Genomic DNA, 46,931 nt, shown 5'->3' on the forward strand with positions numbered 1-46,931 from the left:
ACAGCAAAAATTACTCAGGCAGTTTTTTGATATTGCCAATGCCAAATACGGAGTGGGAACCCGAACACAGGTAGACGTCCTGCGAGCTCAAGTAGAGCTTTCGAAAATTTCCCAACAATTACCCGTCCTCAATCAACGACGGGAAACCGCTCAAGCTCATCTCAATACCATTCTGAATCGTGATCCCCATGCTCCGCTTGGAATCCCACGAGTACCACATCCACAGCCGCTGACACGCTCGCTTGAAGAACTCCAGGCGCACGCGCTTCGACTCCGCCCGGAACTTCAAGAAGCTGATCTGGCGGTGACGCGATTTCAGTCGGCCATGCAACTGGCCAAATTGCAGTACTACCCTCACCTTCGGGTGGAACTCCAGCGCTGGCAAAATTACAACACCGACGACGGATTCGGCGGGAATGTGATGGTGAACATTCCCTTCGCGTTCTGGACCAAACCGAAGTATGACGCCGGGGTCAGGGAAGCGGCGGCGCAGGTCCGATCCGCACAAGCCAAGCAACAGACCCTTGTCACCCTCACGCGCTTTCAGGTCAAGGATCTGGTGGTGCAAATTCAGGCCACGCAAGAGGTTCTGGAACTCTATCGCACCACCGTCCTTCCGCAGGCACAGCAGGTTCTCCAAGCCGCCCATGCGGGCTATCGGACGGATCGCACGGATTTTTTGGATCTGATCGATGCGGAACGCGCGCTCATCACCTTTCGGCTTGAATATATCCGGGCGCTCGTGAACCGGGAACAGCAAGTCGCCCAACTTGAACGCGTGCTCGGCGCGGACCTGTAAGAAGGAGACGCACGATGCTCACGCACACATCACGACCACGCTGGATCATCCTCGGAGTCTTGCTCTGTATCCTTGTGGCCAGCCTGTTCTTTTTTAAAGAATCCTGGTGGCCCCTTTTCCACTCAGCGGGAGAGCCCACGAACGAGGCGAGGCATATCGAACAACCCATGCCGGACATGAAAGCCATGAGCGGCCATTCCTCCATGGAGATGGAATCCAACCAGGCTTATGCCATGGTGACTCCGGCACGGCAACAATTGATTGGCGTCACCACCGCCCTGGTGAGCATGCGCCCGCTTCAGACGGTGATCCGTGCCGTGGGGAACGTGGACTATGACGAACAACGTCTCACCCATATCAATCTTCGCATTTCAGGTTGGGTTGAAGATCTCTTTGTGGATACCACCGGCCAACTTGTTCGAAAAGGTCAGCCCTTGTTCACCCTCTACAGCCAGGAACTCGTGTCGGCGCAGGAAGAATATTTGCTTGCGATGAACGCCAACAAGCAGATTCAGAATAGCCCTCTTCTCGAAACCCGACATCAGACGGCGCAAATGGTCCAGTCTGCGCGCGACCGTCTCCGACATTGGACGTTGACGGATGCGCAGATCGATGAGTTAGCGCGTCGTGGCAAGCCGCAGACCTATGTCACCATCTATTCCCCTGTCGCCGGGTACGTTATCGATAAGAAAGTGTTTAAAGGCACGTTGGTGAAACCCGAGATGACACTCTATGCGATTGCCGACCTTTCTACCGTGTGGGTGCAGGCGGAAGTGTTTGAGTATGAAATGCCCTTCGTCCAAGTGGGACAACAGGGAAACCTGACCCTGGCCGCCTATCCTGGAGAAACCTTTCAAGGAGAAATCACCTTTATCTATCCCTACCTCAACCAGGAGGCCAGAACCAATACCGTTCGGCTGGTGTTCAAGAATCCGAAGCTGCGACTGAAACCGGACATGTATGGGACCGTTCAGATTCAGGTGAATCGCGGAAGGAAGCTTGTGGTTCCGGAAGAAGCGGTGCTCGATTCCGGTACCCGACAGGTCGTCTACGTGGTCCGGGGAGAGGGCATGTTTGAACCACGGCAAGTGACCCTGGGCCCGAAAGTCGGCGGCTACTATGAAATCGTCGAGGGTCTGGCTCTGGACGAACGGATCGCCACGTCCGGCACGTTTCTCCTCGATTCGGAAAGCAAGCTCATGGCGAGTTCGAACATGATGGGCGCGCTGGGAATGGGAGGAATCAAAATGGAGCAGGCGCACATGGGCAAGATGGATATGGAAGGCATGGATATGGACAGGAAAGCACCGGAGATGGCGGCAGCGAACAAGTCGTCGGCCGGAATGATTGAAAAGAAAGTCGGTAATCTCAGGCTGGCCTTCTCTACTGAACCTTCGCCCCCGCGCATGGGTGAAAACCGGATACAGGTTACCGTCAACGATGCGGCGGGCGAGCCGGTGTCCAATGCCAAGGTCCAATTAACATTTACCATGCCGATGCCAGGGATGGTTCCCGCCACTGTTTCCATGGCGGCTGGAAAGTCAGGAAGATATGAGGCGAAGGTGAACCTCGGCATGGCCGGACAATGGGACCTCACGATCGTGATCCAACGTCCGGGAAAGCCAGAGATGAAAGAAACGTTCTCGGTAATGGCCGGTGGGAGAAAAATGTCCGGAATGTCCGGCATGTGAGGGATCAAGCATGATTGAACGCATCATTGACTGGAGCGCTCGCAACGGGTTTTTAGTGGGCATCCTCACCCTGTTTCTGATGGGATGGGGCATCTGGGCGGTGGACCATACCCCCCTGGATGCTCTGCCCGATCTATCCGATGTGCAGGTGATCGTCTTTACCGAATGGCCCGGCCGCAGCCCCGACCTCGTTGAAGATCAAATTACCTATCCCATCGTCACGTCCATGTTGGGCGCTCCACGCATCAAATATGCGCGGGGACAATCCTTTCTGGGTTTATCGTTTGTCTACATTGTGTTTCAAGACGGCACCGACATGTACTGGGCCAGAAGCCGTGTGGTGGAATACATGCAGGGTCTTGAGGGAAAGCTTCCGGAGGGGATTTCTCCCTCCCTGGGTCCTGATGCCACCGGCGTGGGCTGGGTCTATCAATATGCCCTTGTAGATGAAAATGGCAATCACAGTTTAGCCGACCTTCGGTCCTTTCAAGATTGGTATCTCCGGTATTGGCTCCAGAGCGTTCCTGGCGTGGCAGAAGTAGCGACAGTCGGCGGGTTCGTCAAACAATACCAGATTCAAGTCGATCCCGTGAAATTGCAAGGGTACGGCCTCGGCCTTTCGGAGGTCATTGGGGCTGTCCGTCGCAGTAATAATGAAGTGGGTGGCCGGGTGATTGAGGCCAGTGAACGCGAGTATATGGTGCGAGGCCGGGGATATGTGCGCTCCCTTGATGACCTTCGAAGCGTGTCCCTTGGAACCGACGAAGAAGGGACACCCATTACAATCCACGATGTGGCAACGGTTACCCTTGGCCCCGATCTCAGACGAGGCCTTGCGGAATTAAATGGCAAAGGAGAAACCGTGGGAGGCATCGTGATCATGCGTTATGGGGAAAATGCGCTTGACGTCATTCAACGGGTCAAAGAAAAAATAGCAACCATCACGCCCTCCATTCCCGAGGGCATTCGGATCATTCCCGTGTATGACCGATCCGGTCTGATCCTTCGAGCAATCGCCACCCTGGAAGAAAAATTACTCGAAATCAGCATCGTCGTAAGCGTGATCAGCCTTTTGTTCTTATTTCATCTGCGTTCGGCGCTGGTTCCCATCCTGTTGCTGCCCGTGGCGATTCTTTTATCCTTTATTGCCATGTATTACCTGGGCGTGACGTCGAACGTGATGTCCCTCGCCGGGATCGCGATCGCGATCGGAGCCATGGTGGATGCGGTGATTGTCATGGTGGAAAATGCCCATCGTCGCCTCGCAGAGTGGGAGCGACAAGATCGTCCCGAACCTCGCGAAGACGTCATTATTCGGGCAGCCAAAGAGGTCGGGAAGCCCCTGTTCTTCTCGTTGCTCATCATCACGGTGTCTTTTTTGCCCATTTTTACACTGGAAGCGCAGGAAGGCCGGTTGTTCAAGCCACTCGCCTATACCAAAACATTGGCGATGTTTTTTGCGGCATTGGTCTCCATCGGATTGGCCCCCCTTTTGATGAAGTGGTTCATTCGCGGAAAAATTAAACCCGAAAGCCGGAATCCTCTGAACCGTTTCCTGGTATGGGTGTATACCCCATTACTGAAAGGCGTCGTGCGTGCCCGTTGGCTGGTTGTCGCCTTAGCCGTGATCGCCATGATTGCCATCATTCCCCTCTACAACCAATTAGGCTCGGAATTCATGCCCCCGCTCAATGAAGGCACGATTCTTTTTATGCCGACCAGCATTCCGGGAATGTCCATTCAACAAGCCTCCAAAATCCTCCAAACACAGGACGGATTATTAAAAGAATTTCCGGAAGTAGACCAGGTGATGGGAAAAATGGGCAGGGCACGCACTGCAACCGATCCGGCACCGCTCAATATGGCCGAGACTATCGTCACGCTGAAGCCCGAGAAAGACTGGCGGCCCGGCATGACCTGGGACAAGCTCATTGACGAAATGGAGCAGAAAGTAAAATTCCCGGGCATGCCGAATATCTGGTGGATGCCGATTCAAACACGAACGGAAATGCTCGCAACCGGCATTCGCAGCAATTTAGGTATTCGAATTTTAGGGCCTCAATTGGAAGAACTGGCGAAGATCGGCCTGCAAATCGAAAGCCTCCTTCAATCGTTGAAGGGTACCCGCAGTGCCTATGCCGAACGGGTCACCGGAGGTTATTACTTGGATATTGACGTCGATCGAGTTGCCGCTTCTCGTTATGGGCTCACCGTTGGAGACGTGCAGGATGTCATCGAATCCGCAATTGGAGGAAAAAATATTGCCTGGACAATTGAAGGACGGGAACGCTATCCCATCAACGTTCGATACCCGCGCGATTTGCGTCAGGATGTGGAAGCGCTCAAGCGTGTCCTGGTGACCACGCTAAGGGGAGAACATATTCCCCTGGCTCAACTATCCACCATTTCCACCTCCATGGGACCGCCTTCGGTGCGGGACGAAAACGGCTCGTTGGCCAGCATCGTTTTTGTCGACATAGCAGGCCAGGATCTTGGTACGTATGTTCAGAAAGCCAAGGCTTTGGTTCAGCAGCAGGTGAAGCTACCTCCCGGATATTCGCTTCAATGGGCCGGTCAATATACCTACATGGAACGGGCACAAAAAAGGCTCCTGATTGTGGTTCCGCTTACGCTCTTTCTGATTTTCCTCCTCCTGTACCTCAACTTTTATTCAATTCCTCGCTGTTTACTTGTGCTGCTCACCATTCCATTTTCGGTGGTCGGCGCAATCGGGTATTTATATTTTTTGAATTATAATCTCAGCATTGCCGTGTGGATCGGCATGATCGCGTTAGCCGGAGTCGCGGCGGAAACAGGGGTCATTATGATTATTTTTCTAGATGAAGCCTGTGCCCGACGGCAACGGGAAAACCGGCTCCAATCAATAAACGATCTTCGTGAGGCGGTTCTTGAAGGAGCCGTCTTACGGGTCCGCCCAAAAATCATGACCGCCTCGGCGATTATGCTGGGCTTGCTACCCATCATGTGGTCCCACGGAACCGGCGCGGATGTGATGAAACGCATCGCGGCGCCCATGATCGGCGGCATGGTCACGGCGACGGTGCTCACGCTGTTGGTCATCCCCGTCATCTATTTCATCTGGCGTCAGCGGCAATTACAATTAGATCATTGAAAATTTCTGATATGGGACCATTTATACAAAACACCAAATCGTAAAAGCTTCGTCCTATGTGCAACAGCAACATCACAAGAGAAAGGCATTTCAATTCATGATGCAACCATTCACTCACAAACAAGGAACAAGCTGTCGATTGAACTGGCGTCTCCTGGTTATTTTAGCGCTATGGACCATAACGGCCTGTGCCACCGCACCTCAACCGCCGCAAAACGAAACCCTCCCGCCACCCGAGAATGCGACTCCACAGGTGGCACAAATGCTCCTGGATGGCAATCGTCTGTTTGCCGAACACCGGTGGGCGGAGGCGATTGGGAAGTACGAAGAAGCGGTTAAGACTCAGCCAAAATTGGCAGAGGCCCATTACAACCTGGGGATGGCACTTTACCGGAAAGAGCCCGTTTCAGCCGCGCGCCCCCATTTTATCGAAGCGGCCGATTTGGCTCCCGGCCATCCCGTCATTTGGAATGCTCCCCCGTTCCGAAGATGTGGAACGTTTGAACAGAGCAATCCAACACCGGCACCGGATAGCCACTTTGGTCATCAGCATCAACTGACATTGGGAAATCTAACCCCCAAACATGCCATTATCGATTTCTCATTCCGCCAGGAGATAAAAAAATATGAAGGTCCACCATTCACAAGGAGGAGATCATGAACATTCAATCAAAGGGGAAATTGTTGGTGGGAGCCACACTGATTGCTCTGACAGTGGGGTGCGCTTCAGTTCCGCCCAAGGAGTTAGTACAGCGAAACGATCATGCAGGGTTGACCACCTGGTATCAAGAGGAAGCCCGTGAACTTCGCGGGCGAGCAGAGGAGATGCGCCTAATGGGGAAAGAATATGAAAAATTTACTCCTAAACAAGGGCAACAGTCTAATCTTGTTCAGCATTGTAGAAATTTGGAGGAAAAATACACCAAAGCCGCGGAAGAGTTAGATGGCTTAGCGAAACTTCATGCCGAAGAGAGGAAAACTCCATAATTCCTTCTTCGAAGAGGGTAACCCGGTGTGGAGACAACCTCCAGAGTTGCCTTCACACCGAGGTTGAAAAAGCAAACCCCCAATTGGGGATTCGAGATTCAGGGTTACGGGATATTGATCGTGCTCTTCTATAATAAATCCCTTCATAATCCCACTATCCGCCCAAACTAGGGTTATCGATAGTTTTATCGATGAGCGCGCACCTTTACACTGGGAAAATCATTTTAACTCCCAGGCTAACGTTTTAAGGGTCAGATTTGCCTGTACTCTCAACAAAGGAGGATTTTCAAAGGCCATCAACATCAATCTTGTGGGGAAGTCTGCGTGCGCTGTGCTCAGGAATGCGAATCGTGCGGAAACCCTTGGGTGACTTGGGCGAGTGCGCCAGGGTTTTCATTGATTGCGCGGATTTCTGCTGGTCTTGTGGGGCATTTATGAGCCGAGATTCTCAATTCAGTGCTGAACTCTGCGCCACAATTTGTGACGCCTGAGCCAAGGAGTGCCAGAAATATGAACAAAGAGCATTGTCGGCGATGTGCGGAAGCCTGTCGCCGGTGCACAGAGGATTGTCGAAAGGTGGGCGCCAGTGCGGGAGTACGAAAATAACCTGTGGGTGTAGGGCGATAGAATTATCTGAATACCCATCGGGCAAAACTTCTTATCGGCATGCCCGATGAGGCCAGACTCTTTTTTTATTCCAATCAATCTCAGCCGACATGGACAGGAGCATGTCCCAGAGGCCATTCATCATTTGCCTCGTGGAATGGACAAAAAACTTTGGAGGATGACCTCCCTGAGCCTAATGAAGATTGCTTGGATATTTCATTCGCCCCACTCTCGAAGTTATTCAGTGCGAGCATTGAGAAGGCTTTTTATACTGTGAGATAAATGCCGCAACACGTTTCACAGGATATAAAAATGTTGAGAATCTGCATGGTCGGGTTATGGTGGGCTATAATGTTTATAATCGGTTTGGGATTATCCGGATGTGCCATTCCTTTCTATGATAATGAGATGGATGAACTGCCTAAACCGAACATGTCCCCTCACGAAGGCATCCCCTCTCCCTTCCCCGATCTCCGGAATGAGGATCACCAGGGCAACGTCCTGACCGAAGTCCCTACGCGGACGGAGGATGATCTTTCCGACGGGGAACCGCTCTCTCTTCAGCGACTCAAGAAGCTTGCACGGAAAAATAATCCCACCTTGATACAAGCTTGGGCTTTGGTTGAAGTCGAACGGGCCAAAGCGCTTCAGGCCGGTCTCTATCCGAACCCGATCGGCGGGTATCTGGGTGATCAAATCAATGTTAAGAATACCATTGGAGAATTTCAGGGTGGATTTGTTCAGCAGGAATTTGTCACGGCGGGAAAATTGGAATTGAGCCGGCAAAAATATCTGGCGCGCGCGTCCGCCTCGGAATATCAGGCGCTTGCTCAGGAATACCGGGTGATGAATGCCATTGTCATCCAATACTATCGCCTCCTGGGATTTCAAGAGCGGGTCTCGATTCAGCAGGAACTCCTGAAAAGCTGGCAGGATGAATTGGTCACGATGCAAGAACGATTCAATGTCGGCCAGGCGAATAAAGCCGATATTCATCGAGCCAGGGTCCAAGTTCAACGGCAGCAGCTAACCGTGATGATGGCCGAAAACGATCTTCAATTGGAACGGGAACGGTTACTCGCTCTTGTGGGAACTTCGCTGCCTTCCGAAACGGTGACAGGAAATTTGGCGGAAAATTTACCCCCGATCCTGTTTGATGCGGCACTCCAGCGATTGCTCCGTGAAAGTCCGGAGCTGGGTTTGGCCCATGCAAACGTGAGATCGGATCAAATCATGGTTCAACGGGAAAAAATGGAACCGATACCCAATATTAAAATTCGAGGGTCGGCGGGACGAAATTATATAGAGACCCAGACCGTATATGGCGTGATGGCATTTATTGAAATTCCGATTTTTGACTGGAATCAAGGCACGATTCAGCAGGCACGCGCCGACCTCCGTCGACAGCAATCGGAAGTGACGCTCATTGAGCTACGGCTTCGTCGCAGCTTGGCGGAACAATTTCAGCGATATCTGACGGCTCTTCAACACATCATCAGCTATCGGGATGAAATCCTCCCGGAGTCGGAGGCTCGGTATCGCACGCAATTACTCAGCTATCAAGCCGACCGTGAAACCTGGCCGGCGGTCTTGGAAGCCCAACGGGATTTTTTCATGCTTCGACTGGAATACATTGATCAATTAATTGCCTGGCGAACCGCCAGAGTGGCCATTGAAGGCCTGCTGCTCCTTGACGGCCTTCAGGCCCCGCAGGGTGTGACGCCGCCCGGACATATCGATGCGAATCCCAAACCCAGATAATCAGGCCATATACTCCTTGAGAGAGTCTTCTAAACCGGAGGAAACAGGATGAAGGATGGTGTGACCCGACGGCAATTGCTAGTCACCAGTGCAGCAGCGGCAGCCGGCTCCTTATCGGCTCAACTTTCTCACGGAGAACCGACCAATACCTCGCCATCATCCAAGGATTCGCCGGAAGATTCAAATCATCAACCGAACAATGCCAATTCAAAATTTTCCAGCTATTCACGCTACTATCCCAGTTTTGGCGGCCCCCCGGATTCGGATGAGTATTTAGGAAAACTCGTCCCCGGTCTTCGCACTTCAGGCTTGGAACCCGTATCATTTCAAGCACCGGATCTGGACACACTTCCATGGAAAATGGTCAATGGGGTTAAAGAATTTGAGCTACGGTGCACGCCTGTGCAGCGGGAATTTCTACCCGGAAAGTTTATGAATGTCTGGGGATTTAACCACAGCATGCCAGGCCCGACCCTGGAAGCCTTCCAAGGAGACCGAGTGAGAATTATTGTTCATAATGAACTTCCTGAACCAACCTCGGTGCATTGGCATGGCTTGGAACTCCCGGTGGAATTTGATGGAGTCCCCGGCGTGACCCAGCATCTGATTCATCCGGGTGAGGCCTACGTCTATGAATACGACCTTCACCAGACAGGAACTTTTTTTTATCATAGCCATGTGGCCATGCAGGAAGCCTTCGGTATGGTGGGATTTTTCATTATTCATCCCCGCATTGCCTACGATCCGCCCGTTGATCGTGATTTCGGTCTGATTTTTCAGAATTTTTTCATCCCGCCCAATGCCCGGACGCCGGACTCCATGGGCATGGACTGGAACTGGCATACCATTAACGGGCGTAGCGGCCCGTTTACCACTCCACTGGTGTGCAAACATGGTGAACGGGTCCGCATTCGATTGATCGATTTCAGCCCGATGCAACATCACCCCATTCATATCCATGGCCACACGTTTTGGTTGACGGGCACCGAAGGCGGACGCATTCCGCCCAGTGCCTGGATTCCCCGAAATACCACATTGGTGGGCGTAGCCATGGCCCAGGATTTTGAATTTGTGGCCTTCAATCCCGGCGATTGGACCTTTCACTGCCACATGGTGCACCACATGATGAACCATATGGTGCGACAAGTTGGTCCTCGCATCCGTGGGGAAGAAGATGTGTCAACATATCTGGATTCTCTCCCCAATCGTCCTCCGGCAGAATCCGCCTTTGAAAATCCGGCGTTTGGCGTACCCGGCTACCCACAAAAAATGCAAGGTCAGGAGATGGGGGAAGAGGCTATGCAACAAATCAACGGCCGGCGCGAAACTCGCGGAATGCGCAAAAAGTGGCACGAAGGCATCAAAGGTTTAATGACGGTCATGCGTGTCTTGCCGGAAGAATTTTATGACCTCGTCATGCATAGCGAGGAAAAAATTCCACCGGGCGCCATTTTCGAAGCCATCGCCAAAGGCCAATATCGCACCCATAACCGGTAGATATCCTGTGCACACATGATCACATTTTTTCCTTGATGCCCTTTTTGATTAACCACCAATTGACCGGATAGCTGGTTAGAAAACCGGCAAACATCGCGATCTGCATCATGAACCAGAAGACCGGATTGGTTTTTTCCATTTCATGCCCGATCAGCACGAAAATGACAATGGCCATCCACCCGTACATGCCCACCTGCCAGGCCGTGAGCGAAAGAGTGTCCGCTTTCACGGCCTCTCGAAATCCCTCTTTGGCCGTTAATCCTTTCATAGGTTTGATCGTGAAGTATTGAAATACGATACCGAACAAGAACGCCAGGATAAAATCGATTACCCATGCGGCAAACACCGTCTTGCCGAATAAGGTAAGCGGGACCAGAACGATAAACCATTCCGCCACAATATCTCCCAGTGTGCAACCGCTTCCGCAGTGCGTCGTACCTAAGGCGGTACTTTCCCAGAAGGGCTTTTTTCGGGCTTCAGGTTTTTCTCCCTTGGCCTTTGCCGACTCCATGGCCTGTCGAGTGGACAGCCGACCGACGGTAAAATAGGCCCAGAGAGCCAGAGGCCCGGCATAGAGGGCCGTCAACGGCCATACGATATTCATAATCCACATATGTTGGCGATGTCCCCGCAGGATATCAACGACAATGATAAGAGACGAGATCGCGGCCAGTATCAAGGCAATGATAGCGAGTGTATGGAGCCAGTCAGGAATGTTCATGGAATTTTCTCAATCTGATTTTTTCAGTTGTTGCTATCCTACGGGCAAAGGTATTGGATGTAACACTGCCAAAAACCCTCGTAAGATTTCCTGATTCCGACGATTAAGGATGAGAAGGACAATGAATCCCTCGTTAGGGTTTCAGCGCACTTCGAGAAGCCTTTCAGGAATGCCGGTTAATGGGTATGCCGATGATGCAAATCCGACACATGCACATGGTCATGATGAAGAGGAAGGTGCCGATGAGTATGCGCATGAGATCCAGTCACATCCTCTTCGTGTCGATGGTCGTGATGGAAATCGGCATGGGTGTGGATATGGTCATGTTCCATCTCTGTATGGTCATGCATGTGGCGATGATGTTCGCTCATGAGAATCCAAACTCCAAGAGCCATAATTACCGCAGCCGGATAATCTCCCACTTGCCATTTCTCGCCGAGAATGGGCACAGCCGCCAATGCACCGATAAAGGGAGCCGTCGCGAACAAGGCCGCTTCCCGGGCAGCACCGAGTAGGCGTAGGGCATAGATGTCGAGCACGACACTGATGCCGTATCCCACAAATCCCACAGCTAACACCAAAACGATAATCACACTATCAGGAAATTTATAATTCAGAATCCACGACAAGCCTAGCGAAAAAGCTCCGGCACTCAATCCTTTGATTCTCGCAACCGCAAGCGGGTTTCGAAGAGAGAGGCGCTGCGTAAGATTGTTATCCACCGCCCAACACACACAGGCCGCACTGATACCGATCACCGCAAGCCAATCTCCATAGAGCGTTCCAGGGCTATAACTCAGAATTCCAGCACCGGCAAAAATGAACAGGGCTGCGCCGGCCTCACGCTTCCCCAGATGCTCGCGAAAGAGAGTGACCGCCAAAAGAATCGTGAGCGGTGCTTCCAGATTGAGTAAGAGCGATCCAACCACGGCAGAAAGGCATTGCAGCCCATAGAGCATGAGGATGGGACCTAAAATTCCGCCTGTGAGAATGATTCCGAATAATAATCCAATATCAGTTCGTTGAATGGGAGTTTCCGATTGAGAGAAACCTTTTTTGTTTGTGGAGGTGAGGAAGATTTCAAACAGACCAAGGCCGAGGCCTGCTCCCATATAGAGCAGGCCCGCTAGAGGAAACAGGTCGTAGTCCGAAAGATACAATTTAATTAGGGGAGTCGTCAGACCAAAGAGCAGGGCTGCGCCCAACCCATAGAACGCTCCAAGAGTTTTTTGATTATCAAACACGATCCTTTTCTTTCATTTTTTCTCTCAGGCACATCGTCAACACACAGAGGAATATCTTCAGGGCGAGCAACGCGAACTCCGATCCCACGATCCGATCATCCGATGGCCGATGAGGGAGAAATCCGGAATAAGGTCGAAGGGGAAGAGCCCAACGTCCGATCAACCAGTCCTTGGAAAAATCTTGACCAACCACTTGATATTCGCTGATCTGTAACCAAAAGCCCGATAGCATAGGAAAATCTTCATCAAAAGAATCAAAGACCGTGTTGGAATATTTCACATGGTCTTTCCCTATCATTCTTAGGCAGACGGTTCCACAGATCTCATCAAACTGGAAGATACAATGCAATAGCCTTCCATTTCTCCGTATTCAAGATTCCGACATATCAAAATAGGAAGAAAGGAGTGCAAACAGAGCGAATCCTACGATAAAAAACCCTGCTGACCATGGCACATCTTCACATGCCTCATGAGCCTCCGACATCATCTCTTCGGCGGCAGCCAAACTGAGAATGCCAGCCGTGAAGGCAAGTGCTGAAAATTTCCAGATGTCGGCAGCATCTTTGAGAAGCCAAAACCCCATGCTACCCGCCGCCACACAGGGGAGAACCAACGAGGCGCCAAGCCATAATCGATGACTCCTGGAAAGTTTTTGATTTTTAAAATTTGCCGCCATGGCAAATCCTTCAGGGATATCGGCTGTGACTTGGGCCAGAGCCGCCAGAACAGCCAACGTGGTCGAAATCGAAAGGCTGGTACCAATCAGTATGCCATCACTAAACAGGTCGACCAGCACGGCAAAATAAATCATCCAGGCCGCATTACCCGAATCCGCCTTTGATCGGGTAGATAATAGATTGAGCATCCTCTCCACGGCCATATAAGTTAATCCGCCCACAAGATACGCCGCAATGACTATCCAAGGTTTAGACGTTTCCAGGGCACGGGGCATCAGTTCGATGCCCACCACTCCAAAGACAATTCCTGCCGCTGCATGCAACGCAAAGTTCCGCGATCGATCCGTGACCGTGACGAATTCGGCCACCAGAGCCCCGGCAAAATTCCCTGCTCCAGGTAGGAGAGCGAGTCCTAAGACAATGATGTATTGAGAAAAGGCATTCATGACACTTGGCGTGGACTCATTAAAAAAAAGAAACTGTACTGGTTACTCATTTATCCGTTCGCAAGGATTTGACTGTTCCCTGAACTTGCATCGTTGCTCTTTCTATCCCCAATGCCTTAACTCGTTACCGTGACATCTCTGTCGGCAGACCATTTTACCCGCAAGCGCTCCTCCCACACGTACAAGGTTGGCAACACAAGAAGCGTCAAGGCCGTGGAGGTGACAAGACCCCCAATAACCACCGTCGCCAATGGCTGTTGCACTTCTGCTCCCGCAGATGTGGAAAGAGCCATCGGCACAAATCCCAAACTGGCCACCAACGCGGTCATCAACACCGGCCGTAACCGGATCATCGCCCCCTCATATGCCGCTTCCTCCGCCGTGAGTCCTTTCTTCCGCAAATCCAGCACATAGGACATGAGGACCACTCCGTTCAGAACGGCCACGCCGAACAGCGCGATAAAGCCGATTCCAGCGGAAATGGAAAACGGCATTCCCCGCAGTGCCAACGCCAAGATGCCACCTGTTGCCGCCAAAGGAATATTCAAGTAGATCAGCACAGCCGGTCGGACCGAATTGAACATGGTGTAGAGCAACACAAAAATCAAAAACAACGCCAGGGGCAGGACGATCGCCAATCGCATTGAGGCCCGTTGGAGTTGCTCGAATTGGCCTCCCCATTCGATCGAATATCCATCCGGCAGAGTAATCTGTTGCCTAACAGCTTCCTGTGCATCGGCGACAAAGCTGCTCAGGTCGCGTCCCCGTACGTTTGTTTCGACGGCAAGACGCCGCTGAATATTTTCCCGGCTGATTTGCGCCAGACCGGTTTCTATTTTAATGTCAGCCAGTTGAGTGATGGGAATCAGTCGACCCCGTGGGTCGGCGACTCGAATATCTCGAATCCGGTCGAAGTTTTTCCGATCTTCCGGGCTAAAACGGACTTGAATGAAAAACCGGCGATTCCCCTTCACAACTTGACCGACCGTGCGACCACCGATTGCCCTCACCGTATCAAGCACTTGTGAGGTATTGATCCCGTAACGCGCAATTGCTTCTCGATCGATGATCACCCGAAGATAGGGAAGGCCTGCGACCTGCTCGGCTTTCGTTTCGGCGGCACCCTGCACTTTTGACACCACTTGTACGACCTGATCGCCTAGAGTCTTGAGTTGATCCATGTCTTCACCAAAAATGTTAATGGCAATCTCGGATCGGACGCCGGCGATCAATTCCTGTACACGAAGCTCGATGGGTTGGGAATAACTGAACTTGGTTCCCGGCACGGCTTTCTTCAAAGCCGCGTCGTAGGCTTGGATGAGCCCGTCTTTGGTTCCGGCCGTCCTCCATTCATCATGCTCGGGATTTAGCAACACATAAATATCACTGATCTCCACGCCCATCGGATCAGTGGCAATTTCGGGACGGCCTGTCCGGGAAATCACCGAGGTCACTTCCGGAAATGTTTTCAGCACTTGTTCAATACGAGTGGTGTTCTTCACTGACTCTTCCAGAGAGACACTAGGCAAGCGCCATGCTTGAAGAGCAATGGAGCCTTCATCCAATTTTGGGATAAACTCCGCTCCCATGAAGGCAGCCACGCCCAGGCTTCCAGCAAATAAAACTGCAGCTACCCCACCAGTGATTGCAGGATGGTGCATGGTTCGCGTCAATAAAGGCCGATAGAGCCGTTTGACATGCCGGATAACCCAGGTTTCTTCTTCCTTGACCCCTTTCCGCAGAAAGAGACTGGCCAGAACAGGTGTCAGTGTGACGGCAAGAACCAACGAAGCTACCAGGGCGAAGATGACGGTAACCGCCATGGGCGTGAACATTTTTCCTTCGATGCCTTGGAGTGTGAGAATGGGAAGATACACAATGATGATAATCCCCACCGCAAAAAAGATGGGGCGTAACACTTCACGTCCGGACTCTCGAATCACCTCGTGTATTTCCTCAGAGGTCATGCGCCCGAGTTTTTTTGTCTTTTCCCGTCGTTCGGCGATATGCCGCACGATGTTTTCGATCATGACGACCGACCCATCCACAATGAGGCCGAAGTCAATGGCACCCAGACTCATCAGATTTCCTGAGATTTGTGCGGACACCATCCCCGTGAATGCCACCAACATGGAGAGCGGAATGGCCACCGCCACGATAAGGCCCCCACGGATATTTCCCAGGAGTAGGAGCAAAACTGCGATGACGAAAATGGCCCCCTCGGTCAGGTTTGTCGCGACGGTTTTAATGGTCTTTTTTACCAAATCAATGCGATCGTAATATGGATCAATGGTTACACCTTCTGGCAAGGATTGTTTGATTACTTCCAGTTTCTCTTTGACCCGATTCACCACCACCCGTCCGTTCTCCCCTATCAGCAGCATGACGATGCCGGTGACTGCCTCACCTTTTCCATCCCGAGTGACGGCGCCTTGGCGAACCATGGGTGCGAACTGGGCCTGGCCGAGATTGCGCAGATAAATGGGGGTGCCATCGTTTCTCGTGGCCACCACGATATTTTCAATATCCTGAAGGGTTTGGATGAGGCCCTCTCCACGAATCAAATACTGCTCCTGAGCATGGACAAGATAGGCCCCTCCGGCATTCCCATTGTTTTGTTCAAGCGCCTCAAAGATTTGCCCGATGGCAAGATCGTAGGCCACCAATTTCCTGGCATCCAGTTGAAACTCATAGGTCTGTAATTCCCCGCCAAAGCTGTTCACTTCGATCACACCGGGAACCGAACGAAGCTTAAACGCGATGTCCCAATCCAGGATCGTCCGTAATTCCATGAGGGAGTAGCCCTCCCCCCTCACCTCGAATTGATAGATCTCTCCCAACCCACTGGAAATTGGGCCCATTTCCGGCGTCCCCAATCCTTGCGGAATGGTTTCTCGCGCCTGCGGCAGTCGTTCCATCACCAAACGACGACAGAAATAGATGTCCATGCCTTCCTCGAAATAAATCGTGATGGCTGACAGACCAAAACGCGAGACCGATCGAATCAGTTCAATCCCTGGCAGGCCGGACATTGCCGTTTCAACCGGAAAGGTGATGAATTTTTCCACTTCAACCGGACCTAAGCCTGGAGCATTGGTCAGGATCTGGACTTGATTGGGCGTGACATCCGGAACGGCATCAATGGGAAGTATGCTCATCGAGTAGACTCCGGACGCGATGATCAGCCCGGCAAAAACCAGAATGAGAAACCGATTATTCAAGGCAAACTCGAAAATTCGATTCAGCATGACAGCATGTCCTTTTCTCAACAAAAGACCTTGGCTACCTTACTCTTAGTGGCCATGCCCTCCGAGTGTTTCTCCCAGTAGGATGGACTTCAGGTAAAACGATCCTTTGGTGACCACCCGTTCGCCTTCTTGCAACCCGCTGACAATTTCTACGTAGGGATCATCATTGGAGCCAAGGGTAACCGCCCGTTTTTCATAAGTCCCCAGCTTTTTCTCCACGAACGCCACAGGTTGTTCTTCGATGTGTTGAACAGCATCCTGAGGAATCCGAATAACCTTTTTCCCTTGGGAGCCTGAATGGGCAATCGAAGACCTCGCAAACATCCCAGGACGCAGGCGTCCTTTCGGATTGGGGATCTCTACCCGTGCTTCGACAGTTCGGGTCCCTGGATCCAGAAGATTACTCAAGTACACCACCGTTCCGCGAAAGGTCTCTCCCGGATACGCATCAACGGCAATTCGAACATTGGCTCCGACTCGGACACCGGCCAAATCTTTCTCAAAGATATCAAGAAGAATCCACACCGTACTCAGATCGGCAATGGTAAAGGGTTTATCGCTTGGAGTGATCAGTTCGCCGGGAGTCACGTGCCGCCCAATGATAGTTCCTTTCTGAGCTGCCGTCAGGGAAAAGGACGACAATGGATGATGTCCCCCCTTATTATCGATAATCGTTTTGATATCTTCGTGAGAGAGTCCCACAAGTTCGAGCGCTTCAAAGGCCGCCTGATACGCGGCCACGCTTTGTTGATAGGCCCCCCTCGCATCGAGATACTCTTTCTCCGAAGAAATCTGTTGCTCAAAGAGTCGTTTTTCCCGATCATAATTGGCTTTGTTGACCAGAAGAACAGTTCGGGCCTGTCGAAATGCGGATTTTTTCGAGCCAAGTTCAATGCTATCGAGTATCGCGAGGGCCTCCCCCGGCTTCACAAGATCCCCGAGTTCGGCGAGAACCTTAATCGCTTTCCCTTCGATTCGCGGACTCACGTGAGTCAGTGTGTACGCGTTCGGTTGGATATTGGCGGTAGCCTGGATCCCTTCTCTCACGACACCTCGTTCAACGACGACCGACTGGAAGGTTTGGCCTTTTAAGGCTTCAGGGGCAAGGGTGATATCGCCGGAGTGATTTTCGCCCTCATGTGAATCGGTCTCACCCTGGCGATTCTGTTCTTCATGCGTGTCATATTGAAGACCCTGTTCGTGATCGGCCGATGTTCCCTCCGGAGCCGGCTCGGTCGGATGTTCCTGGCAGGCGATGCCCAGTAGCAGGAATAAAATAAATACAGAGCCCAGTATTGGATTGTTCATACGCTTTCCTCTTCCTTAAAACTTTCCCCCAATAGCCTGCGCTAAATTCACTTCAGCCTCGCGATATTGGCCAAGAGAATTCACATAGGACAGTTGAGCAACGATCAGATCGTCTTGAACCACAATGAGTTGCAATAAACCAATTTTGCCCTCACGGTAGGCATCCTCGACAAACCGGAAATTTTCATCGATTCGTTCAAGCACCTCTGCTTCAAACACCTCCACCGATTGACGAGCTGCTTCGTAGGCCTGAAAAGCCGTTTTCACTTCCTGTTCGATATTCCGCATGACGGACACAATTTGATAACGACCTCGATTCAGCTCTCCGCCCTGCGTCACCAACTCTCCTTGTTTTCGATTAAATACCGGAAAGGGAATGGTGATACCCCCGCCTAAGAGTTTACTGGATCCATCGGCCCCTTCGGTTTCGGTTGAGTAGAATCCCTGAAAGGTGGGATTCGGCACGATAAGCCGACGGGTCAGATTTATGGCGGCTTCGACCCGTGCCACCTCTCTTCTGGCTGCAAGAAGATCGGGCCGCTGCGATTGAGCCTGCTGCAGAAGGTCCGGTAGTGGAACCATTTGAGGTGGGTTCCTGAGCTGGCCATCCAGTCCTATCGAACGATCCGGTTCCCACCCTAACAACCGGCGGATGTCCACCACTTTGTTTCGAAATGAGGCTTGGGCCACCAAGGTCTCTTTGCGGGCCTGGCCATAGCGGATTTCAGCTAAATTATATTCCATGATCGGGATCACTCCGGCCTTAAACCGTGCCCGCGAAGCATCCCGAATGCGTCTGTTCAACGTCTCGATTTCCTTCCTCAGGTTTAAAACTTTTTCCAAGGTGAGGGCCTGAAAGAAGGCACGTTTCACCTCTCCGGTAATAAGTCGTTCTCGGTTTTTGACCTGAGCTTCAACTTGAGACACATTTCGAACGGCTTCCTCCCTCCGGAGTCCACGTTGCCCGGCCACCTCCACCTCTTGTGACAACAGCACTCCGGAATCCTTCACATTTCCGGAACCCGGGTTATTCCGATTCCAGACCTGGCCATTGACAGTTGGATTAAACCGATTGAACAGAAAGGCATTGACCTTCTGCCCTCTGGCGATTTCCAGCTCTTGGCGGACAGACAGAAGGTCCGGATTCGTCTCCAGCGCCGTTTTGACAGCCTGCTCAACGGTCAAGGACTCGGAAGCCTTAACAGGATAGGACTGCACGTGGCAGAACAGAAAAGAAAACAATATGGCGACAAAATATTTTTGCTTCATCATGCCACTCCACCATGATAGGAGATTCAATACTGGCTCCTTAAAAGATTTCACCAAGGCTTCTGACTCCACACACGGGTATGTGTCCATTTGACCTGAAGAGCTGGGAACTCTTCTCTCAGGAAATCGGACCAAGAATGACACGAGGAAAATTATTATCTTCCCCACTGCACGCATTCGGAGCGTGGATGGTGTTAAGGAGTCAGAGATTCGAAGAAAATTTAGATGGAAAGGAAGGGAGGAGCACGGGGCGAAAGGACATAGGCCAAAACTAACAGTCGTGTTTCGGGCACAAAGAGATCAATTCTCGAAACTAAAAATGTACCCGGCGTCTCCAGCTTCCTGGAAACTGCGATAGCACTGATGGTGGATGACGCACGTCCTTCGAGAATGAGATCTATCGATGAATTGAGAACAGAAAAGCTGTAGGTGTCATGTTCAATACCATGAAGAGGGTGGGTTGAGGAATCGGGAGTTCCAAACAGCTTCCCTGCGGAGTGAGAATCATGATGATGGCGATGATCTTCGAATGCACAAATAGGAGAATCGGTTAAATCCGTGTGGAAGGTTCCCCCATGAACATGTCCAGGCATTCCATGGGCATGATCGGCTTCTGGATGGATGTGAATTAAGGGGAGACAAATAACCCAGAGGATCAACCATACTTTCAGATATTTGTGGGCCATTTTGTACACCGAAGCCTTGCTTCCTCTATCTGCGGATCGGTTCATCGGTTCTTCGTGATGATTTCTTAAACCTAACACAAATTAGGTGGAGGGAAACAAGTTTTCTCCGCTCCAATTCTCACTTTGCATATCCTCCCGGCGTTCCACCTGATCTGGCGAAGGAAAAAAGTTCAAATTCAAAGGTTAAATCATCATTAATTGACAGGTGTGATCATTGCCGATTCAGATTTACCATAATCAAAAATCAAACTACGGTTTTCGATCATGCTGGATTACGTTCCCGGTCAGGTCTCATGAAAAAGTGTGGCGTTTTGAGCCTTGATGATCCTTCTTCCTTGGGTAGAATTGCTACACATTGTTTTAATCTTTGACTATGCCAATGGACAAAAGCTTTTAAAATGAACATGGGCATTTGGATGGCATTATGTTTGCTCTTTTTTTCCGTAAACACTAAGATGCCTCGCACAGTGGATTTCGGATAACGTCAAAAGATAAAACGTCCAATGAAGAAACGCTGCCAAAAGAAGCCTCGAGTTTGTGTTTCCCTCTTCCTTATCGTTTCTTTTGTTTTATGTGGGATTGCAGGCGCGTACTGTCCCATGGCCTCTTCTGCAGCGGCCAGTCATTCCTCGCAGCCGGCTTCTCCCCTTACTCCCTCGGACCACCACAGGGAATGCCCTGAACAATTCAGCAACGCCAACGAGCAATTGAAGGAATTAACCCCTGTCGCTTTGCCCGTCACACATTTCCACATTCTTGATCTCTTCCCCAACGCCTCCACTCAGAAATTCGCGTTTGCACGCACGACACCATCCTCATCCTATCCGCTTCTCTTCCTGCGTTTTTCTGTTCTTCTGAATTGAGTTCTCCTCACGAACGGGCGGCATACGCATCCGGAAGCCATCAGGGTTTTCGGAACATGGCGTTTTCTAAATTTCTCTAGTCGTGAGGGGCTCTATGAACTCATTTTCACTCTCTCGTGTAAGTGTACTCCTAGTTAGCACCAGCCTGCTCCTGGCTAGTGTATCCACCGGACCAGGCTTCGCCCAGGAATCCTCCCTCACACTCCAAAGCCTTGTAGAAGAAGCCCTCCTACGCAATCCTAGCATTCAAGCGGCCAGTCGCCAGTGGGAAGCTTCGCAAGCCATCATTCCTCAGGTGCAATCCCTGCCGGATCCGAACCTGCTCTTGGGTTACCAGCGCATGCCCATGCTCGAGCCACTGGAAGGCCCGGTCTACGGATTCAGTCAGAAATTTCCCTTTCCCGGAAAACTGGGACTCAAAGGAGAAGTGGCCGCTCGACAGGCTGATCGAATTGAGCAGATGTACTACGCCACCCGGCTCAATGTCATTTCCCGACTGAAGCGGCATTATTGGGACCTCCATTTTATTCATAAAGGTATCGAAATCGTCGAGAAGAACAAGCTCCTCCTCATGCAATTCGAGAAGACCGCCAACGCCCGCTATAGCGTGGGGAGGACGGCCCAGCAGGACGTCTTTCGCGCCCAGGTAGAACTCTCGCGGGTGTTGGATCGACTGGCGGTGTTGGAACAACAAAAAGAAAGTCTGCATGCCGAGATTAATCGACTACTGAACCGTCCACCGATCGGACCGCTTGGAACCCCTGAAGACATTCATCTCACGCCGATTACGCAGGATCTCCCGGAGCTGGCCAGGCGGGCTGAAGCCTTCTCACCAATTCTCCTGGCTTCGGCCAAAAGTGTGGCTCAAGGGGAGGAATCGGTCTCTCTGGCCAGAAAAGAATATTATCCGGATTTCAACCTGAGCGCGTTGGGCACTCGCAATGAGCGGATTAACGAGAACGGCTACCAGATCATGCTCGGGATTCAGATTCCGCTTTTTTATCAAACAAAGCAGCGGGAAGGTGTGAACCAAGCCGTCGCGGATCTCTCTCGCGCACGCGAGGATCTCATAGCCACCCGGCAAGATCTGTTGTTTCAGGTGAAGGATGCATTTGAACGGGCTCAACGAGCGACCCGACTGGTCAAGATTGTTGGGAAGGCCATTATTCCTCAAGCCACACTTGCCCTCCAATCCGCCCAGGCAGGGTATAGCGTGAGCCAAGTGGACTTTCTCACCCTTCTGAATAATTTGCTGACCCTCCAGGAAAACGAGTTGGAGCTTCATGGGGAGATGGTCGAACACGAAAAGGCCGTCGCAAGACTCGAAGAACTAACCGGAGGGCCGCTAACGATCTCGGATGCTCCACATTCCTATGAAGAACATCAAGGCTTGCATCAAAACCTCCCCGCACCAAACCATGATCGCTCCGGGACGGATAGACCATGAAACAGTGGACGCTCTACCTCGGAATCGGTGTGCTGATTGTCGGTGGCGTGGTCGGGACTTACTGGTTCCTCAGCCAAGAGCCGGCACGTGTTTCTCCCGGGCCTTCAGAAGAGGCAACCGGCCAAGGTCCTACCGGACAAAATGTGGAACAACGACCACCACATGATCATCAGGGTTCAGGACCTGCTTCCGAACCACAGACCACCACTACGCCAAATACCCTCACCATTGCCCCCGAACGATTGCAATCAATCGGCGTGCGGTTTGAGGAAGCCACCCGTCGGTCGCTTGCGCGAACCATTCGAACCGTGGGACGGGTTGAAATCGACGAACGCCGGTTGGCGAGGGTGAATATCAAATTCGAGGGGTGGATTGAGGATTTGCGGGTGAGCGCCATCGGGGATCATGTCAAACAGCACCAGATCCTTTTTACGATTTACAGTCCGGACCTCGTCGCGACGCAAGAAGAGTACCTCTTGGCGCTTCAGGGGATTCGAGAACTCGGCAACAGCGAATTTCCTGTAGTCGCCAAGGGCGCCAAGGATCTGCTCGTGGCGACACGCCGGCGGTTTCAGCTGTGGGATATCACGGAGAATCATATTCAGGATCTTGAACGAACCGGGGAAGTCTTGCGGACGTTACCCATTCACTCCCCGATCACGGGAACTGTCCTCAAGATGGAGGCCCGCGCCGGAACGCATGTCACCCCAGGCACCGAACTTTATATGATTGCAGATTTATCCCGGATATGGATTATGGCTGATATTTACGAATATGAATTGCCCTTGATCGAACTCGGCCAACAGGCCACCGTCACACTCTCTTACGATCCTCAGACTCACCTGGTCGGAACGGTGGGGTTCATCTATCCCACCCTGGATCCCCAAACCCGGACCGCCAAGGTTCGGTTCGAAGTCAACAATCCAGGCGAAAAGCTGAAACCCGGCATGTATGCCAATGTGGAACTCACCATTCCCTTGGGACGCCGGCTGGCCATTCCGCGTGATGCGGTACTTGAAACGGGAGAGCGCCAAATGGTGTTTATCCATCATGGAGGAGGCACGCTGGAATGGCGGGATGCGAAGCTTGGCGTACAGGCCGGAGAATGGGTGGAAGTTCTGAAAGGGGTCAAGGAAGGAGACCATATCGTGACATCAGCCAACTTTTTGATTGACTCCGAGAGCCAATTGAAGTCCGCCGTCCGCGGCATGGCGGGCATGAAACATTAATCGCAAGTAAGGAGTATGGAGTAAAAAGTGAGCAGTGAATAGGAAGATTGGAGCAGTTGCACACGATAGAAGCGTGGCCGAGTTTTGTTTTTTCTTCTTACTTCTCACAACTGACGGTTAACTATGGTTTCCTACATCATTGAATTCAGCGCCAGGAATCGCTTGATCGTCTTTCTCATCCTCTTTGGGTTGGCTTCGGCCGGTTTTTGGGCCATGAAGCAGATTCCCGTCGATGCGATCCCCGATCTTTCAGATACGCAGGTGATCATCTATACCAAGTGGCCGGGCCGTTCGCCGGACCTGGTTGAGGATCAGATTACCTTTCCCATCGTGACCGCCCTCCTTTCCGCCCCGAATGTCACCGTGGTGAGAGGCTTTTCCGACTTTGGTTTCTCGTATGTCTACGTGTTGTTCAAGGACGACACGGATATGTATTGGGCCCGCAGCCGGGTCCTGGAATACATGAACCAACTGGCGGGCCGGCTGCCGGACGGTGTCACCCCTCAATTGGGCCCGGACGCCACCGCGGTTGGCTGGGTCTTTGAATATGCCTTGATCGATGAAACCGGCCAGCAGGATTTGGCAACCCTTCGATCGTTTCAAGACTGGTACCTTCGCTATTGGCTTCTGGCGGTCGATGGCGTGGCCGAGGTCGCCAGCGTCGGAGGTTTTGTCAGGCAATACCAAATCAATCTGGATCCCACCAAGGTCCAGGCCTACAACCTTTCTCTCCCGCATATCATCGAAACCATCCGGATGAGCAACAACGATTTCGGGGGACGGGTCGTGGAGTTTTCCGGGGTGGAATATATGATCAGGGGGCGGGGCTATATCTCGTCGGTGGCCGACATCGAACAGATTGCCATGGGGGTCAGTCCCCATGGGACTCCCATCCTGTTACGGGATGTGGCCACCGTCGCCTTAGGACCGGATATGCGGCGGGGATTGGTGGAACTGGACGGCCAGGGCGAAGTGGTGGGAGCCATCGTCCTCATGCGATTCGGGGAAAATGCGCTCACCGTCACCGAACGGATCAAGACCAAACTTAAGGAGTTGGAGTCGTCCATGCCTCCAGGGGTGAAAGTCGTGACGACATACGACCGGAGCGGGCTGATTCAGGAATCCATCACGACGGCGACCGAAAATCTCATTGAAGAACTCATTGTGGTCAGTGTGCTGATCGTCGGGTTCCTGCTGCATCTTCGATCGGCCCTGCTTCCCATTCTCACGCTTCCGCTGGCCGTGTTACTAGCCTTCATTCCCATGTATTTGATGAACATCGGCATGAACATCATGTCGATCGGGGGGATTATTGTGGCTATCGGGGATATGGTCGATGCCGCAATTGTGATGGTCGATAACGCCCATAAGCGGTTAGAAGAATGGGTCAAGGACGGAGAGAAAGGCGACCGGACCCAGGTCTTGATCGATTCGGCCAAGGAGGTGGGGCCGGCCATCTTCGTGTCCTTACTCGTGATTGCGATTGCCTTCATGCCGGTCTTCACGCTGGAAGGACAGGAAGGACGGCTATTCAAACCCTTGGCGTTCACTAAAAACTTTGCCATTGCCATGAGCGCCATACTGGCTATCACGCTGATTCCCGCCTTGCTGCCATTGCTGGTACGAGGCCGGATCATCCCCGAACGCCGGCATCCGGTGAGTCTGGGGTTACAGAAGCTGTATGCGCCTTTGTTACGCATCGCCTTACGATACCGGGCCCTCATGATTGTCCTGGCTATCTTGCTGACGATCACCGTCTTCCCGGCGTTTCAACGGATGGGATCCGAATTCATGCCCCCACTCTACGAAGGCACCATTCTCTATATGCCCAACACGCTTCCGGGGATTTCGGTGACCCAGGCCTCGATGTTGCTCCAAGAAATGGACCAGAAGCTGAAAGCGTTTCCCGAAGTGGAGCGAGTGTTCGGGAAGGCCGGGCGTGCCGATACCTCGACCGATCCGGCCCCGTTTAGCATGATGGAAACCGTGGTTACCCTCAAACCGAAAGATCAGTGGAGAGCGGGCGTCACCTATGAGAGCCTTGTGGATGAAATGGATGGGGCTCTGCAATTCCCGGGCGTCACCAACACGTGGACCATGCCCATCAAAGGCCGATTAGATATGCTGACCACCGGAGTGCGCACCCCGGTCGGGATCAAAATTTTCGGTCCGGATCTCCAGGAAATTGAAAAGATCGGCAAGCATCTCGAGACGGTGTTGAAAGACGTGCCCGGCACACGGAGCGTCTATGCGGAGCGTGTTTCGGGGGGGTACTTTTTAGATTTCGATATTAAACGAGAAGAAATTGCCCGATATGGGCTCACGGTGACGGATGTCGGCCGCATCATCGAATCGGCCATCGGAGGGGAAAACATCGATACCACCATTGAAGGACGAGAGCGGTATCCGATCAATGTCCGATATTTGAGAGAACTTCGCGATACCCCGGAAAAATTACGCCGGGTGTTGGTGGAGACCCCGACGGGTGCCCAAGTCCCTCTCGCGCAACTGGCGACCTTACGATTTGTGAGCGGTCCCCCGATGATCCGCGATGAGGATGGAATGTTGGCCGGGTATGTGTATGTGGACATGACCGGCCGGGATGTGGGGAGTTACGTGGAGGATCTGAAACACGTCGTTCAGGCCAAGGTGAAACTTCCTCAAGGGTATCGACTGGCATGGTCGGGGCAGTATGAATTTATGGAGCGGGTCCGGGAGCGACTTTTTATTTTTGTCCCTCTGACCATCGCCATCATTTTTATTCTGTTCTATTTTGCCTTTCAGTCCGTGGCAAAAACTCTCATGGTCATGTTGGGCGTGCCGCTCTCCCTCGTGGGTGCTGTCTGGTACATGGTCTGGCTGGACTACAACATGAGTATCGCCGTCTGGGTGGGGATCATCGCGTTGGCCGGCGTCGCCGCCGAGACCAGCGCGGTCATGGTGACCTATCTCGACGAAGCGCTCAAACGTCGTCGCAAGGCCAATCGCCTGCAATCCTTGGCGGATCTGATCGAGGCGGTTCAGGAAGGAGCGGTTGAGCGGATTCGGCCCATGGCCATGGCGGGCCTAGCTAATATTCTGGGGTTGATCCCGGTGATGTGGGCCACCGGCACGGGAGCGGATGTCATGAAACGTCTGGCAGCGCCGATGGTCGGCGGCGTCGCCTCAGCCATGCTCCTCACTCTGTTCGTGATTCCGGCCATTTACACGATTTGGTTTTGGCATACAGACCTTAAAAAGGCCCCACAGAAGAAAGAAATAGAAATAGGCGGAGGTGAGGCTACAGAGTGAGTTCAGGGACGAGAATAAAAAATGAATAACCAGGTCCTCCAATTTGAGGACACGTGAAAGGGTCCCCTATGGTATGGCACCGTGCAACACAAGACCAGTTGAGCCAAGAATTCGGCACCGATCTCCAAGCCGGGTTGGCCGAGAGTGAAGCGAAGCTGCGTCTCACACAGCAAGGGCCGAACGAGTTGCCGCAAGCCCCCTCGGTGTCGGCTCTACAATTGTTTGTCGCTCAATTTGCCAGCGTGATCGTATGGATCCTCATTGGAGCGGCAATCGTGGCGGGACTTCTTGAGGAATGGGTTGATGCCATCGCCATTGTCTCCATCGTCGTGTTGAACGCGGTGCTCGGATTTGTCCAGGAATTTCGAGCAGGACGCTCTCTGGATGCGTTGAAACGCATGGAGATCCCCACCGCCCAGGTCATCCGTGACGGGCAGGTGCAGTCTATTCCTGCCAAGGCATTGATACCAGGAGATATCATTCAGATTGAAGCGGGTGATCGCGTCCCTGCCGATGCACGGCTGATCTATGCCGCTGCCCTGCAAACACAGGAAGCCTCGCTAACGGGCGAATCCACACCGGTTTCCAAAACGTCAGAGGTCCTGGACCAAGATGAACTCCCGTTAGGCGACCGGAGCAATATGGTGTATATGGGCACGACGGCTACGTCGGGAAAAGGTCGAGCGTGCGTCGTCACGACAGGAGTGCACACCGAACTGGGACGAATCGCGGCGATGATTCATGAAGCCAGGGAAGCGAAGCAACGGGAGACCCCGCTTCAACGTCGCCTCGACCAATTGGGGCATAGGTTGTTGTGGCTGTCCCTGGCCATTGTCGTCATCGTCTTTTTGATTGGCGAACTGCGTGGAATTCCCATGTTCGACATGTTTCTCACGTCAGTCAGTCTGGCGGTCGCCGCGATCCCCGAAGGCCTTCCGGCCGTGGTCACCATTACCTTAGCCCTTGGCGTCACGCGGATGGTGAAACGACATGCCCTGATTCGCCGATTACCGGCGGTCGAAACGTTGGGGTCCACGACGGTGATCTGCACGGATAAGACGGGAACACTCACAAAAAATGAAATGACCGTGATCCGGATATTTCTGGATGGCCGGACGTATGACGTGACAGGGGAAGGATACGAGCCGACCGGCGATATTCAACAGGCTGTCGAGGGATCGTCGACGGATTCCGTTCAAGTGCTGCAGAGTGAGGGCAGTTCGTTATCCCCTGCGGAAGAGGCGCTGAAGGATCTGCTGACGGCCTCCGTTCTTTGCAACGGAGCGGAGTTACACCAAACAGAAGAAGGGTGGAACATCATCGGCGATCCTACCGAAGGCGCATTACTGGTTGTCGCGGCCAAGGCTGGATTGGAGAAAAAGGCCCTTGAAGCACAGGCTCCCCTGGCAGGAGAAATTCCATTCGATCCCGAGCGAAAAATGATGACCATCGTCCGGAAGGTTGCTGACACGAATGTGGCCTTTGTAAAAGGAGCGCCGGATGTTTTGCTCGATCGCTGCGCCCATTATTTGACGATCGGCCACGAGGTTCAATCCCTGGACCAATCCGCCCGTGCAACGGTCTTGGAGGCAAATGGGCAATTGGCCCAAGAAGCCTTGCGGATCCTCGGAGTGGCCAAGCGGACGTTACAAGACATGCCGAAAGAATTTCAGGCGGATGTCATTGAACAGGATTTAACGTTTTTGGGTCTGCTCGCCATGAAAGACCCCCTCAGACCGGAAGCCGTGACTGCCGTCGAAGCGTGCAGGGACGCCGGCATTCGAACAGTCATGATTACCGGTGACCATAAGGATACGGCGATGGCCATTGGCCGGGATTTGGGTATTTTGGAGGAGGGGAAGCAGGCTCTGTCAGGAATGGAACTCAATCGGTTATCCGATACCGAATTGAATCAACAAGTCGAACAGACAGCCGTGTATGCCCGCGTCTCCGCCGAACATAAGCTGCGTGTGGTCCGTGCGTGGAAACATCAAGGGGCTGTGGTGGCCATGACGGGTGATGGGGTCAATGATGCCCCGGCCATTCAAGAAGCGGACATTGGCATTGCGATGGGCATCACCGGCACCGATGTCACCAAAGAAGCGTCGGCGATGGTGGTGACTGATGATAACTTCGCCTCCATTGCCGCGGCGGTAGAAGAAGGTCGAGGCATTTACGCCAATATTGTCAAAGCTGTTCATTTTCTTCTGTCGTGCAATATCAGCGAAATCCTGCTCATGCTCTTTGCCGTGATTTTAGGATTGCCTCTGCCGCTTCTTCCGGTTCAGATTTTATGGATCAATCTCGTCACCGACGGACTACCGGCTCTCGCGTTCGCGGTCGAGCCGGGTGACCCTGATAGTATGCAACGTCCCCCACGCAATCCGAAAGGCCGAATACTTGACCGGGGCCGCTTGATCATGATGTTTGCTCAAGGCCTGTTCATCGCGGTAATAACCACCCTGGCGTTTGTGTACTGCTTGTATGCCATGGATCAGGATTTGGACCGCGCCCGCACCTTGACGTTTACCATTCTCGTATTCGCCCAATTGGGACATGCCTTCAATAGCCGAAGCGACACTCGCTCGATTTTCGCCCTTGGATTTTTGACGAACAAACCACTTTTGTTTGGCGTCATCGCATCCGTGGGTCTTCAGGCGGCAATCATCCTTTCTCCCCCGATTCGAGGAATTTTCAAAGTGACGCCATTCGATCCTCAACATTGGCTGCTGGCCATCGGCATCGGCTTGTTGCCCCTTATCGCAATGGAACTCTGGAAGGCGGCCAAAGGTCATCGTCACGATGGGGAGGAAACCAAAAAGAGGGCGACTCCCTCGGTGAGCAAGACCTAGCAATTTCGGAAGAACGTTCAGACATTGGGAAACCCACATTGGCAAAGAAAGGACATTCGACCGATGATTCAACTGATCAAAAAATTGAGGAGGAATATGTTTGGACGTCACCCTTGGATCGGGTTCTTTCTCGTTATTATATTGATGATCGGTGGCTGTGCCGGAACACCTCAGGCCCCTCAAGATGAACCCCTCCCGCCACCTGAGAACGCCCTCCCTCTGGTCGCACAACTGATCATAGATGGCAATCGTCTGTTTGCCGAACACCGGTGGACGGCGGCGATTGGGAAGTACGAAGAAGCCATTCAAGCCCAGCCAAAATTGGCAGAGGCCCATTACAACCTGGGGATGGCCCTTTACAAGAAAGGGCCCGTTTCAGCAGCGCGCCCTCATTTCATCGAAGCAGCCGATTTGGCTCCTGGCCATCCCGTCATTTGGAATGCTCCCCCGTTCCGAAAATACGGCACGGTTGAATCAAGTACTCCCGCATCCTCGTCCGATGGCCACGTGGGTCATCAACATTAACCGATTTTGACGAATTTATTCAGGAAAGGAATTCCTGACAGTGTCCCCATATCCGGAACCACACAACTCCAGGAAATCGATAAGCCCTGACGTGGCCGAGTTGCTCCTCGAGAATCGGCGCACCTTCCTTCGCTATCTCACCCGTCGCTTGGGGAATAGAGATGTAGCGGAGGAAGTCCTACAACAATTCTCTCTTCGAGCCATCAGCAAAGCGTCAGATATCAAAAAGCCAGAGAGCGTTCTGCAATGGCTGTATCGGGTGCTGAGCAGCACACTGGCAGATTTTTATCGTGGTGAATCGGCCAGGCGGCACGATGAGGGTGAATATGCCCACTTTCAACCCAAATCCTTAACAGACGATGTGGATCCTGAGGCAGTATGCATTCACAAGGATTTTATATAGACAAGCTAACATTAATGAAGCATTGCGGTGATTTAGCTGATGATTATTCGAAGGCCGCTGATAAAGCTGAAGAGTTGGCACAAATTCATAGAGGCCGTCAATCTGCTCAATAGGCCCCACACAAACAGAATACTCTTTGCACACTGAATGGTTGGATGAACTGTACGACATTTTTAAAATGGTGATATGAATATGAACCTGGTTAAAGACGTAATATGCGGTATGATGGTTGACCCTGTTATCAGTCTGACAGCGGTCTATCAAAAAGAGTCTTTTTATTTCTGCTCTGATTTCTGTAAGCGGACTTTCCTAGGCGATACTGAAAAATTTGTGGCGGATGGTAGCCACGACTTTGCTCTGGGAACAATCTCTAGACGGATTGCTTATTTTTCCATGGAGGTTGGAGTAGAGTCCGGCATGCCCATTTATAGCGGCGGCTTGGGAATTCTGGCCGGAGATACCTTAAAGTCTTGCGCCGATCTTAAGATTCCGACCGTCGGGGTCACCTTGCTGTATGCCCATGGATATTTCGATCAAAAACTGGATGAATCCGGCAATCAACAAGAATTGCCCACAAGTTGGGATCCCTCTCGCTTCGCGCAGCTTCTCCCCGTCCGGGTTCAGATTCCTCTCGAAGGTCGATCGGTCACCGTCCGAGCCTGGCAATCTGACATTGTCGGCTCATCCGGCTTTACGGTGCCCCTGATACTGCTCGATACCAATGTTGAGGAAAATTCCCAATTCGATAAGGAGTTGACCGGCTGGTTGTATGGTGGAGACAACCGGTATCGGATAGCCCAGGAAATCGTGTTAGGCATGGGAGGCATGCGCATGCTTAATGCGTTAGGATACACAGAGATCGAGCGATTCCATATGAATGAAGGGCACGCCGCCTTCCTAGTGCTGACACTTTTAGCAGACCATAAAAATGGAGGGACGTTGGACTGGGATTTTTCGGGTATTCGCAACCAATGCATCTTTACTACCCACACCCCCGTACCTGCCGGGCACGACCGGTTTTCGTACGATCTCGTGAAGCAGGTGTTGGGGGACTCCCTGCCTCTGGAACTCCTACAAATGCTCGGAGGACAAGATCAGCTAAATATGACGCTTCTTGCCTTGAACATGAGCGACTACGTTAATGGGGTGGCCAAAAAGCATGGGGAGGTTTCCCAAGAGATGTTTCCTGGCTACTCAATCGATTCCATTACCAATGGCGTGCATTCAGCCACATGGACATGCCCTAGCTTCAAAACCTTGTATGATCGGTACATTCCGGGGTGGACAAAGGACCCGTTCTCCCTTCGGCATGCCATCAGCATCCCGAAACAAGAAATTTGGAAAGCCCACGTGGAAGCCAAGGCTCAGCTCATCAAAGAAATCAACAATCGGACCCACCTCTCTTTCAAACCCGAAACACTGACCATAGGGTTTGCTCGCCGAGCGACCTTGTACAAACGGGCAGATCTCATCTTTTCTGATCCTAACCAATTACAAGACATTGCACGAAACGCCGGCCCGATTCAGATTATCTTTGCCGGGAAGGCGCACCCTAAAGATGGTGGAGGAAAAGATGTCATCCGCCAAATTTTTAGGATGGCCCAACAGCTTCAACACGAGGTGGCAATTGCGTATTTGGAGAATTATGGCATCGCGTTAGCCAAACTCATTATTTCCGGTGTTGATCTCTGGCTGAACACCCCACATCGACCCTTAGAAGCTTCCGGAACTTCAGGCATGAAAGCCACGCATAACGGCATACCAAATTTTAGCGTGCTGGACGGCTGGTGGATCGAAGGTCATATTGAAGGCGTCACCGGCTGGTCGATTGGGTCTGACGCTCTTAACCAGACCAAGCCCGAAGAGACGGCCCATGAAGATGCCATGGATCTCTACCAAAAATTGAGAAACGTCATTGTCCCCATGTTTTACCAGGACCGAGAGGGATGGATTGATATGATGCGACAATCCATCGCCTTTAACGCGTCGTTTTTCAACACCCATCGGATGGTCCAGCAATATGCGACGAATGCCTATGTGTAAATTCAAAAGGAGATGAACCACGCACGAGGAAGCTATCTCACCCACTGTGAACATCTGTTGTATCTTCAAATAGGCATGAGTTCACGGGCGAAGAACAAGCAGTTCACAAGGAGAACGACATGACACACAGACCAAGCTTAAAAATGTTCGTGGGAGCAGTGATGGTGGCAATCCTCGTGGGGTGCGCTTCAGTTCCGCCCAGGGAGTTGGTGCACCAAAACGATCATGCGGGTTTGGCCGCCTGGTATCAAGAGGAAGCCCGTGAACTTCGCGGGCGAGCAGAGGAGATGCGCCTAATGGGGAAAGAATATGACAAATACACTCCTAAACAAGGGCAACGGTCAACCCTCGTTCAACATTGTAAAAACTTGGAGGAAAAATACACTAAAGCAGCGGAAGAAATGGAAGCCTTGGCCAAGCTTCATGCCGAACAAGGAAAGACTCAATAGCCGCGACAAGGAGTGGCGGGAATGGTCCAAGCTCAAACGTGTAGGAGTAGGGTTCATGAGAAAGGCTCATGGATCGGCTGGGAATAAGAGGAACCTCTACCTCTATCACATGGAACAATTGATGAAATTATGACCTGTATATGCCCCGTCATCACACTCTCCCCGCGGGATTACGACGCCGTCTTGTTCGATTTGGACGGGGTACTAACAAAGACGGCCCGCGTCCATGCCATGGCCTGGAAAAAGCTGTTTGATGGATTTCTTGAGCGACGTTCGGAAGAGACGAGCGATCCGTTCGTCCCTTTTGATCTCGCCGCCGACTACCCGCGCTACGTCGACGGCAAGCCGCGTTACGACGGCGTGGCAGCCTTCCTCAAGTCACGCGGAATCTCATTGCCGTTGGGTACACCCGAAGACGGCCCCGAGATGCACAGCGTGCGCGCGTTGGGCAATCTGAAGGATCAGTATTTTCTGCAACATTTGGAACAGCACAGCGTTGAGCCCTATGAAGCGGCGATCGCGCTCGTGCGCCAACTCCGGGCGCAGGAGATCAAGACCGCCGTCGTGTCCTCCAGCAACAATTGCGCGGCGGTGCTCAAGACAGCAGGGATCACCGAGCTATTCGACGCGCGAGTGGACGGAACGGACGTCACCCGCCTCGCGCTCAAGGGCAAGCCGGCACCGGATGCCTTTCTGGAGGGAGCCCGGCGTCTCGGGGTAGAGCCTTCTCGAACCGTGGTCGTGGAAGACGCGATCGCCGGCGTCGAGGCCGGGCGCGCCGGCCAATTCGGCTGCGTCATCGGCGTCGATCGCCGCGGGCAGGCGCCGGCGCTACGCGATGCCGGCGCCGATGTCGTGGTGACCAATCTGGCGCAAGTCCGGGTGGCCGTGGAACCGCCATCCGCGTGGTCACTGGAGTTTGAGGGCTTCGACCCAGCGCAAGAGGGTATTCGCGAAGCCTTGTGCACCCTAGGAAATGGCTATTTCGCGACGCGCGGGACCGCCGCCGGGACGGTGGCCGATGACATTCACTATCCGGGAACCTATTTCGCCGGCTGCTACAATCGGTTGCGCACCGACATCGCCGGCCGCATGGTCGAGAACGAGGATCTCGTGAATTTCCCCAACTGGCTCGCGCTCAAGTTTCGTATCGCCGAGCAGGACTGGTTCGAGGCCCGAACCGTCACACTCCTGTCATACCGCCAAGAACTCGATCTGCGGCGCGGCATGCTGGTGCAAAGCATCAGGTTCGAAGACGACCAAGGCCGACGCAGTACGCTCAAGGAGCGACGCCTGGTCTCGATGGGCGGCATGCATCTGGGCGCGCTGGAACTGACGCTGACCGCCGACAACTGGTCGGCAGGCGTCACAGTGCGTTCGGCGATCGACGGGCGCATCGTCAACGCAGGCGCGAAGCTGTATCGCCAGTTCAACAACACACACCTGGAGCCGCTGGCAGGCAAGATCGTTGGCGAGGACGGCGTGCACCTGCTGGTACGCACCTGTCAGTCGAGTATTCATGTCGCACAGGCGGCGCGAACGCGAGCGTTCCTGGACGAACAGCCTCTCGCAGTCCGACGCCGGATCATCGAGGAACCGGGATACATCGGGGAAGAACTCACCGTCGAGGTCAAGCAAGGCGAGACGCTGGTGCTGGAGAAACTCGCTTCTTTCTATACGTCCCGCGACCACGCCATCTCGGAGTGCGGACTGGAGGCAAGCAAGGCCATTGCTCGCGCGAGTCGCTTCGATGCCGTGCTGGCCGACCATGAGCGTGCCTGGAAACACCTGTGGCGTCGTTTCGATGTGCATGTCCAGCCTGCCGATCCAGAGTTTAAATTGAACGTGCCGATGCTGCTTCGGTTGAACATGTTTCACCTGCTGCAAGCCGTCTCACCCAACTCCATCGGACTCGATATCGGTGTGCCCGCGCGGGGCTGGACAGGAGAAGCGTATCAGGGCCATATCTTCTGGGATGAACTGTTCATCTTCCCGTTTTTCAACTATCGCATGCCCGAAATCACCCGATCGCTGCTGATGTATCGTTACCGTCGCTTGAGCGAGGCGCGCGCCGCCGCCGCGGCTGCCGGATACAAGGGGGCGATGTTCCCCTGGCAGAGCGGAAGCGATGGTCAGGAGGAGACCCAGGCGCTCAACTTGAACCCGCGCTCACAGCGTTGGATGCCCGACAACTCCTACTTGCAGCGCCACGTTGGGAGTGCCATCGCCCATAACGTCTGGCAGTACTTCCAGGTCACGCACGATGTCGAATTTTTGCATTCCTATGGCGCGGAGCTGATCCTCGATATTGCTTGCTTCTGGTCAAGCATCGCGAGTTTTGATGACGAGCGCGAGCGCTACGAGATCCGCGGCGTGATGGGCCCTGACGAATTTCACGACAGTTATCCGGATTCCACAACGCCCGGCCTCAACAACAACGCCTATACCAACATCATGGCCGTATGGGTGCTGTGCCGGGCGCTGGAGGTGCTCGATCTGCTATCCGACATGCGTCGCGCCGAGCTCACGACGCGGCTTGGCTTGTCGGCAGAAGAGATCGCGCGTTGGGGCGATATTAGTCGCAGGATGTTTGTTCCGTTTCATGACGATGGCATTATCAGTCAATTCGAGGGCTACGACACATTGCGTGAACTCGATTGGGAGGGCTACCGGACCCGGTACGGCAATATTCAGCGTCTCGATCTCATCCTCGAGGGGGAGAACGATAGCGCCAACCGCTACAAGCTCTCAAAGCAGGCCGACGTGCTGATGTTGTTTTACCTGTTTTCCGCTGAGGAACTCGGCGAATTGTTCGAGCGTCTGGGCTATCCGTTCGAATACGAGACCATTCCGCGAAACATTGCCTACTATGCCGACCGCGCGTCCCACGGTTCCACGCTGTGCCGTGTGGTGTATGCCTGGGTCCTGGCACGGTCCGACCGGCCCCGTGCGATGGCCTTTTTTGCGGAAGCGCTACAAAGCGACGTGAGCGATGTTCAGCGCGGCACCACTGCGGAGGGCGTCCACCTCGGCGCCATGGCCGGCACGGTCGATCTGGTGCAGCGCGTCTCGACGGGCATCGAAGTCCGAGGCGATGTGCTGCGACTCAATCCGGAATTACCGAAGGAGATGGAGCGTCTCGACATGCGCATCCGCTACCGCGGGCATTCACTCGATCTGCGGCTGATGCGCGACTCGCTCTCGGTGCGTGGGCGTGATGGTGCGGCGGCGCCGATTACATTGTGCGTCGACGGCAAGGTCTGTGAATTTGTCAGTGGTACCACCCGTGTATTTCAATTGAACGACGAGGCAACGGATGGCGTTCTGAACGAAAAGGACCACGGCCGATGAACGCGAGAGACACCATGCCGGCACAGGTGGTCGCGGTGAAGCCCGGCATGACGGTGTCGGAGGTCCGCTGTGGAGACGCGCATTTCCGCGTTGCCCAGGGCGCTTCACGAATCATCCTCGAACTGATGCTTGCCGATCCGAAACTGGAATGACAGGAGACTCACAATGAAGGAGCACGAACACACAGGCAAAGACGAACCGGCAACAAAACCGACCCGGGAGGATGTGGCCAAGAAGGCCTACGCCATCTATCTGAAGGAAGGTCATCCGCAAGGCCATGCCGAGCAGAACTGGTTGGAGGCGGAGGCTCAATTGCAGCCCGTCGGCTCTGGCCATCCTGCCCACCAGAACCATCATGCCCACATGGCAGCGGATTTCCGGAAACGGTTCTGGATCTCACTGGTTCTGACCCTGCCGATTCTCGTCCTCTCGCCGCTGCTCCAAACGCTGGTAGGTCTGCGCGAAGCCATCAGCTTTTCCGGCGACATCTATGTCCTATTCGGCCTTTCTTCCGCGGTCTTTTGGTATGGCGGCTGGCCGTTCCTCACAGGCTTGTTCCAGGAACTCACCTCCCGCCGGCCCGGGATGATGACGCTGGTCGCCGTCGCCATCACGACCGCGTATCTTTACAGCAGCGCCGTGGTGTTCGGCCTGCCCGGCAAGATGTTCTTCTGGGAACTGGCGACCCTCGTTGACATCATGCTGCTGGGGCACTGGATCGAGATGAAGTCGGTGATGGGCGCCTCAAAGGCCCTGGAGGAACTGGCCAAACTTATGCCCTCGGACGCGCACAAATTCATGTCCGACGGCAGCGTAAAGGATGTGCCACTGAGCGAGTTGGTGGTGGATGACAAGGTCCTCATCAAACCGGGTGAGAAAATTCCCGCGGACGGTGTCATTGTTGAGGGCGAGAGTTCGGTCAATGAGGCGATGCTCACCGGGGAATCAACCCCGGTCACCAAAAAGACCGGTGGCAAGGTCATTGGTGGCTCCATCAACGGCGAAGGCTCGCTGACCATTGAGGTCAAAGGCACCGGCAAGGATTCATTTCTGTCGCAGGTCATCGATCTGGTCAAACAGGCCCAGGAAAGCAAATCGAAAACCCAAAACCTTGCGGACACTGCCGCGCTGTGGCTCACCCTCATTGCCCTCGGCAGCGGCGCACTCACTCTGGTGATCTGGTTGGTGTTCATGAACCAGGATTTTGCCTTCGCCATCGAACGCGCCGTGACCGTGATGGTGATCACCTGTCCGCACGCGCTCGGTCTGGCCGTGCCCCTGGTGGTAGCCGTCTCCACCGCCCTGGCCGCGAGCAATGGCCTGCTCATTCGTAATCGCGCTTCTTTCGAAGGCGCCAGGAAATTGCAGGCAATCATTTTCGACAAGACCGGCACACTGACCGAGGGCCGCTTTGGCGTGACCGACACACTGGTGCTTTCCCCGGACATCGAAGAAGACACGCTGCGCCAGTATGCGGCATCCGTGGACGCGAATTCCGAACATCCCATCGCCAAGGCTATCGCCGCCTCTTCGGAAGAAAAGCTGTCCGTCGAAAATTTCAAGAGCATTCCGGGCAAAGGCGTCGAAGGCAGGGTCGAGGGCCATGACATCAAAGTGGTGAGCCCCGGCTACCTGCGCGAACAGAACATCGCGCTCGCTGACCAACGTGTCGAGCCACTGCAAGCCCAAGGCAAGACAGTCGTGTTTATCCTCGTGGACGGGAAGTTGAACGGAGCGATAGCCTTGGCCGACATCGTCCGATCCGAGGCGAAGCAAGCCATCGATGCCCTTAAGGCGTTGAATATCCGTTGCATGATGCTCACCGGCGATAACAATGCGACGGCCAAATGGGTCTCGGACCAAGTCGGCCTGGATGAATTCTTCGCCGAAGTCCTGCCCCAGGACAAAGCCGCCAAAGTGAAAGAAGTCCAATCCCGGGGCGTGTTGGTAGCCATGGCCGGCGACGGCGTGAACGATGCCCCGGCGCTGGCCCAGGCTGATGTGGGCATCGCCATCGGAGCTGGTTCCGATGTGGCGGTGGAAACCGCCGACGTGATTCTGGTGCGGAGCAATCCACTGGATGTCGTGGCCCTCGTGCAGCTTTCTCGCGCCACATATCGGAAGATGATACAGAACCTTCTTTGGGCTACGGGCTACAACATTGTCGCCATTCCACTGGCCGCCGGAGCGCTGTACGCGTGGGGCGTGCTGCTCACTCCCGCCCTGGGCGCAGTGTTGATGTCGGCGAGCACGGTGATTGTGGCCATCAACGCGCGGCTGCTGAGACTGAAGAAATGACCAAGCTGTTGAAAAAATGGGAACAAGAATCTCCGATGAACACGGAACCACGTGAACAGCGGAATCACATGACCGGGACCACAACAACCAAGAAAGGAACAGGACCATGAAAGACTCGAAATCCGTGACCAAAGACCCCATCTGCGGAATGACCGTGGACGACGCCACCGCTCTCCACGCCGAACGCGAGGGAAAAACGTTCTACTTTTGCAGCGACCACTGTCGGCAGAAGTTTCTGTCCACACCCGCCGATGCGAAACCCGAGGATCAGTCTGGAGGCTGCTGTACATAAACACGCGGCGAATGCGGGCGTGAGTTCCGCAGTGGCCGGCCGGGCTGCGATGCGCGGCATTCGCACGGAGGAAGGAACCTATGATGGCCAAGACCGTTTGCCACGTTCTCGGGCCTAGGCTTTACAAAGGAGCAGTGAACCAATGAAGACAAGCACGCTTTCCCCGGAATTGCTCCACAAGATGGATGCGTATTGGCGGGCTGCGAACAACCGCTGGATGGGATTCTTTCTCGTTGTATTGGGGATAGGTGGCTGTGCCGGGACACTTCAGTCCCCTCAAGATGAACCCCTCCCGCCACCCGAGAACGCCCTCCCTCTGGTCGCACAATTGATCATCGATGGCAATCGCCTGTTTGCCGAACACCGGTGGACGGCGGCGATTGGAAAGTACGAAGAAGCGACTCAGGCTCAGCCAAAATTGGCAGAGGCCCATTATAACCTGGGGTTGGCACTTTACCGGAAAGGACCTGTTTCGGCAGCGCGTCCCCATTTTATCGAAGCGGCCGATTTGGCTCCCGGTCATCCCGTCATGTGGAATGCTCCCCCGTTCCGAAAATATGGGTCCGTACCCGAAAACGGGCGAAAAGTCCCATATGCTGGGGATAACCTAAATTTTCTTTCCTGATTAGACTCCCCCTCTCTCCGTTTTTTCGTACTTCCCAGCACCATTATCACAAGGATTTCCCGAGGCCTCGAACTTTAAGAGGCCGGGCAATCCATTTGTCCACGGTGGGACGACTGACGCCATAGATCTGACTCAATTCGCCTTTCGTGTACTCGTGACTCAGCCAATCTCCAATCAGTTGCAGCCGTTGATCCATTGCACTGGTTTCCTTCCATGGCATACGCAAGGTCCTTCTTGCGGCCAGTGTAAACCATCTTACCGGTTTGTACCCAACATCTCCTCATTGAGGCCATTCGATATGGCTCGCCCATCTCCTGGCAGCACATTAACCTGTTAGGTGAATATGATTTTTCTGATGAGCGGTTGGAAGATTCGGTGGGCATTTCCCCCCCCACTTGGCTCCCTGAACAGCGGACCAGGCTGAAGGAGGCGTTAGATGCATAACTCATTGTTGAGCAGGCAAAAACAACCCATGGTTAGCTGGCTGACCACGGGTTACCCCCAGGAAATGAGCACTTTCGTCACTTTCCGAGGATGGACCCAATATTGATTTGCTTCAATAAACGAATCGGTCTGGGAAAAACAGGGGAGGTAGCACCCAAATTGGGCACGAATCCAATTAGGAGAAGAGCTGAGCGGGAAGGGCCAGGGTGAGAGTGAACTGAGACGTGGGCTGCACGCCATCCTGGCGGATATACTCGATGGTGCCGGTGAGTCCTACGACGATGACTTCTTTGACGCCTGACTGGAGATACCCTTGGATCTTATGCTGCATTTCAGGCGTTCGATTGCCAGGCGACAACACTTCGACCACGAGCTCGGGGGCTTCAAGGACGGCGTTGCGCGCGAGCTGGTCCCATCGGGCTGTGGGCATCCATACCACATCGGGCACACGAACCCCGGCGGAGGCGGTGAGGATCGCCGCTTCCACGACCGCTTCCCCTCCTAGTTGCGAACGCAGTTGAAAGGCAATTTCGGTACAGAGACGTTGATGACGGTTGGTGGGTTTGGGACTCAAGACGAGTTCTCCATATTCGGTCAATTCATAATAATCTGGGGACTGTTCGTCTTGGGCGAGCTCGGCCCACCGTTGGATGAGTTCGTCTGGTGAGACAAGGGTAGTAGTATCCATCATGTTCATTATTCTAGGAAGCGCCTTGTATCCTGTCAATGCATCTAATACTGCGTAATAAAGCGCTCCCCACCCTCTTTGACCCGGTTCATCGTATGCACATAAATATTGGTTTGTTTAATAGAGGCATGCCGAAGCATATCTTTCACGGCCGTCACGGGGGCGCCGCCATTTAAGGACATCGTGGCTGCCGTATGCCTGAGCGAATGTCCCGTCACCACCGGCCGCTTCACATTGGCCATCTTCAGGGCGGTGAAGATCAACGACCGAAGGGTCCGAGGAGCCAACCGATGGCCATGCCGTTTGCCCATCGTCAAAAAGAGGGGATCCCCGCCGTCGAGCGGCAGGCGCGTGGCCAAATACCGCTCCAGCCAGACTTGCACTTCCGGGAGGATCACCACAAACTCGGTCTTGTCATGCCGCCCCTTCCCCTGCACCCGCAAAATATGCCCGTCTGGCGTGGCCTGATAATCCTCCACATTGGCCCGGACCACTTCAATCTCGCGCATCCCCGTTTTCAAGAGTAAATAGATAATCGTTTTATTGCGAAGCCCTTCCGGTGTGGCCTCATCCAGGGTGTGCATCAAGGTCCCCACTTCCGTCAGGGTCAAGGGCTGCTTGCGAAAGCCCTCTTTCGTCTTGGGGCCCCGCACCTGCTGGGCCGGATTCCACGGGGTGATCCCTGAGGCCTGCAGCCAGGTCCCAAAATTCCGGACGGCACTCAAATAAAGCTCTTGGGTTTTGACGGCCAACTGCTCGCGCTGCAAGAAGTTTCGAAATTCCACAATCAGCTGGACATCATAGGGGAGGCCCTGACCAGGGCCGGTCCAATACTCGGCAAAGCGGGTGAGGGCCGTGCCGGCCAATCGTTGGGTGTCGGGGGCACAGTTGATCCCTTTCTCGTCCACAAACCGATCGAGCAGGGGTTGAAGGTGGGCGGCGGTCAGCCGGGGGCCGGGAGCCGCCACCGGAAGCCCACTCTTCTCAAAGGATGACGGTCCCGGTTCATCCGGCGACGCGGCGCTCTCCTGGGGGGCGTCCTCGGATTTCAGCACCTCGGGAATGAGGGGCGCGGAGTCCGAGACCAGGGACAAGGATTCAAGGGATGGGTCTGTGGGCGAGATTGGGTCCATCTGAGATCAGCCTACCCTACTTTGAGGATAAAATCAAACAGCCGCTATGGGAAGGCTAGCGGCCGTATTAACCAGGACACCCTATTGCAATCCCAGATTATATGCCCTATATTATGGCAATGAAATAAGAGGGCAAATACACGATCATCACCAACCGTCCGTAACTCCGCACAACCAAACAGAAAATGCCTGAATACCTAGGTAATGCAGAAGAGCCAGATTCGAAAGAAATCCCAGGCTTTGACGCGTCTCCCTCGGTGATCTTTGAGGAGGAGCCCCAATCCTGGTGGGATCCCCTTCCCTACTTTGGGTTTCTGCATCGCGTAATCGAAGGAGGACTCGGGGACCTTCGAAGTGGCGATCAACTGCTCTATTTGAAATTAGTCCGGGAAAGTTGGGGGCGTGGCCGCGACACCGTCCCAATAACGAGGCGTGACTTGGGTCGCAACACCGGCTTAGGAAAACGAGCAGTGGAAGAAGGACTCACTCGGCTGGTGGCCAATGGCCTTATTCGGGTGGTGAGCAAAGGCCATGGGCATATTGCGTCGGAGTATCAGATCTTTCGTGGGCTCATCCCTCCCAAACACGATTCGAAACTTTTTCAAAAACCTAGTGTAGAAACCGTCTTATCCCAGCTGCATCAGGATGAACAATCCAAGTTGCTCCAAATGGCTCGAACGTTGGAACCCGACCGCCGGGAGGAGTTGGAATCCGAAGTCCGCGCCCAGTTTCAAGCGTTAGGCTTATCCCCCTCCCCCATCATGCTCCGCCAGGCCTTCCTTTTTAAAGTTCTGGAAACCACCATGTATCACACCATCAAAGAAAACCATCCTGGTTTCTTTAATTAATATTTATTTCTTCTTCTACCTTCCATATAAATATGTTTTAGAAGTAATCCACCTTTTCTCCACTACTTTCTTCCAAAATTTTTAGCCAATCACAAAATATTATTCAGTAAGATTTTTATTTTTGAATATTCGGCCAGTAAATTTATATAATTAGTTTTTAAAATTTACTTTTAATATTTTAATTATTTCATTAAAATTAAAACAATTATTTAACAAAACAAAATGATTATAATTTACTTAGTAATAGAGCACCACTTAAACGATTAAGCATGCTTAACTTCTTAAAATTGGCCTTTAAAAACAAATACTTACAGAATAAGCTCCACCAATAGCTACTTTAAAAGTTTTTTAACAAAATATATTCATAGAGTTAAGCATGCTTAATTGTCCGAATTAATAGCTTAAAAACAACAACTTATAAAGCAATAGCCGTAAAAGACGTATTGCAAATTTTTCTAGATAAAATATTGCTGTATCAGCCACTGCTTGCTGGCTACGAATTTATATTAGTTGAAAAATATTAACAGACTTAAGCATGCTTAACTTTACAACTATTATTTTATTAACAGTAAACTGTAGGCCAATCGGTGCAATTTCTAACAAGAACATTTCTTTAAATTTATAATTTCTCAGTTATAAAATAGTTTAATGCAACTTCCATAAATTGATTTTCTTTATTGATTGATGTATATTCGACAAAAACAGGCCGTATCTTACAAGAAGAGGAAGCATGCACGTTATAGTGATAGCGAATCAAAAGGGTGGAGTAGGTAAAACCACTGTAACCGTTAACCTCTCTGCGGCTCTTGCACGGCTTGGTTTTCCTGTCCTTGTACTAGATCTAGATCCACAGGCTAATACATCCACAACACTTGGCACACGTGACCCCTATGAAATGAAGACCACTGCGACTACGGTCTTCCTCGACAAAGAGACACATGTTTCTCCATGGCATGAAACGAATGAAAAGGATGTCAGTCTAATATATGGGCATGTAAGTTTAACGAGGGTCGAACGGGATCTTCCGCGTCTTTACATTACGTCTCCTGGGACCGTTCTTCGGTGACATTGAATTTGTTCTTATTGACTGCCCCCCGTCACTTTCTATGTTAACGGCAAATGCGTTAGTGGCTGCGGATTATTTAATTGTTCCCATGGAAAGCGGGAGCAAGTATTCTTTGGATGGTTATAGTGATTTAGAAGAATTGGTGCGTGACGTGAAGTCTGGTGGTGGAAATCCTAAATTAGATCTTTTGGGAGTCCTCTGTACTCGTCATGATGGCCGAAAAAATTTGTGTAAGGCCATGAGAACGGTGATTGAAAACCGATTCGGCGACCGAGTGTTTTCAACTTCCATAAGTGCATCTGTGAAAATTCAGGAAGCTGAAGCAGCGAAGAAGACGATTTTCGCACATGATCGACAAGGTACGGTTGCTCGGGAATTTATGCAGTTAGACCGTGAGGTCTTGAGTCGTTTGAAATTAACTGAATCTACTGAATCTGAAGACTCCCTTGAGCGTGGATCGGCATGAAAAGGACCACCACAGAACCGCCAGAGGCGGCTGGCCACAAGAAGAGTAAGGCGCAATCTTCTTTAGAAGAAACCCTACAGGGCTCCACTCGACGCTTTTCTGCGTTTGCAGAATTAGGCATTCCTACCATTAATCATGAAGTAGAAGGGGTAAAGTTGGATGATGATGCGGATGCTGTGACGGAGACAGTTTTGGAACCAGCTCCCATCCCCTCCACACCCGCTTTTGTGGTTGATGAAGAGGCCTTGGAATTAGAAGATGTCCTGTGTGAGCTTCCCTTGGATGCCATTGTTCCCAATCCGCAGCAACCTCGTTTTTTGGAGAACCTGGAAGCCAACCAACGATTGCTGCAATCAATCAAAAATTCTGGGGTCATTCAGCCAATTTTAGTCAGAAAGATATCAGGCTCAGAGAACTTTGAGCTGATTGCAGGAGAGCGGCGCTGGCGCGCCTGTAAAGAAATTGGAAAGTCGACGATTCCGGCTATTATTCGGAAAGCTGATTCCAATCAAAGTGCAGCCGAATCCCTCATTGAAAACCTGGTACGCGAGGACCTTTCCCCCCTTGAAGAAGCTAGAGCGTATCAACGGCTTCTTGATGAGCATGAGTTTTCACGATCTGATATTGCTGATCGCACGGGGGTGACTACGGCAAGAATTTCTCAACTTCTCAAACTTCTTTCTCTTCCCTCCGACATTCAAGATCTTCTGTATAATTCTGGGGTTTCGGTTTCTTCCACTCACGGTGAACTCTTAGCAACGATTAATAATGAGCCAGGCCGTCAACGGAAATTGGCGCTTCGCGTTATCAAAGAGCAGTTAAATCGTGAAGATTTAAAAAAGCAACTGGCCGCCAAGCCTCGCAACAATAAAGGCTTCGAGCCGGTTCAATTTGTTGATCGCGGGGATAAAGGCTACAATCTTACTGTTCGCTTTCATTCTAACCGGCGACAAGATCTTCCTGAAATTGAGGAAAAGTTAACACAAGCTCTCAATCGGGTACGGATACTTCGCTCGGAAGAAAACAGCTCCTCCTCTTCCTTATAAAGCTTTCATACCAGCCCTCCTACTTCTGAATCTGATTAAAAAAATTTGGCGATCCCTCCTTGAGCCAGCCTCGCCTTTTGAGAGATAGTGCTGACCTGAAAACTTGGCTTGGGCGTATTCAGTTTCATAGGCGACTTCTTTCTACCATGTCTTGTGAAAGAATAGTTTTTTGAATCCTTAAAAAACTTACTTTTATAATCGTGCAAAACAATTTTCTTTTAAAAAAAGTTTTAATCTTTTATTGAAAGTTTGCGCGATTCTCAGAAAACATTGGGAAATACCCAGAAAGTCACAAAAGTTTTAATTTTTTAAAGGGAAAGAGTTAGTTATCCACAAGTGAAACGATAGTTGAAGGAAGCCTAACGACACTTGAAGGAAGATCTTCGATAGTTGAAGGAAGATAGTCGCGATGCTTGAGGGAAGAATTGCGATACTTGAAGGAAATCTAGATAGTTGAAGGATACGAGGGAAAAGAAAAAGGTGTTGAAAAAGTTAGAGAAAAATGGTGAAGATCATGAACGACTCTTTTTTGTACGTAATAATGTTTTACGTTAATAATAAACGTATAGGACACGTGAATGAAAAAATCTTCTCCTGATTACTCTGACTTAGAAGTTCTAACCGAACCTCGATATCTTTTAGCTGAAAAACAGTTGGCCTCCATTCCATTATGGGAACCTAAAAAAAAGACGGGGAAGGGACAGAGCCCAAGAGAAAAAACAGTCGGGTTTACGACAGTCGTTAAAGGCAAGCCAATAAAAGTGACCATCAAGGTCCTGTCTGGCGGCAACTATGAATTCCCGAATACCACAGATTTAGACTTTTTCCGGGCCATTGAACAATTGGCGACTGAGCAAATTCAACGTCAGGGGATCTTGAATAATCCAATATGCTTCAAAGGGCACCAAATACTCGCGACGGCTTCAAAAAGTCCATCAGGACAATCATATAAAGAATTACGACGGTGCTTAGCGAAATTAAATGCTCTTTCCTTTGAAGTGGTTCGAACTGAGGGGAAGCGAGAGCGAGTCTGGGGATTTCATATTTTTAATTCTATCTATCAGGAAGGTGAGAAGAAGAGCGACGGAACGGTCGCGGAATACAACGAAGTCGAACTGGCTTCATGGTATTGGAAAAGTTTGCAGGCGGGGAATTATTTGGTCATTGATCACGATTTATTCCAGCGATTAAAACTCTCCTTATCAAAACTTCTTCATCAATTTTTGCATGCGCAATTTTATTTTCACCATGGGGTGGCCACGGGATGGTATGCGGAGCTCGCCCATAATTGGGGAATGAAGGAATATTCGGCGCTGAGTCGCATTAAACAACAATTGGATCCGTCCCATAAAGAACTGCGTCGCATGGGGTTTTTAGAATCATGGGAGTATCTTCCTTTCACGCGGTCAGGGAAAAAGTCGTATCAGGTCTCCTGTAAAGCGTGAACGCAATGGTTGGAGATTCGGGACGTCCAGAACACGCAGATTAATCGTGACGGC

Annotated in this window: 37 protein-coding genes; 26 read left to right on the forward strand and 11 right to left on the reverse strand. The window is 52.3% G+C overall.

The window, feature by feature from the left end:
• From AAH187_RS09230 to AAH187_RS09260, 7 genes are all read left to right on the forward strand, one after another.
• Positions 1 to 799: TolC family protein (locus AAH187_RS09230; protein ID WP_342348160.1), on the forward strand; the 799-nt coding region annotated here is incomplete at its 5' end.
• A 14-nt stretch (positions 800 to 813) separates the two neighbouring features.
• Positions 814 to 2,490 (forward strand): FixH family protein, encoded by a 1,677-nt coding sequence (locus tag AAH187_RS09235; RefSeq protein ID WP_342348161.1) that lies wholly within the window; start codon positions 814 to 816, stop codon positions 2,488 to 2,490.
• Positions 2,491 to 2,500: 10 nt separating this feature from the next.
• Positions 2,501 to 5,623: a CusA/CzcA family heavy metal efflux RND transporter gene (locus tag AAH187_RS09240; RefSeq protein WP_342348162.1), complete on the forward strand. Its 3,123-nt coding sequence runs from the start codon at positions 2,501 to 2,503 to the stop codon at positions 5,621 to 5,623.
• Between the two features lie 97 nt (positions 5,624 to 5,720).
• Entirely contained in the window at positions 5,721 to 6,284 is a 564-nt protein-coding gene (locus tag AAH187_RS09245; RefSeq protein ID WP_342348163.1) for a tetratricopeptide repeat protein, read from the forward strand.
• A complete protein-coding gene (locus tag AAH187_RS09250) occupies positions 6,281 to 6,610 on the forward strand; it encodes a hypothetical protein (protein WP_342348164.1) in 330 nt (109 codons plus the stop codon). Before AAH187_RS09245 ends, AAH187_RS09250 begins: the two co-directional genes overlap by 4 nt.
• A 1,014-nt stretch (positions 6,611 to 7,624) precedes the next feature.
• On the forward strand, positions 7,625 to 8,977 hold the full coding sequence (locus AAH187_RS09255) for a TolC family protein (protein WP_342348165.1): 1,353 nt from the start codon (positions 7,625 to 7,627) through the stop codon (positions 8,975 to 8,977).
• Positions 8,978 to 9,025: 48 nt separating this feature from the next.
• Complete coding sequence (locus AAH187_RS09260; protein ID WP_342348166.1) at positions 9,026 to 10,474, forward strand: copper oxidase; 1,449 nt, start codon at positions 9,026 to 9,028, stop codon at positions 10,472 to 10,474.
• Between the two features lie 19 nt (positions 10,475 to 10,493).
• On the opposite strand, the gene AAH187_RS09265 is transcribed toward AAH187_RS09260, so the two are convergent.
• The 8 genes from AAH187_RS09265 to AAH187_RS09300 all read right to left on the reverse strand — a co-directional run bounded on the left by AAH187_RS09265 (position 10,494) and on the right by AAH187_RS09300 (position 20,118).
• The gene (locus AAH187_RS09265; RefSeq protein ID WP_342348167.1) at positions 10,494 to 11,195 is read right to left on the reverse strand and encodes a DUF4396 domain-containing protein; all 702 of its coding nucleotides are present in this window, start codon (positions 11,193 to 11,195) and stop codon (positions 10,494 to 10,496) included.
• Positions 11,196 to 11,371: 176 nt separating this feature from the next.
• On the reverse strand, positions 11,372 to 12,439 hold the full coding sequence (locus AAH187_RS09270) for an EamA family transporter (RefSeq protein ID WP_342348168.1): 1,068 nt from the start codon (positions 12,437 to 12,439) through the stop codon (positions 11,372 to 11,374).
• The gene (locus AAH187_RS09275; protein WP_342348169.1) at positions 12,432 to 12,719 is read right to left on the reverse strand and encodes a hypothetical protein; all 288 of its coding nucleotides are present in this window, start codon (positions 12,717 to 12,719) and stop codon (positions 12,432 to 12,434) included. The genes AAH187_RS09270 and AAH187_RS09275 overlap by 8 nt, the downstream gene beginning before the upstream one ends.
• A 90-nt stretch (positions 12,720 to 12,809) precedes the next feature.
• A complete protein-coding gene (locus tag AAH187_RS09280; RefSeq protein ID WP_342348170.1) occupies positions 12,810 to 13,562 on the reverse strand; it encodes a hypothetical protein in 753 nt (250 codons plus the stop codon).
• A 116-nt stretch (positions 13,563 to 13,678) separates the two neighbouring features.
• Positions 13,679 to 16,810 (reverse strand): CusA/CzcA family heavy metal efflux RND transporter, encoded by a 3,132-nt coding sequence (locus AAH187_RS09285; protein WP_342348171.1) that lies wholly within the window; start codon positions 16,808 to 16,810, stop codon positions 13,679 to 13,681.
• 45 nt (positions 16,811 to 16,855) lie between these two features.
• On the reverse strand, positions 16,856 to 18,118 hold the full coding sequence (locus AAH187_RS09290; RefSeq protein WP_342348172.1) for an efflux RND transporter periplasmic adaptor subunit: 1,263 nt from the start codon (positions 18,116 to 18,118) through the stop codon (positions 16,856 to 16,858).
• A 15-nt stretch (positions 18,119 to 18,133) separates the two neighbouring features.
• Positions 18,134 to 19,390, reverse strand: a complete 1,257-nt coding sequence (locus tag AAH187_RS09295) for a TolC family protein (protein WP_342348173.1) — start codon at positions 19,388 to 19,390, stop codon at positions 18,134 to 18,136.
• A 218-nt stretch (positions 19,391 to 19,608) separates the two neighbouring features.
• Positions 19,609 to 20,118 carry a hypothetical protein gene (locus AAH187_RS09300; RefSeq protein ID WP_342348174.1) on the reverse strand — a complete coding sequence of 170 codons (510 nt, stop codon included), beginning with the start codon at positions 20,116 to 20,118 and terminating at the stop codon, positions 19,609 to 19,611.
• Positions 20,119 to 20,672: 554 nt separating this feature from the next.
• On the opposite strand from AAH187_RS09300, the gene AAH187_RS09305 reads away from it, so the two are divergent.
• From AAH187_RS09305 to AAH187_RS09370, 14 genes are all read left to right on the forward strand, one after another.
• Positions 20,673 to 20,936 carry a hypothetical protein gene (locus tag AAH187_RS09305; RefSeq protein WP_342348175.1) on the forward strand — a complete coding sequence of 88 codons (264 nt, stop codon included), beginning with the start codon at positions 20,673 to 20,675 and terminating at the stop codon, positions 20,934 to 20,936.
• 94 nt (positions 20,937 to 21,030) lie between these two features.
• Positions 21,031 to 22,383, forward strand: coding sequence for a TolC family protein (locus AAH187_RS09310; protein ID WP_342348176.1), 1,353 nt, complete (start codon positions 21,031 to 21,033; stop codon positions 22,381 to 22,383).
• A complete protein-coding gene (locus tag AAH187_RS09315) occupies positions 22,380 to 23,612 on the forward strand; it encodes an efflux RND transporter periplasmic adaptor subunit (protein ID WP_342348177.1) in 1,233 nt (410 codons plus the stop codon). Before AAH187_RS09310 ends, AAH187_RS09315 begins: the two co-directional genes overlap by 4 nt.
• 123 nt (positions 23,613 to 23,735) lie before the next feature.
• A complete protein-coding gene (locus tag AAH187_RS09320) occupies positions 23,736 to 26,903 on the forward strand; it encodes a CusA/CzcA family heavy metal efflux RND transporter (protein ID WP_342348178.1) in 3,168 nt (1,055 codons plus the stop codon).
• 68 nt (positions 26,904 to 26,971) lie between these two features.
• Complete coding sequence (locus tag AAH187_RS09325) at positions 26,972 to 29,755, forward strand: cation-translocating P-type ATPase (protein WP_342348179.1); 2,784 nt, start codon at positions 26,972 to 26,974, stop codon at positions 29,753 to 29,755.
• A gap of 96 nt (positions 29,756 to 29,851) precedes the next feature.
• Positions 29,852 to 30,280 carry a tetratricopeptide repeat protein gene (locus AAH187_RS09330; RefSeq protein WP_342348180.1) on the forward strand — a complete coding sequence of 143 codons (429 nt, stop codon included), beginning with the start codon at positions 29,852 to 29,854 and terminating at the stop codon, positions 30,278 to 30,280.
• Between the two features lie 91 nt (positions 30,281 to 30,371).
• Positions 30,372 to 30,683: a sigma factor gene (locus AAH187_RS09335; protein ID WP_342348181.1), complete on the forward strand. Its 312-nt coding sequence runs from the start codon at positions 30,372 to 30,374 to the stop codon at positions 30,681 to 30,683.
• 192 nt (positions 30,684 to 30,875) lie between these two features.
• Positions 30,876 to 32,726 carry an alpha-glucan family phosphorylase gene (glgP, locus tag AAH187_RS09340; RefSeq protein WP_342348182.1) on the forward strand — a complete coding sequence of 617 codons (1,851 nt, stop codon included), beginning with the start codon at positions 30,876 to 30,878 and terminating at the stop codon, positions 32,724 to 32,726.
• A gap of 119 nt (positions 32,727 to 32,845) precedes the next feature.
• Complete coding sequence (locus tag AAH187_RS09345; protein ID WP_342348183.1) at positions 32,846 to 33,175, forward strand: hypothetical protein; 330 nt, start codon at positions 32,846 to 32,848, stop codon at positions 33,173 to 33,175.
• Positions 33,176 to 33,304: 129 nt separating this feature from the next.
• The gene (locus AAH187_RS09350; RefSeq protein WP_342348184.1) at positions 33,305 to 36,526 is read left to right on the forward strand and encodes a beta-phosphoglucomutase family hydrolase; all 3,222 of its coding nucleotides are present in this window, start codon (positions 33,305 to 33,307) and stop codon (positions 36,524 to 36,526) included.
• Complete coding sequence (locus AAH187_RS09355) at positions 36,523 to 36,678, forward strand: hypothetical protein (protein WP_342348185.1); 156 nt, start codon at positions 36,523 to 36,525, stop codon at positions 36,676 to 36,678. The genes AAH187_RS09350 and AAH187_RS09355 overlap by 4 nt, the downstream gene beginning before the upstream one ends.
• A 13-nt stretch (positions 36,679 to 36,691) precedes the next feature.
• The gene (locus AAH187_RS09360; RefSeq protein WP_342348186.1) at positions 36,692 to 38,824 is read left to right on the forward strand and encodes a copper-translocating P-type ATPase; all 2,133 of its coding nucleotides are present in this window, start codon (positions 36,692 to 36,694) and stop codon (positions 38,822 to 38,824) included.
• Positions 38,825 to 38,930: 106 nt separating this feature from the next.
• On the forward strand, positions 38,931 to 39,116 hold the full coding sequence (locus AAH187_RS09365) for a YHS domain-containing protein (RefSeq protein ID WP_342348187.1): 186 nt from the start codon (positions 38,931 to 38,933) through the stop codon (positions 39,114 to 39,116).
• 142 nt (positions 39,117 to 39,258) lie between these two features.
• On the forward strand, positions 39,259 to 39,741 hold the full coding sequence (locus AAH187_RS09370; protein WP_342348188.1) for a tetratricopeptide repeat protein: 483 nt from the start codon (positions 39,259 to 39,261) through the stop codon (positions 39,739 to 39,741).
• Positions 39,742 to 39,787: 46 nt separating this feature from the next.
• On the opposite strand, the gene AAH187_RS09375 is transcribed toward AAH187_RS09370, so the two are convergent.
• The 3 genes from AAH187_RS09375 to AAH187_RS09385 all read right to left on the reverse strand — a co-directional run bounded on the left by AAH187_RS09375 (position 39,788) and on the right by AAH187_RS09385 (position 42,006).
• Entirely contained in the window at positions 39,788 to 39,961 is a 174-nt protein-coding gene (locus AAH187_RS09375; RefSeq protein WP_342348189.1) for a helix-turn-helix domain-containing protein, read from the reverse strand.
• Between the two features lie 399 nt (positions 39,962 to 40,360).
• Positions 40,361 to 40,876 carry a Uma2 family endonuclease gene (locus AAH187_RS09380; protein WP_342348190.1) on the reverse strand — a complete coding sequence of 172 codons (516 nt, stop codon included), beginning with the start codon at positions 40,874 to 40,876 and terminating at the stop codon, positions 40,361 to 40,363.
• Positions 40,877 to 40,917: 41 nt separating this feature from the next.
• On the reverse strand, positions 40,918 to 42,006 hold the full coding sequence (locus AAH187_RS09385; RefSeq protein WP_342348191.1) for a tyrosine-type recombinase/integrase: 1,089 nt from the start codon (positions 42,004 to 42,006) through the stop codon (positions 40,918 to 40,920).
• A 185-nt stretch (positions 42,007 to 42,191) separates the two neighbouring features.
• Here AAH187_RS09385 and AAH187_RS09390 point away from each other — a divergent pair, with 185 nt between their 5' ends.
• From AAH187_RS09390 to AAH187_RS09410, 5 genes are all read left to right on the forward strand, one after another.
• A complete protein-coding gene (locus AAH187_RS09390) occupies positions 42,192 to 42,854 on the forward strand; it encodes a hypothetical protein (RefSeq protein ID WP_342348192.1) in 663 nt (220 codons plus the stop codon).
• Positions 42,855 to 43,584: 730 nt separating this feature from the next.
• Complete coding sequence (locus AAH187_RS09395) at positions 43,585 to 43,920, forward strand: AAA family ATPase (RefSeq protein WP_342348193.1); 336 nt, start codon at positions 43,585 to 43,587, stop codon at positions 43,918 to 43,920.
• 1 nt (position 43,921) lies between these two features.
• Positions 43,922 to 44,386 carry a ParA family protein gene (locus AAH187_RS09400; RefSeq protein WP_342348196.1) on the forward strand — a complete coding sequence of 155 codons (465 nt, stop codon included), beginning with the start codon at positions 43,922 to 43,924 and terminating at the stop codon, positions 44,384 to 44,386.
• Entirely contained in the window at positions 44,383 to 45,432 is a 1,050-nt protein-coding gene (locus AAH187_RS09405) for a ParB/RepB/Spo0J family partition protein (protein ID WP_342348194.1), read from the forward strand. The genes AAH187_RS09400 and AAH187_RS09405 overlap by 4 nt, the downstream gene beginning before the upstream one ends.
• 578 nt (positions 45,433 to 46,010) lie before the next feature.
• On the forward strand, positions 46,011 to 46,877 hold the full coding sequence (locus AAH187_RS09410) for a replication initiator protein A (protein WP_342348195.1): 867 nt from the start codon (positions 46,011 to 46,013) through the stop codon (positions 46,875 to 46,877).
• The last annotated feature ends 54 nt before the right edge of the window (positions 46,878 to 46,931 follow it).

Source organism: uncultured Nitrospira sp. (genome assembly GCA_902500695.1).
Lineage (GTDB): Bacteria > Nitrospirota > Nitrospiria > Nitrospirales > UBA8639 > Nitrospira_E.

Coding starts and splice junctions, on each gene's coding strand:
- AAH187_RS09410 (WP_342348195.1), top strand. CDS start 46,011: ATGAAAAAATCTTCTCCTGATTACTCTGACTTAGAAGTTCTAACCGAA.
- AAH187_RS09295 (WP_342348173.1), bottom strand. CDS start 19,390: ATGATGAAGCAAAAATATTTTGTCGCCATATTGTTTTCTTTTCTGTTC.
- AAH187_RS09385 (WP_342348191.1), bottom strand. CDS start 42,006: ATGGACCCAATCTCGCCCACAGACCCATCCCTTGAATCCTTGTCCCTG.
- AAH187_RS09255 (WP_342348165.1), top strand. CDS start 7,625: ATGGATGAACTGCCTAAACCGAACATGTCCCCTCACGAAGGCATCCCC.
- AAH187_RS09330 (WP_342348180.1), top strand. CDS start 29,852: ATGTTTGGACGTCACCCTTGGATCGGGTTCTTTCTCGTTATTATATTG.
- AAH187_RS09315 (WP_342348177.1), top strand. CDS start 22,380: ATGAAACAGTGGACGCTCTACCTCGGAATCGGTGTGCTGATTGTCGGT.
- AAH187_RS09350 (WP_342348184.1), top strand. CDS start 33,305: ATGACCTGTATATGCCCCGTCATCACACTCTCCCCGCGGGATTACGAC.
- glgP (WP_342348182.1), top strand. CDS start 30,876: ATGAACCTGGTTAAAGACGTAATATGCGGTATGATGGTTGACCCTGTT.
- AAH187_RS09235 (WP_342348161.1), top strand. CDS start 814: ATGCTCACGCACACATCACGACCACGCTGGATCATCCTCGGAGTCTTG.
- AAH187_RS09290 (WP_342348172.1), bottom strand. CDS start 18,118: ATGAACAATCCAATACTGGGCTCTGTATTTATTTTATTCCTGCTACTG.
- AAH187_RS09240 (WP_342348162.1), top strand. CDS start 2,501: ATGATTGAACGCATCATTGACTGGAGCGCTCGCAACGGGTTTTTAGTG.
- AAH187_RS09355 (WP_342348185.1), top strand. CDS start 36,523: ATGAACGCGAGAGACACCATGCCGGCACAGGTGGTCGCGGTGAAGCCC.
- AAH187_RS09300 (WP_342348174.1), bottom strand. CDS start 20,118: ATGAACCGATCCGCAGATAGAGGAAGCAAGGCTTCGGTGTACAAAATG.
- AAH187_RS09365 (WP_342348187.1), top strand. CDS start 38,931: ATGAAAGACTCGAAATCCGTGACCAAAGACCCCATCTGCGGAATGACC.
- AAH187_RS09285 (WP_342348171.1), bottom strand. CDS start 16,810: ATGCTGAATCGAATTTTCGAGTTTGCCTTGAATAATCGGTTTCTCATT.
- AAH187_RS09390 (WP_342348192.1), top strand. CDS start 42,192: ATGCCTGAATACCTAGGTAATGCAGAAGAGCCAGATTCGAAAGAAATC.
- AAH187_RS09405 (WP_342348194.1), top strand. CDS start 44,383: ATGAAAAGGACCACCACAGAACCGCCAGAGGCGGCTGGCCACAAGAAG.
- AAH187_RS09305 (WP_342348175.1), top strand. CDS start 20,673: ATGGCCTCTTCTGCAGCGGCCAGTCATTCCTCGCAGCCGGCTTCTCCC.
- AAH187_RS09260 (WP_342348166.1), top strand. CDS start 9,026: ATGAAGGATGGTGTGACCCGACGGCAATTGCTAGTCACCAGTGCAGCA.
- AAH187_RS09265 (WP_342348167.1), bottom strand. CDS start 11,195: ATGAACATTCCTGACTGGCTCCATACACTCGCTATCATTGCCTTGATA.
- AAH187_RS09320 (WP_342348178.1), top strand. CDS start 23,736: ATGGTTTCCTACATCATTGAATTCAGCGCCAGGAATCGCTTGATCGTC.
- AAH187_RS09250 (WP_342348164.1), top strand. CDS start 6,281: ATGAACATTCAATCAAAGGGGAAATTGTTGGTGGGAGCCACACTGATT.
- AAH187_RS09395 (WP_342348193.1), top strand. CDS start 43,585: ATGCACGTTATAGTGATAGCGAATCAAAAGGGTGGAGTAGGTAAAACC.
- AAH187_RS09370 (WP_342348188.1), top strand. CDS start 39,259: ATGAAGACAAGCACGCTTTCCCCGGAATTGCTCCACAAGATGGATGCG.
- AAH187_RS09280 (WP_342348170.1), bottom strand. CDS start 13,562: ATGAATGCCTTTTCTCAATACATCATTGTCTTAGGACTCGCTCTCCTA.
- AAH187_RS09325 (WP_342348179.1), top strand. CDS start 26,972: ATGGTATGGCACCGTGCAACACAAGACCAGTTGAGCCAAGAATTCGGC.
- AAH187_RS09310 (WP_342348176.1), top strand. CDS start 21,031: ATGAACTCATTTTCACTCTCTCGTGTAAGTGTACTCCTAGTTAGCACC.
- AAH187_RS09380 (WP_342348190.1), bottom strand. CDS start 40,876: ATGATGGATACTACTACCCTTGTCTCACCAGACGAACTCATCCAACGG.
- AAH187_RS09375 (WP_342348189.1), bottom strand. CDS start 39,961: ATGCCATGGAAGGAAACCAGTGCAATGGATCAACGGCTGCAACTGATT.
- AAH187_RS09345 (WP_342348183.1), top strand. CDS start 32,846: ATGACACACAGACCAAGCTTAAAAATGTTCGTGGGAGCAGTGATGGTG.
- AAH187_RS09245 (WP_342348163.1), top strand. CDS start 5,721: ATGATGCAACCATTCACTCACAAACAAGGAACAAGCTGTCGATTGAAC.
- AAH187_RS09360 (WP_342348186.1), top strand. CDS start 36,692: ATGAAGGAGCACGAACACACAGGCAAAGACGAACCGGCAACAAAACCG.